General features: G+C 42.0%; 41 protein-coding genes and 1 tRNA gene (2 of these 42 only partly in view). 29 read left to right on the forward strand and 13 right to left on the reverse strand.

Annotated features, from left to right (window positions below):
- The 7 genes from HC965_RS00815 to pheS form a co-directional block, all read right to left on the reverse strand.
- Positions 1–964 carry the 5' portion of a DUF418 domain-containing protein gene (locus HC965_RS00815; protein WP_191029644.1) on the reverse strand. Its footprint begins 218 nt before the window's first position, so only the first 964 of its 1,182 coding nucleotides appear in the window; the start codon lies at positions 962–964; its stop codon lies beyond the left edge, outside the window.
- Between the two features lie 61 nt (positions 965–1,025).
- Positions 1,026–2,069 carry a porin gene (locus HC965_RS00820; protein WP_191029645.1) on the reverse strand — a complete coding sequence of 348 codons (1,044 nt, stop codon included), beginning with the start codon at positions 2,067–2,069 and terminating at the stop codon, positions 1,026–1,028.
- A 24-nt stretch (positions 2,070–2,093) separates the two neighbouring features.
- Positions 2,094–3,059 (reverse strand): ABC transporter substrate-binding protein, encoded by a 966-nt coding sequence (locus HC965_RS00825; RefSeq protein WP_191029646.1) that lies wholly within the window; start codon positions 3,057–3,059, stop codon positions 2,094–2,096.
- A gap of 75 nt (positions 3,060–3,134) precedes the next feature.
- Positions 3,135–4,394 (reverse strand): phosphoglycerate kinase, encoded by a 1,260-nt coding sequence (pgk, locus tag HC965_RS00830; RefSeq protein ID WP_191029647.1) that lies wholly within the window; start codon positions 4,392–4,394, stop codon positions 3,135–3,137.
- 92 nt (positions 4,395–4,486) lie between these two features.
- The gene (nth, locus tag HC965_RS00835) at positions 4,487–5,164 is read right to left on the reverse strand and encodes an endonuclease III (RefSeq protein WP_191029648.1); all 678 of its coding nucleotides are present in this window, start codon (positions 5,162–5,164) and stop codon (positions 4,487–4,489) included.
- Positions 5,161–6,360 carry an MFS transporter gene (locus tag HC965_RS00840; RefSeq protein WP_191029649.1) on the reverse strand — a complete coding sequence of 400 codons (1,200 nt, stop codon included), beginning with the start codon at positions 6,358–6,360 and terminating at the stop codon, positions 5,161–5,163. Before HC965_RS00840 ends, nth begins: the two co-directional genes overlap by 4 nt.
- Positions 6,361–6,456: 96 nt before the next feature.
- Positions 6,457–7,476, reverse strand: coding sequence for a phenylalanine--tRNA ligase subunit alpha (gene pheS / locus HC965_RS00845; RefSeq protein WP_191029650.1), 1,020 nt, complete (start codon positions 7,474–7,476; stop codon positions 6,457–6,459).
- A 120-nt stretch (positions 7,477–7,596) separates the two neighbouring features.
- Here pheS and HC965_RS00850 point away from each other — a divergent pair, with 120 nt between their 5' ends.
- From HC965_RS00850 to HC965_RS00860, 3 genes are all read left to right on the forward strand, one after another.
- A complete protein-coding gene (locus tag HC965_RS00850; RefSeq protein WP_191029651.1) occupies positions 7,597–8,613 on the forward strand; it encodes an energy transducer TonB in 1,017 nt (338 codons plus the stop codon).
- A 717-nt stretch (positions 8,614–9,330) separates the two neighbouring features.
- Entirely contained in the window at positions 9,331–10,215 is an 885-nt protein-coding gene (locus HC965_RS00855; RefSeq protein WP_191029652.1) for a hypothetical protein, read from the forward strand.
- Positions 10,216–10,529: 314 nt separating this feature from the next.
- A complete protein-coding gene (locus HC965_RS00860; protein WP_191029653.1) occupies positions 10,530–10,742 on the forward strand; it encodes a hypothetical protein in 213 nt (70 codons plus the stop codon).
- A 17-nt stretch (positions 10,743–10,759) separates the two neighbouring features.
- Here HC965_RS00860 and HC965_RS00865 read toward each other — a convergent pair whose 3' ends face one another.
- From HC965_RS00865 to HC965_RS00875, 3 genes are all read right to left on the reverse strand, one after another.
- On the reverse strand, positions 10,760–11,179 hold the full coding sequence (locus HC965_RS00865; RefSeq protein WP_191029654.1) for a hypothetical protein: 420 nt from the start codon (positions 11,177–11,179) through the stop codon (positions 10,760–10,762).
- A 1-nt stretch (position 11,180) separates the two neighbouring features.
- Positions 11,181–12,179, reverse strand: a complete 999-nt coding sequence (locus HC965_RS00870; protein ID WP_191029655.1) for an AAA family ATPase — start codon at positions 12,177–12,179, stop codon at positions 11,181–11,183.
- 102 nt (positions 12,180–12,281) lie between these two features.
- A tRNA-Ala gene (locus tag HC965_RS00875) sits at positions 12,282–12,355 on the reverse strand.
- Positions 12,356–12,472: 117 nt separating this feature from the next.
- On the opposite strand from HC965_RS00875, the gene HC965_RS00880 reads away from it, so the two are divergent.
- The 3 genes from HC965_RS00880 to pulA all read left to right on the forward strand — a co-directional run bounded on the left by HC965_RS00880 (position 12,473) and on the right by pulA (position 15,410).
- A complete protein-coding gene (locus tag HC965_RS00880) occupies positions 12,473–12,775 on the forward strand; it encodes a DUF4286 family protein (RefSeq protein WP_191029656.1) in 303 nt (100 codons plus the stop codon).
- Positions 12,772–13,338, forward strand: coding sequence for a crossover junction endodeoxyribonuclease RuvC (gene ruvC, locus HC965_RS00885; protein WP_022137522.1), 567 nt, complete (start codon positions 12,772–12,774; stop codon positions 13,336–13,338). Before HC965_RS00880 ends, ruvC begins: the two co-directional genes overlap by 4 nt.
- A gap of 71 nt (positions 13,339–13,409) precedes the next feature.
- Positions 13,410–15,410: a type I pullulanase gene (gene pulA, locus HC965_RS00890; RefSeq protein ID WP_223854625.1), complete on the forward strand. Its 2,001-nt coding sequence runs from the start codon at positions 13,410–13,412 to the stop codon at positions 15,408–15,410.
- Positions 15,411–15,413: 3 nt separating this feature from the next.
- On the opposite strand, the gene HC965_RS00895 is transcribed toward pulA, so the two are convergent.
- Positions 15,414–19,532 (reverse strand): two-component regulator propeller domain-containing protein, encoded by a 4,119-nt coding sequence (locus tag HC965_RS00895; protein WP_191029657.1) that lies wholly within the window; start codon positions 19,530–19,532, stop codon positions 15,414–15,416.
- Between the two features lie 370 nt (positions 19,533–19,902).
- On the opposite strand from HC965_RS00895, the gene HC965_RS00900 reads away from it, so the two are divergent.
- The 8 genes from HC965_RS00900 to HC965_RS00935 all read left to right on the forward strand — a co-directional run bounded on the left by HC965_RS00900 (position 19,903) and on the right by HC965_RS00935 (position 34,290).
- A complete protein-coding gene (locus tag HC965_RS00900; RefSeq protein ID WP_191029658.1) occupies positions 19,903–23,001 on the forward strand; it encodes a TonB-dependent receptor in 3,099 nt (1,032 codons plus the stop codon).
- A gap of 28 nt (positions 23,002–23,029) precedes the next feature.
- Complete coding sequence (locus HC965_RS00905; RefSeq protein ID WP_191029659.1) at positions 23,030–24,931, forward strand: RagB/SusD family nutrient uptake outer membrane protein; 1,902 nt, start codon at positions 23,030–23,032, stop codon at positions 24,929–24,931.
- 225 nt (positions 24,932–25,156) lie between these two features.
- Entirely contained in the window at positions 25,157–26,788 is a 1,632-nt protein-coding gene (locus HC965_RS00910) for a sialate O-acetylesterase (RefSeq protein WP_191029660.1), read from the forward strand.
- A 36-nt stretch (positions 26,789–26,824) separates the two neighbouring features.
- Positions 26,825–28,309, forward strand: coding sequence for an MFS transporter (locus tag HC965_RS00915; RefSeq protein ID WP_191029661.1), 1,485 nt, complete (start codon positions 26,825–26,827; stop codon positions 28,307–28,309).
- 25 nt (positions 28,310–28,334) lie between these two features.
- On the forward strand, positions 28,335–29,471 hold the full coding sequence (locus HC965_RS00920) for an endo-1,4-beta-xylanase (RefSeq protein ID WP_191029662.1): 1,137 nt from the start codon (positions 28,335–28,337) through the stop codon (positions 29,469–29,471).
- 27 nt (positions 29,472–29,498) lie between these two features.
- Entirely contained in the window at positions 29,499–30,476 is a 978-nt protein-coding gene (locus HC965_RS00925; protein ID WP_191029663.1) for a glycoside hydrolase family 43 protein, read from the forward strand.
- Positions 30,477–30,608: 132 nt separating this feature from the next.
- Complete coding sequence (locus tag HC965_RS00930; protein ID WP_191029664.1) at positions 30,609–32,765, forward strand: alpha-glucuronidase family glycosyl hydrolase; 2,157 nt, start codon at positions 30,609–30,611, stop codon at positions 32,763–32,765.
- A 70-nt stretch (positions 32,766–32,835) separates the two neighbouring features.
- Positions 32,836–34,290: an ATP-binding cassette domain-containing protein gene (locus HC965_RS00935; RefSeq protein WP_191029665.1), complete on the forward strand. Its 1,455-nt coding sequence runs from the start codon at positions 32,836–32,838 to the stop codon at positions 34,288–34,290.
- A 7-nt stretch (positions 34,291–34,297) separates the two neighbouring features.
- Here HC965_RS00935 and HC965_RS00940 read toward each other — a convergent pair whose 3' ends face one another.
- On the reverse strand, positions 34,298–35,119 hold the full coding sequence (locus HC965_RS00940) for a carboxylesterase (protein ID WP_223854627.1): 822 nt from the start codon (positions 35,117–35,119) through the stop codon (positions 34,298–34,300).
- Between the two features lie 134 nt (positions 35,120–35,253).
- On the opposite strand from HC965_RS00940, the gene HC965_RS00945 reads away from it, so the two are divergent.
- The 12 genes from HC965_RS00945 to HC965_RS01000 all read left to right on the forward strand — a co-directional run bounded on the left by HC965_RS00945 (position 35,254) and on the right by HC965_RS01000 (position 54,582).
- A complete protein-coding gene (locus HC965_RS00945; RefSeq protein ID WP_191029666.1) occupies positions 35,254–35,820 on the forward strand; it encodes an RNA polymerase sigma factor in 567 nt (188 codons plus the stop codon).
- Positions 35,821–35,934: 114 nt separating this feature from the next.
- Complete coding sequence (locus tag HC965_RS00950) at positions 35,935–36,999, forward strand: FecR family protein (protein WP_191029667.1); 1,065 nt, start codon at positions 35,935–35,937, stop codon at positions 36,997–36,999.
- Positions 37,000–37,019: 20 nt separating this feature from the next.
- On the forward strand, positions 37,020–40,610 hold the full coding sequence (locus HC965_RS00955) for a SusC/RagA family TonB-linked outer membrane protein (RefSeq protein WP_191029668.1): 3,591 nt from the start codon (positions 37,020–37,022) through the stop codon (positions 40,608–40,610).
- Between the two features lie 20 nt (positions 40,611–40,630).
- Positions 40,631–42,058 (forward strand): RagB/SusD family nutrient uptake outer membrane protein, encoded by a 1,428-nt coding sequence (locus HC965_RS00960; protein ID WP_191029669.1) that lies wholly within the window; start codon positions 40,631–40,633, stop codon positions 42,056–42,058.
- Between the two features lie 17 nt (positions 42,059–42,075).
- Complete coding sequence (locus tag HC965_RS00965) at positions 42,076–44,589, forward strand: zinc-dependent metalloprotease (protein ID WP_191029670.1); 2,514 nt, start codon at positions 42,076–42,078, stop codon at positions 44,587–44,589.
- Positions 44,590–44,812: 223 nt separating this feature from the next.
- A complete protein-coding gene (locus HC965_RS00970; protein ID WP_191029671.1) occupies positions 44,813–46,645 on the forward strand; it encodes a hypothetical protein in 1,833 nt (610 codons plus the stop codon).
- 103 nt (positions 46,646–46,748) lie between these two features.
- Positions 46,749–47,090, forward strand: coding sequence for a hypothetical protein (locus HC965_RS00975; protein WP_191029672.1), 342 nt, complete (start codon positions 46,749–46,751; stop codon positions 47,088–47,090).
- Positions 47,091–47,155: 65 nt separating this feature from the next.
- Entirely contained in the window at positions 47,156–48,535 is a 1,380-nt protein-coding gene (locus HC965_RS00980; RefSeq protein WP_223854629.1) for a retropepsin-like aspartic protease, read from the forward strand.
- A 156-nt stretch (positions 48,536–48,691) separates the two neighbouring features.
- On the forward strand, positions 48,692–50,077 hold the full coding sequence (locus HC965_RS00985) for a retropepsin-like aspartic protease (RefSeq protein WP_191029674.1): 1,386 nt from the start codon (positions 48,692–48,694) through the stop codon (positions 50,075–50,077).
- A gap of 11 nt (positions 50,078–50,088) precedes the next feature.
- Positions 50,089–51,024: a glycosyltransferase family 2 protein gene (locus HC965_RS00990; protein WP_191029675.1), complete on the forward strand. Its 936-nt coding sequence runs from the start codon at positions 50,089–50,091 to the stop codon at positions 51,022–51,024.
- 17 nt (positions 51,025–51,041) lie between these two features.
- A complete protein-coding gene (locus HC965_RS00995) occupies positions 51,042–53,267 on the forward strand; it encodes a peptidase domain-containing ABC transporter (protein ID WP_191029676.1) in 2,226 nt (741 codons plus the stop codon).
- Between the two features lies 1 nt (position 53,268).
- Positions 53,269–54,582, forward strand: a complete 1,314-nt coding sequence (locus tag HC965_RS01000; RefSeq protein ID WP_191029677.1) for an HlyD family secretion protein — start codon at positions 53,269–53,271, stop codon at positions 54,580–54,582.
- A 13-nt stretch (positions 54,583–54,595) separates the two neighbouring features.
- Here HC965_RS01000 and HC965_RS01005 read toward each other — a convergent pair whose 3' ends face one another.
- Positions 54,596–55,420, reverse strand: a complete 825-nt coding sequence (locus HC965_RS01005; protein WP_191029678.1) for a glycosyltransferase family A protein — start codon at positions 55,418–55,420, stop codon at positions 54,596–54,598.
- Between the two features lie 233 nt (positions 55,421–55,653).
- On the opposite strand from HC965_RS01005, the gene gpmA reads away from it, so the two are divergent.
- The 3 genes from gpmA to fsa all read left to right on the forward strand — a co-directional run.
- Positions 55,654–56,400 carry a 2,3-diphosphoglycerate-dependent phosphoglycerate mutase gene (gene gpmA / locus HC965_RS01010; protein WP_191029679.1) on the forward strand — a complete coding sequence of 249 codons (747 nt, stop codon included), beginning with the start codon at positions 55,654–55,656 and terminating at the stop codon, positions 56,398–56,400.
- 27 nt (positions 56,401–56,427) lie between these two features.
- Complete coding sequence (locus HC965_RS01015) at positions 56,428–57,480, forward strand: class I fructose-bisphosphate aldolase (protein ID WP_191029680.1); 1,053 nt, start codon at positions 56,428–56,430, stop codon at positions 57,478–57,480.
- 67 nt (positions 57,481–57,547) lie between these two features.
- Positions 57,548–57,671, forward strand: partial view of a fructose-6-phosphate aldolase gene (fsa, locus tag HC965_RS01020; protein WP_191029681.1) — the 5' portion only. The gene runs 533 nt beyond the window's last position; only the first 124 of its 657 coding nucleotides appear in the window; its start codon is at positions 57,548–57,550; the stop codon falls past the right edge of the window.

Below are 57,671 nucleotides of genomic sequence, written 5' to 3' on the forward strand. Positions count from 1 at the left end.
TCATTTTTCCATAAGTTGTGAAACGCATAAAGAAACTGCGATCCTTCATGTGGTAGAAAGTCAGCAATAATCCTGTCACCAGCAACACCATAAAGCTAAGGTTACTGAATGAACTTAGAATAAGCTGCAAAGGAACAAGTATCGCGCTCCGTTCTATAAATTCCGGCAACATATTGTTGAGCCCGTAGATAGGGAAGAAGCAGAGAAGGGAGAAAGCCAAAGCCTTCAGCCACAAGCGTTCGTTCTTTTCACTGTACAGGAAATATTGACGGCGGCCGACAAGCATACCGAACAGGAATAGTCCCGGTGTTTGCAGGATACGTCCGTGTTCCAAAGCCCAGGTCATGTTAGCCATCTGTCCTTCCCACATATTCATACGAACCGTTTCGAGGAATGTTCCGTTCTTTTGCACATCGAATGCGATGCCGAAATAATAGCGTGCAAGACTTTCCCCTGCCACATAGTCAGGATTACATAAAGCATAGATTAGCTTTACCCAGTCGATAGGTTGAAGAATAAGTAAAGTAGCAAATATAAGAACAGTACGGTCACTCATCCGGCAGAATATCGGCAGGATAATTCCAAGGATGGCATACATCGTCAATATCTCTCCCGTAAAGAAAGCCGCGTTAAACTGCCCGATAATAAATAAAATAAATAATCTCCATAAGAACCGCAGGCGGAAATCCTTTCCTCTCCGTTGTTGGTTGTTGTCTTGAATATAGAAACTAAAACCGAAGAGCAGAGCGAATACGGCATATGCTTTATTACTGAACGCAAAGAATAATCCTCTCCAAATGGCTTGGTCGGTGAACTTCATCCATTCAAAAGGTACTTCTTTCGGGAAAGAATAGAAATTGAAATGTTCGATGCTGTGCAAGAGGATAATTCCCATTACTGCTAATCCTCTTAATACGTCGGCCACGTCTACTCGGGCGTTGGGTTCGGCGATTTTGTGTTCCATGATTTTTTAGTTTCTGTTATTAATTAGTTTATATAATAAATTTCTGCACGGATTACACGGATTAGAACCTCACTTGTACTTGTGCCTGTATCAGATTGGAGTCCTTTTGTCCGTCTCCTTTTTTGTCGCAAAAGGTATATTGTGCTTGTAGGCGGCACCTGGGATAAAACCAGTATTGCACGCCGGCAATATAATTATTCTGTTTAAAATCAGCAGACTTATTCGGGTTGAAATAGTCATACGAAGCAACGAAATCGAAGTTCCGCGCAAAACGAACGCTGCCCGTTGCGTAGAATCCTTCGCTTTTCACATTTCTGTCTTTTCCGCCAAGATACTCCGAACGCAGATTGAATTTGGGAGTAGTGACAACCGCTCCCGCGCTCCAACGCTTCTTCGCATAATTCTCTCCGGTCTTAATTCCTGTGTATTCCGAATCCGCTATCGCATGTCCCGTTCCGCGAATGAACGAACCGCCTACGGACAACCACTCCAATGGGTAAACCATCAGATTACCGACAACATCCTTCTGGCTATTCTTATCTTTTGTATTCAATCCCTGTCCGTTCATGACAGCCACCTTATATTGCAGGAAGTCATGGAGCAATTTGCCGTGAAGCATCATACCGATGTCCCGTCCCGAAGTCATGCCGTAACACTTGTCGCTGCCGCTTACTCCCGCCAGGTAACAGACAGACTGCGAGTAGCAGTTAATCAACTCCACCGTAGTCGGTGATAATTCATTTTCGATGGTATAAGGAACTTTAAACTCACCGATACGTGCCGTAAGTCCGGGTAGGAACTCATAATCAGTATATACCTCCAGCAACATACCGCCATTATAAAAGTCATACATGAAATCGCACGTCCACCGTTTGGTAATCTTCCCGTGTGCCATGAAAATGATACGTTTGATATCGAAAGTATTGTCCGGCTTCGCCGCATCATCATATGTATAGCCAAGTTGCGCATATCCGGCAAGGCTGATACGTTCTTTCAATGTGTTGACAACCTGATTCAGTGAGGTTTTCTCTTGCGCGATGAGCGTGCTGTGTATGCCCGTTGCGCAGAACATGAAGATGGATAGTTGGAGAAGTGTTTTTCGCATGAAATCGTTGTTATTTGATTGTTGTTATTTGATTATGGTCGCTGTGGGGGTATAAGTAGTGTCTATCAGATTCTTTTCCGAATAAGTTTCAGGTATCCGCCGGTTTTCTTTCAACCAACGCATGGCTTTTTCTACGCCTTCGGCCGAAGGGCGTGTTGCTTTTTGGTAGTTGGGGAGTGCGATAAGCCCTGTCAGGCTCTCCGGTACACCCATTTCAATCAATACATGCTCCCATTCTTTCTGCGGGTGCATCTTTATATAATCCACTCCCAGGTTATAGCCCGTCACAAGCAGTCCGATTTCCCTTCTTTTCTCGTCGATAGCTTTTCGTGAAAAGGCGGTAGCGGTAAAATCAATTCCCAGTTCCTGCGTACTTATTAATGAACGGTGCTTGCTGTTCATGGCAATAGATGCGGCAGGGTCGGGCAGGAATGAAGCATCAATCTGATTGCATTGCAGCATTTGCAGGCGGAGAGGAGTCAGGCCGATTTCGGGCTTGTTCACTTCCGTATAACTCATGCCGGCTTTACCTAATAACAAGTCGGTCGCATATTCGATAACAGTGTTACGGGATACGGCGATATTCTTGTTTTTAAGTTCTTCCAACTGATTGATACGGCTCTTTTTGGAAACGATAAAGCAGAAATAACCGTCATTCTTCAGAATAAGCCCCAAGTCAGTGTGATGAATGGCCTGAAGTACTATCGCACTGGGGTAATCGGTTATCATTCCGTCCATTTGCCCGGTTTGAAAGGCAGCATCCCTGTCGTCGGCGGAGTTGAACGGAAGAATGGTTAAATCCAGTCCCAATGAATCATAAATACCTTCGGATTTGGCTATGTGGAAAGGCAATCCTTCCAGGGTAGGCATCATGCCCAGTGTGAGTGGTTGTAGTTCGGATAAAGGCAAAAAAGAGTTCTCTCCTTTTTTACTCTGACAAGAGTAAAGGAAGAAAAGGATGAACCAAAAGAGCAGAACCAGTCTTTTCATACCTCATTTTTATAAATGAGGGCAACTCTTTTCACAAAGAACCGCCCTCCATAAATATTAATATGATTAATGATGTTATTCTTGAATAGCAGCGATACCCGGAAGAACTTTTCCTTCGATTGCTTCGAGCAATGCGCCACCACCGGTTGAAACATAAGATACACCGCTAGCCAAACCGAACTTGTTAACACAAGCTACAGAGTCGCCACCACCAACAAGTGAGAATGCGCCGTTCTTAGTTGCTTCAACGATAGCTTCACCTACTGTACGTGAGCCGTGAGTGAAGTTTTCAAATTCGAATACGCCCGTAGGACCGTTCCAAAGAATAGTCTTTGATTCTTTGATAACGTTAGCGAAGATTTCTTCAGTCTTAGGGCCGATGTCAAGACCTTCCCATCCGTCAGGAATTTCGTCAACCGGACAGAATTTAGTATTTGCATCGTTAGAGAAAGCGTCAGCAATCTTGGCATCAACGGCCAAAACAAGGTTTACACCTTTTTCTTTTGCTTTCTTGATTAAGTCCAAAGCCAGGTCAAGTTTGTCGTCCTCACAGATAGAGATACCGATTTTACCGCCCATAGCTTTAGTAAATGTATAAGTCATACCACCTGCGATAATCAGGTTGTCTACCTTGCTCAACAGGTTTTCGATGATTTCGATTTTAGAAGAAACCTTAGAACCACCCATGATAGCAGTGAACGGACGTTTGATGTCATTCATTACCTTATCAACAGCTTTCACTTCTTTCTCCATCAGGTAACCGAACATCTTGCTGTCTACATCGAAATATTTAGCAATCAATGCTGTAGAAGCATGAGCACGGTGAGCAGTACCGAATGCGTCGTTAACGTAGCAGTCAGCGTAAGAAGCCAATTTCTTGGTAAATTCTTTCTGGCTTTCTTTTACAGCCTTCTTGGCAGCAGCCTTTTCTTCGTCTGTTGCGTCTTCTGCCAAACCTCTTGGTTTGCCTTCTTCTTCAGCATAGAAACGAAGATTTTCGAGCAACAGAACTTCGCCCGGTTGCAGAGCAGCAGCTTTTACAGCAGCTTCTTCACCCATGCAGTCATTAGCAAACTGAACTTCAACGCCCAGTAATTCAGACAGGTGCTTGATGATATGTTTCAAAGAAAATTTATCGGCAACGCCTTTCGGACGGCCCAAGTGAGAGCCAATGATAATGCTACCACCGTCTGCCAGAATCTTCTTCAAAGTAGGAAGAGCTGCACGCATACGAGTGTCATCTGTAATGTTGAAGTTTTCGTCCAGGGGCACATTGAAGTCCACGCGAACAAATGCCTTTTTACCGGCAAAATTGAATTTGTCAATTGTCTGCATAATACTCTATTTTTATTTAAAAGTGTTTTAAAATTCTTCTTTTAGAACGACCGCAAAGTTACTATTTATTTCGGTTCTCCGCTATTAAATCGTTATTTATTCTTGCCTTTTGGTGTCTCTTTTGTAACTTTATAAGTGTTGCAGAAATATTTGCACATCATTTGCAAACCACAGGTGTCACATTTGGGAGTGCGTGCCTGGCAAACATAACGACCGTGAAGGATGAGCCAGTGATGGGCGATAGGTATGATATTTTCCGGAATATTCTTCATCAATTCCTTTTCTACACTGAACGGAGTCGTGCAACTGTCCGGCACCAACCCGATGCGGTGACTGACGCGGAACACATGCGTATCCACTGCCATGGCAGCCTTGTTGAATACCACGGACTGAATGACATTCGCCGTCTTTCTCCCCACACCGGGCAACTTTATCAAATCCTCCATATTGTCCGGCACCTGGCTATTGAAGTCATTTACCAGCATTTTCGCCATTCCCACCAAGTGTTTAGCCTTATTATTCGGATAAGACACACTTCGGATATATTCGAAAACCACCTCCGGCGTAGTAGCTGCCAAGGCTTCCGGCGTCGGGAAATCTCTATACAAAGGCGGAGTGATTATATTCACCCGCTTGTCTGTACATTGTGCGGAAAGGATTACGGCAATCAGCAACTCAAACGGGTCATTGTAATGTAATTCAGTTTCGGCCACAGGCACGTTTTCCTGAAACCAGGCGATTACTTTCTCATAACGTTCTTTCTTTCTCATCGTAGTTTGTTTTTATGGTAATGAGGCGTTACTTTGATTTTAAAATAGATAGCGGAAACCACCGTCAGGCAGGCTCCGAAAAGATAGGCTTTGTCAAATGTACTGATTTCCGCAATATATCCCCCGACCAGCATGCCGATACCGATTCCCACATCCCAGGACGTGAGGTAGGTCGAAGTGGCCGTTCCCCGCTGGCTGTTGGGCGCAAGATTCACAAACAGCGTATTGAATGCCGGAAACATAATCCCGAACCCGACACCCATCAGCAGTGCGATACCGAAAAACAGAACCGTGCAGGCCGTGCCATTCCACTGAATCAGATACACACAGCCCGAAAGCAGGAAAAAGCTGCAAACCACCAAATATAATCCGGCTGCTATTACCTGCGTGATTTTTCCCCGGTCTACCAGCTTCCCCGAAAATATCCGGGAGATAGCCATGCCGACTGCCATAAAGGTAAAGAAGAATCCCGTTTGTGTGCGAAGCCCTATCTCATGGGCATACATCGCCACATAATTGGTAGTCATGCCGTAAGGAATGGAAAGCAGCAGCAGGCTAAGTCCCGCCGGCATTCCCTTCAACAAGATAAAGCGGTCGAGCGAAATAGGCTCCCGTTTCACAGGGGGCTTGTAAGGTGTCTTCACCAGGCTTGCGGATAAAAAGCCCAAAATGCAGGAACCGAGCGCATAACAGAAGATTGTGGAAAAAGACACTCCCGCATCATGCAGGAACAATCCGAACATCGGCCCGATGGACATCGCCATATTGTTTGTAAGCCCGTAATAACCTAACCCTTCCCCTCTGCGGGATGAAGGCATAATATCAATTACCACCGTATTGCCGCCTACCGTAACCATCCCGAACGAAACGCCATGTATGATTCGGAATATAATAAATAAGGTAAGCGAACCGGCAATGAGATAACCGCCAAACATCATCATAAAGATGAAGTAAGCGAAAAGATAGAGAGGTTTGCGGGCAAAAGTATCGAGCAGATAACCGGAAAACGGACGGATGCAGAGTGCTGCCACCGTATAACAAGAAAGCACGATACCAATAGTCGAGTTTCCGGCTTGGAAGAATTCGGATAAATAGAACGGCAAAACGGGAATCAACAACCAAAAACCGAAGTAGAGCAGGAAGTTGGCTGCCAAGATGAAACAATAACTGGAAGTAATGAGTCTATCCTTTGCCATGTCGTTAGTGATTAACAGAATAGTGATTAGTGATTAATGTCTGCGGTTGTATTGCGCAGCCGCTAATCACTAATCACTAACCACTACTCACTATTTTTAGTATGCCGCTTCGAATTCTTTTAAGAAGCGTGTGTCGTTTTCGGAGAACATACGAAGGTCTTTCACCTGATATTTCAGGTTCGTGATACGTTCGATACCCATACCGAGGGCATAACCGCTGTACACTTTGCTGTCGATACCGTTGGATTCAAGTACGTTCGGGTCTACCATACCGCAACCGAGGATTTCCACCCAACCGGTGTGCTTGCAGAACGGGCAACCTTTTCCACCGCAGATATTACAGCTGATATCCATTTCCGCGCTAGGCTCGGTGAATGGGAAATAAGACGGACGCAGGCGAATCTTCGTATCCGCGCCGAACATTTCTTTGGCGAAAAGCAGCAATGCCTGTTTCAGGTCGGTGAACGATACATCTTTGTCTATATACAGAGCTTCTACCTGGTGGAAGAAACAGTGTGCACGGTAGCTGATAGCTTCGTTACGATATACACGTCCCGGACAGATGATGCGGATAGGAGGTTTTGAAGTTTCCATCACACGGGTCTGCACAGAAGAAGTATGCGTACGCAATACTACATCCGGGTGAGCTTCGATAAAGAAAGTATCCTGCATATCGCGTGCCGGATGGTCTTCAGCAAAGTTCAGTGCCGAGAACACATGCCAGTCGTCTTCGATTTCAGGGCCTTCAGCGATGCTGAATCCCAAACGGGCAAAAATATCAATGACTTCGTTCTTTACAATGGTAATAGGGTGGCGTGTACCCAGTTTCACGGGATAAGCCGAACGCGTCAAATCCAGTCCGTCGCAACCATTGTCCTGACTTTCAAACTGCTCTTTCAGCGCATTGATTTTATCCTGCGCCTTTGTTTTCAGTTCGTTCAGTCTCATGCCGACTTCTTTTTTCTGCTCGGCGGCTACGTTACGGAAATCTGCCATTAAATCATTAATGGCTCCCTTCTTGCTAAGGAATTTGATGCGGAGAGCTTCGAGTTCTTCGGCATTGGAGGCATGCAATGCTTCCACCTCTTTCAGAAGTTGTTCAATCTTAGCTATCATATTCTTGATATATTGTTATTCAGTTTCTTAGTAAAAACCGTGCAAAGATATAATTTTCTCATGAACCATCGAAATATTTTGTATCTTTGTTGCCGATATGTACCGAAAATCCGGCAACTTATGAAAAAGATTGTTTTCACTCTTCTGCTTTTGACCCTCTCTTTCCGCCTGGTGGCTCAAATTGATTATTTGGAGCCGGTGCGACCTTTTTCTACTTATAAAGGTGAGTTGGGCGAATATTATCGTAATGTGTTTTCTTTACTAAATACAGGCTTTCAGAAACAACCCTATGGACGTTTTGTAGCTATTCCTTCCTTTTCGCCCGAATATGCAATGTCGGTCGAAAAGAAGAACGGACGTTATTCCCTGATTTCAAATACGCTGTCGCGCACCTACTGGCAAGCGGAGAAAGGAAGCGTAGGAGTGGAGACTAAATCGGTAGTAATCAGCGCATCCCTTTACCAGTCTTTAGGAGCTATTTTCCGTTTAGTCACCGAGCAGATACAGGATTTGGATGGCTCTAGCGCCGGTTTGGACGGAATTGTCTATTATTTCTTTTCTACTGACGCGAAGGGAAAAGAGCAGATGGGGCGAAAATGGTCACCTGCCAAAGGAACTTTGATGGAACGTCTTGTGTTGGTTTGCCAGTCGGCATATATGTTGTCCAAAGGTGAGAATATTTCGGAGCCGACTTTGGCGGAAGAAGCTGCCGCCTTATTGAAAACGTTGCAACAACGCACCAAAGAAGAACCGGATGCTTACAAACAGCCGATGTATGTAGGTATTTATCAGGTGGGACCCCGCTCGAAAACACTTTCCGGAAAAGACGTGGAAGAGTTGGCTCACTTCTCAGACATGAGCGTGGAAGAATATATTGCCGGTCAAATGATTTATCCGGAAAGTCTTTTGGAAAAGAATGTTTCGGGATATGTCCTGTGTGAGTTTACTATTGACAAAGAGGGAGTTATTCTTCGTCCTCATATTCTGCGTTCCACTCATCCGGAATTTGCGGAAGAAGCTCTACGTATTGTAAAAGGAATGCCGAAATGGTCGCCTGCACTTGTAGGCGGAAAGCCGTCTGACAGTAATTATACTCTGTATATTCCTTTCCGTCCGCAGAACTATCACGCCAAATAAATCAACACTCTCCATAATAAAAACGCAAAATCCTCTATCACCTATCACCGGTAACTTGGAAACCCTTTATTCATCGGACTTTCAGGATTGGTGACAGGTTGTAGTAACCTATCACCGCATCTATCACCTATCACCTCAGCTATCACCCATGCTTTTTTTTAATAAAGAATGAGTTTGTTTATCTATATATTTAATAATCAAATCATTATAGTTTCCTTCCGTTTCCATTATAGGAAACTCCAGTTTCTTGCTTAGGAAACGCGCGTTTCCCTACGGGGACACTGGCGTTTCCCGGTATCGAAACTAGCGTTTCCTATAATGGAAACGGAACTATCATCAGAGCTTAAGGTTGGATTGACTAATAATGTCCTGATTAGCTATACACAAAACCTTTATTCATACTAAAAAGCTTGTCATTTATTATCCTTCTTTTCAGAAAAAGGAGTATATTTGCAACGAAGACCGGACCATTGACATCCGGACTTGTAATTAATAGGACATTTAATTTATCTAGCAGAAAAGTCGCATTTTCGAATAGGTGATAAATCGAATGTCCGTGCCAAGCTTATATCCTTATCGATATATAGTTTTGGTGCGGGCATACTGTATTTTCACCTATGGGTATGCGACTACCTCTGCTAGAAAATATATGTATCGTTCGCACCATTTTTTATATCCGGTTGCGACGCATACATATATTAAAAACACACAAGAAGTATGACAACAAAACAATGGATTGGCATTGAAGAAGCAGCAACCAAGTACCAAGTATCCCCCAAGCGTATTATCACTTGGTGTGAAAGACAAGAGATTATTTATTCGGAAATCGGTGATTATCCGATGATTGACGAAAGCAGTCTGATAGATTGTCTTGAACGAAGAATCCGATTCTGTATTTCGGAAGAAGAGCACAAACGTCGGATAGACAACAAATTGAAAGAAAACGAAGAAGAATTATTCTTACTCCAATCACTGAAAGAACTGACTCCACTCATCCGCCTGATAATAAAAGAGCTTGCCGGAATGATTAGGAACGACGAAAGAAGGCAGCTATTTCTTTATACCGTATTGCAAGGAAGCATCAAAGACTTTAGCGTTCAACAACGTATAGGTTATCGCCAAGCACAAAAGGAATTTGACGGGCTGATAAAAGAAATCAAAACTCAGGCAGGATTCCTTAGAACTTATAAAAAAGAGAATATCCGTCTCAAAGCACTGGTGCGAGCCTATGAAATGAAATTCTGCAAAGATATGTCCGGTACGGATATATCCAGTACAGATATGCTCGGCGGAATACTGGAAAAGGATGTAAATCCCGAAACTTTTATCCCGGAAGATATGAAAGCGGTAATCGCACTACTCGATACTCCTATCACTAAATTGAATTTTGATATTCGGTCGCAGCGGGTAATCTTTGATGCCGATATAAAAACACTCCGTGAACTGCTACAAATCACCTCTAAATACGGATTTAAAAGATTGCGTGACAGGCTGCCTAACTTCGGATTGGTTTCACAAAGGAAAGTGGAAGAACGATTGAAAGAACTGAATGTACTGGACGTAGAAGGAAACTGCACTTTATATAGATACCTTGATGAATAATGAATGGTATATGGTATAATGTACTTATCGATACACACTATGAGAGTAACTTTTACTCTCATAGCTACTCTCATTCTTACTCTCATATCTGAAATGCCGATGAATAAAGGATTATAGACGATTAATGAGAGCATGAGAGTAAATTGTGCAAAAAAACTTTTGTGTGACTGGATTAAGAATGCCGCGCTGGATTTAAGGTTAAGTGTGCTGCAACAGTATAATAGTACCCTTGATTTCTTCAAAAATCATTAAAACGAAAAACTTTTCTTGCTCTTGATTGTCTTATCACCATAAACCTATAAAAAAGAAAACTTATGGATGATATGATTAACAGACACGATTCGATTGCCGAAGAGAATATCGAACCGAATGGTCGTCCGGCTACGAACGATTTTGAAGAATGGAGCAGCGAAGTTACTGACCGTGCAGACAATGTTTTCAAGAATGACGCAAAAGATGGTCCTATCAAGGATCGTGAGAAACGTATAAAGGAAATGGATGAAGTAATAAAAAAAGACCTTGAATAAAGGTCTTTTTTGCATTGTTATTTAATGGTAATTTCTGCTTGTATATTCTTTGATATAAGCTCTATCCCGTATTTTTTCTTAAATAAGGCTTTTGCTCTTTGTGCGGAAGTATCATTGGAAGGGTAACGGCTCGATACAATGATAGCTTGTTTCTTGACAGTGCTGTTTTTGGCAGATAACTGCTGAATGCTGGCTTCCAGTTGTTCGACAGCATGGGGCAAGTCTTTTCCTTTGAGCTCTACGAAGTACTCATTGTGGCAATGGTCGAGTATCAGATAGTCGCATTTGATTCCCTCAGTAATTTGGCATCCGTCCACTGTTATTTTTGTCAGCGAGTATTGGTTGGGATTTAAGAAAATGCATTTGCACTTCTTTTCTTTTACTACCACTATTTTATCTGTAACTTCCCGTGTACAGGCCTGTTTGAATATTGCCATTTTATTCTAAATCTAGTAACGCAGAGAAAATTCTGCTTTGTTCATCTGAAGTGGCATCTATCTGGTCGGCAACGATGATATTAAATTCTTCATCTAAAATGGATATGATAGTACCATTCTCTATTTTGTAGGCCGTGATTTTGTCACAGTCAACCCAACATTCTTTGGGGAGTACGGCTGCAATCTTATCTTCTTTTTCCGGATGCGCTTTAAGTATATTACCCGCTTCTATCATGTTATTTAAAGCGGATAACAGATATGGACTGTGGGTAGTTACTGTCAGTTGATGACATTTGTTTATCATATGATGCAATAAGCTAACTTGAGTCTCGGGAAAAAGATTAAGCTCCGGTTCTTCTATTACAAAATGAGTGTTCGGCTGTTCCTTGGCTACGTAATCTATAACCATTAACAAAGGTATGACGGACTGGATACCCGACGATGCATCCTTGAAAGGAATAACTTTATCGTGGTCGATTAGTACTAAATTCTCACTCGTTTCCCGAACCTGGAATATCATATTGAATATAGGAATCTGATAATTGGCGAATTGGTTTTTTGCCTTTTCGTAAAGTGAAGCAAATTCCAGCAATGTCAATGGTATGGGAGCTTTAGCCAGGACTAAAGTCGCTATGGAACGGGAAAATGTACTGATAAAGAAGCGTTCTGCCGGAATGTATAAGTTATGAGTAGCCGGATTCGTTCGGAGAGTAAATTCGAAAGAACCGTCTTTATAAATAATACTTCTCTTGTCAGAAGTATAACTGATATAACTGTCTGGATTGAAATACGAAACAATATTAAGCTCGGCAAACTTCGCCATTAAACTGTTCGATTCTGTTTCCGAGGACTGATTTTCATAATTCTCAAAGAGGGTGATAAGTTTGGCTACTGTACTCTTGCCGGCTCCTTGCTCACCTATGAAAATATTAATTTCCTTCAGAACAATATCTGCTGAAGTAATCGCTCCAAAGTTACGAATGGTAAGTTTACGCTCCATATTACTATACGACTTAGATTTTCAATTCGTGTCGCAATATAATCAATAAAAGGAAGAAAATCAAAAAAGAGCAACTCTTTTAGAATTGCTCTTTTCTTTAAGTGGAGAGTATCGGACTCGAACCGATCACCTCGACACTGCCAGTGTCGCGCTCTAGCCAGATGAGCTAACCCCCCTTTTCAACCTTATATGATAACGTTTGCAAACGAATCCTTTTTTGTTGGCACAAATATAATGCAATATTCTGAAATAATTGCTATGTTTGCGGTAAATAATCGTTTGAAAAAAAAGATATGCTGATTTATAATACAACTTTTCAGGTGGACGATGCCATCCACGACAATTTTTTGATTTGGATAAAAGAATTCTATATTCCCGAAGTGCAAAAACACGGCACATTGAAAGCGCCGCGCATTTGCCGGATTCTGAGTCACCGGGAAGATGGAAGCTCCTATTCTCTGCAATGGGAAGTGGAGAGCAGCGGATTGCTGCATCGTTGGCATTTGGAACAGGGAGTGCGTTTGAATGACGAACTTACAAAAATATTTAAAGATAAAGTGATTGGATTTCCGACATTAATGGAGATAGTAGAGTGATTCAACCGGTAAAGGAAAAGATAATCCTGGGGATTGACCCCGGCACGACAATCATGGGATACGGAGTCTTGAGAATCAAGGGAACCAAGCCCGAAATGATTGCCATGGGAATTATCGACTTGCGCAAATTTGCCAATCACTACCTGAAACTGCGCCATATCCACGAACGGGTATTGGGCATTATTGAAAGTTATCTGCCTGACGAACTGGCAATTGAAGCTCCATTCTTCGGTAAGAACGTGCAGTCTATGCTGAAACTGGGACGTGCGCAGGGAGTAGCGATGGCGGCGGCATTGAGCCGTGATATTCCTATCACCGAATACGCCCCTTTGAAAATAAAGATGGCAATTACCGGAAACGGACAGGCTTCGAAAGAACAGGTGGCGGATATGTTACAGCGGATGCTCCGTCTTTCGAAAGAGGATATGCCTGTCTTTATGGATGCTACGGACGGACTGGCTGCTGCCTACTGTCATTTTCTGCAAATGGGACGCCCTGTCATGGAGAAAGGATATAGTAGCTGGAAGGATTTTATAGCGAAGAATCCGGATAAGGTAAAGTAAACTGATAGGTTACTGATAGATTATAGAAGATAATCATAGAACGAAAAACGTTATCACAGGAGAGTATTAGGATGGGAATTAATTATTCAGCAATAGTAGGGGTTACTACAGTGGCAACAGTGATGAGTTGTTCTTCTGCGAAAAAGGAATATGCTTCCTTTGAGTTATACCCGGTTCGCACGGGAAGTCTTACGGAAATGGAATATGCGCCGGAAGCAACCAAGTTTATTCTATGGTCGCCGACAGCGGAAGAAGTACGCCTGATGCTTTATGATGAAGGCGAAGGCGGACACGCTTACGAAACAGTGAAGATGGAACGCGGAGAGGACGGAACCTGGACCACCGTAGTAAACAAGGACTTACTCGATAAATTCTATGCTTTCAATGTGAAGATTGACGATAAGTGGCAGGGAGACACACCGGGCATCAACGCCCATGCGGTCGGCGTGAATGGAAAACGTGCCGCTATTATCGACTGGAAGTCAACGAACCCGGAAGGGTGGGAGAGTGACCAGCGTCCACCGTTGAAATCTCCTGCCGATATGATTATCTACGAAATGCATCATCGTGACTTCTCTGTCGATTCTACTTCAGGAATAAAGAACAAAGGAAAATACCTCGCACTGACCGAACACGGAACGATGAACTCGGATAAACTGCCGACCGGCATCGACCATCTGATAGAACTGGGCGTGACGCACGTCCATCTCCTTCCTTCTTATGATTATGCTTCCGTAGATGAAACGAAACTGGACGAAAACCAGTACAACTGGGGATACGACCCGTTGAACTACAACGTCCCCGACGGCTCCTACTCAACAGACCCTTATCAGCCTGCCACCCGTGTGAAAGAATTCAAGCAAATGGTGCAGGCGCTTCACAAAGCCGGTATCCGTGTGATAATGGATGTAGTCTACAACCATACCTTCAATACGACTGAAAGTAACTTTGAACGTACCGTTCCCGGTTACTTTTACCGTCAGAAAGAAGACGGTACCTTGGCGAATGGTTCGGGATGCGGCAATGAGACGGCAAGCGAGCGCCCTATGATGCGTAAATTTATGATAGAATCCGTCCTCTACTGGATGAAGGAATATCATATCGACGGTTTCCGCTTTGACCTGATGGGAGTGCATGACATCGAGACAATGAATGAAATCCGCAAAGCGGTGAACGGAGTAGACCCGACAATTTGCATCTATGGCGAAGGCTGGGCGGCCGAAACTCCCCAATATCCTGCTGATTCCCTGGCAATGAAAGGAAACGTTGCCCATATGCCCGGAATCGCCGTTTTCTCCGACGAACTGCGTGACGGACTCTGCGGTCCTGTTTGGGAAAAAGACAAAGGCGCTTTCCTTGCCGGAGTTCCGGGTGGGGAGAATAGCGTTAAGTTTGGTATCGTAGGCGCTATTGAGCATCCGCAAGTACGGTATGATTCGGTGAATTACAGTCAGAAACCGTGGGCGGAACAACCGACTCAAATGATTGGCTACGTCTCCTGCCACGATGGCTTATGCCTGACAGACCGATTGAAAGCGAGTATGCCGGGGATTACTCCCGAACAACTTGTACGCCTTGATAAGCTGGCGCAAACGGTTGTCTTCACTTCGCAAGGCATTCCGTTTATCTATGCCGGAGAGGAAGTGATGCGTGACAAACAGGGAGTGGATAACAGCTATAAAAGTTCGGATGCGGTCAATGCCATTGACTGGAGACGCAAAACGACGAATAGCGATGTCTTCATGTACTACAAACGGCTGATAGACCTTCGCAAATCTCATCCCGCTTTCCGTATGGGAGATGCGGATAAGGTGCGGAAACATTTGGAGTTTCTCCCCGTAGAAGGTAAGAATCTGATTGCCTTCCGCCTGAAAGACCATGCCAACGGGGACCGTTGGGAAGATATTGTAGTCGCTTACAACTCCCGTACTACGCCTGCCCGCCTTGAAGTGCCGATTGGCAAATACACGGTTGTGTGCAAAGATGGCGTGATAGATGTCCGCGGATTAGGAACGCAAACCGGGCCGGAAGTTATTGTTCCCAGCCAGTCTGCGCTAATCATGTATAAGTAAGCCTTATTCTTGCGGAACGTCCGGCTGTTCTTTGTATTCGGTAGGCGAAATGCCATAGAACTCCCGGAAAGAGTTGGAGAAATGGGAGAGATTGGAGAAACCGGTGGCGTAGGCAACTTCCGAGATACTCAGGTTTTTCTCCCGCAGCAGGGTAGCCGCCTGCTTCAACCGGATATTACGGATAAAATCACGTGCCGACTGGTTCGTCAGTTCTTTTAATTTCCGGTGCATATGTACACGGCTCATGCCGACATTGGCTGCCAGCATTTCTACGTTGAGTGCGGGGTCGGTGAGATGTTCGTTGATAGTCTTCATTACTTTACCCATCAATATCTCGTCGTTCGATTTCATTTCTATTTTTACAATCTTCTCTTCCACCTGTTGTTCGCCTATAAGCTGTCCGCGCAACCTTTCCCGGTTGGCTATCAGGTTACTTGCGGTGGTGCGCAGGATTTCGGTATTGAAGGGTTTTACAATGTAGGCATCCGCACCGGTTTCCAACCCTTCGATTCGGTCTTCCGCCTTTGATTTTGCAGTTAGTAATATAACAGGTATATGATTGATGTTAATATTCTGCTTCACCTTGCGGCAGAGGGTGATTCCGTCCATTTCAGGCATCATGATGTCACTGATTACCAAGTCCGGCTTATCTCTTAAAATAACTTCCAGCCCTTCCCGTCCGTTCGTACATTCGCTGATACGGAAGTCCGTATTCAACTCATTCCGCATATATTGGCGTATTTCATCATCGTCTTCTATAATCAGGACACGATAACGAGTTTTGGCTTTCGGCTTTTTGACTTCATCCGCCATTGCGTTCTCATTGTCCGTTTCGTACAGGGTATCTTTAGACAGTTGAGACATCAGAAGGTCGCTTCCCGCTTCATCCGGGTTTTCCAGTTCATCGGTTTTCAGATGGTCGCTTCCCAATGGCAACCGGATAATGAAACGCGTGCCCTGTTCATCTTCCCGGTTTTCCGCTTTGATGAGGCCGTGATGCAGTTTTACAAGTGAGCGAGCCAGGTGTAATCCGATTCCGGTACCGAAGTTGGATTGCGTCATATCATTGTTAATCTGATAGAAACGCTCGAAGATTTGTTTGATTTTGTCCTTGTCGATGCCGATTCCGTCGTCCGTCACGCAGATTTCAAAATAATCCTTCAATGCACCCCGGTAGGCGCTGTTGTGACCAGTCTTTAGCAGGATATGGATGTTTCCGCCATCACTTGTATATTTGAAAGCATTGGATAATACATTCATCAACACCTTGTCGAAGTTGTTCAGGTCAATCCATACTTTGAGTGAATCGGCATCCGGGAGTTCCTTGTCGAAGGTGAATGTGATATTCTTCTTCTGAGCCTGGTAATTGAAAGTCTGCATCAGGTCTTCGATAAATCCTACCATATCCGTTTCCCGGAATTTCAGGTGCATCTGCCCTTTATCCAGTTTTCGTATATCCATGAGCTGATTGATAAGACGGAGAATACGCTGGGCGTTCCGGTAAATCATAAGATATACCTGTTGCTTCTCGGAATGTTCGGCAATCAACTTTTCCAGCGGGCTGATGATTAATGTCATCGGAGTGCGTATCTCATGCGATATATTGATGAAGAACTGCAATTTCGCTTCATTGATTTGCTCCTGATGCCGTTGTTTCATTATTTCCTGGCGGCGGTGGATGCGGGATATGACATACATGGTGAGGGCGTAAAGAACCAATACGAGCAGGCAACTCCATAACACTTTTGCCCACCAGGTGTTATACCAGGGCGGAGTGACAACTATCTCCACGGTGCGTATATCGGACGTACTCTTGTTGTCTTTGGCTCTGACCATCAGCGTGTACGTACCGGGCGACAGATTGGCATAGCTCACCCGGTTCATTCCCGGACTGGTATTCAGCCAGTTCGTTTCCAGTTCCTTGATTTTATATTGATAGATTATTCTTTCCGGATTGGCAAAGTCCAGTGTGGAAAGTTCCATTCTGAAAGAGTTCTGTTCGTATGTCAGTGTGAAACGGGTGGCATCCATCACGTCGGAGTCGGTGATGGCGTGCTTTCCCAGCATATCACCTTTCCTGACGGAATGGTTGCCGAGTATGAAGTCGGTAATCTCTATGCGGAGTTTCTTGTCAGGTTCGGCTATATCCTTCGGGTAGAAGCTGGTCACCCCGCCCGTTCCGCCGAAATAAATCTTTCCGCGGTGGTCTTTGTAGAAAGCGCCGCGTGTAAATTCATTCCCCTGTATACCGTCGGATGCGGTGTAGTTGATAAATGTTTCGGTATCGGCTATCAGTTTGGACATTCCCTGATGGGTGCTTATCCAGTAGTTATTCATATCATCCTGCACCATTCCGCAGATAACGTCGCTGGGCAATCCCTGTTGTGTGGTGTAAATACTGAATTTCTGTGTGCGCTTGTCAAACTTGTACAACCCTTCGGAAGTCCCTACCCAAATAAACCCTTTGTCGTCTTGCAATAGGGTATGTACAAAGGTATTGGGGAGCAGATTGTTTTGTGACAGGTAGTTGATAAAGTTCTCCGTCTTGGGGTTGAAGCAACTCAGTCCGTTGCAGGTGCCTATCCATAATAATCCTTCGTTATCCTCGATGATACAGTTAATCCAGTCGTTGCAGAGCTTGTTTACCTGCCAGTTCTCGTTTTGCGATTTGGAAGATTGATATTGGTTGATTACTTTGCCGGAGATGTCCATTTTATACACTCCTGAGCCGTAAGTTCCCACCCAGATATGCTGGTTGCGGTCTTCGGCTATACAGAATATTTTCTTGTTGTCAGAGGCTTTTGGGGTGGACAGTTGTTCGTTGACAGGTGTGCATACACCGGTTTGTTTATTCATCAGCGTTAGTCCGCTCAGATAAGAACCTATCCATAGTTTATGTTCCGAGTCTTCCAGCAGGCAGATGATATTGCGGGGAGCGGAACGGTTGCTTCCTTCTTCTTTGAAGTGAAGGATTTGTTTACCTTCATCATTCACGGCGTAAAGTCCGTCGTTGTCCGTAGCTATCCAGGCAACGTTCTGACGGTCTACAAGGATGCTCATCACACAGCTTGAGCCGATTTCGCTTTTAGGAAATGATTTATAGCCGTAATAGTTGAACTTGTTCGGCATGGACGGAATCATCAGCAGTCCTTTTTGGAAGATGCCCAGCCAAAGGTTGCCGTCTTTATCTTCGAGGATAGAATGGACTTTGGACGAGCTAAGGTCGAATACGCCGTTATGTACGTCATAGTCGTCTATACTGTTCGTACTCCGGTTGTATATCTTCAATCCGAAACCTTCGGTTCCTATATAGAGATTATTGTTGTTATCAATAGTCAGGGTCTTGATACTAAGACGGTTGTTACCTTTGTAGGGAATAGGGGTGAATTGGCTGTTGGACGGGTTTAGTTTCATTAATCCGCCGTTCAGGGTACTGATAAATAATGTTCCTTCCTTATCCTCGCAGAAGCAGGATATATCTTCCGAAGTCAGTTGGCCGGGTGCGGTGAAGTTTTGTACCTGTCCGTTGGAAGGCGTATAGCAGAATAACCCTTTGTTTTCGGTGGCAATCCATATATTCTGTTTAGAGTCTTCGTAGATGGTTTGTATGAAATAGCTTTGTATCTTCCTGTTTAGTTCCTCCTGAGGGATGAATTCGTTTTCTTTCAGTGAGATGATACCGCCGCCATATGTTCCGAGCCATATCTCTCCGTTTTGCAGTTCGATGATGTTGGCGGAAGTTTGTGGAGCCATGTTATCCCGGTTGTGCCGGATGGGGATGGACTGGAAAGTATGGGTTGCCTGGTCGTAGATTTGTATTCCGTTGATGCAGGCTATCCAAAAGCGCCCTTTGCTGTCCTCGAACAGAGTCTTTACGTAATTGTTCAGCAACGCGTCGGGTTCATTTTTGCTTTTCTTATAGACGATGAACCGGTTGCCGTCGAATTTATTCAGTCCGTCTTCCGTTGCCACCCATATGAATCCCCGTTTGTCCTGATACACCTTATTAATAAGACTGTTTGAGAGATCTTTATCTGTAGAATAGAATCTTCCGGTCTGTGCATTGACAAACGTAAATGCGGCTAATAGTAAATGACAACAAAAGAAGAATAGTGTTTTCATATATAGGAAAAGGATTTATTAACTAGAGGCAAAGATAAACGATTCCCCGGAATTATAGTCTGTTTGACAGCTTTTTATTTAGTTGACTAAAAGCGTATTAGTGCCCTGTGATACCTTCACGGGCATTCATGTAACGTACATTCAAACCTCTGTTACAGTCGTGAGACGCGATGTAACGACCGGTCAACATCATGCTACGCTCCTTATGATGTAGTAGGAATTAAAATCGTATGTTTGCATCAGTGAATCGCACTGAATGTTCAACAACCTTAAAAATAGTACCGTATGAAAACATGAGTCAGCCGCCCTTCTTATTCTATATAAGACTATAAAGTATTAATCCTCAAATTTTAATTTAAACAATGAGTTTATGAAAAGCACGAATCGTTACCTCAGACTATTAAGTCTATTTGTTATGCTATGCTTCATTCCTCTATGGGCATTTGCACAGACTATCACCGTGAAAGGTGTAGTGAAAGATCATACCGGCGAACCGATTATCGGAGCCAGCGTTCTCGAAACAGGTACAACCAATGGTATGATTACCGACCTTGATGGTAATTTTACGATGAAAGTTCCTTCTAATGCCAAACTTACAGTGTCTTTTGTAGGGTATCAGTCACAGGTAGTAGACGTTGCCGGACGCTCTTCCATACAGATTATATTGAAAGATGATACGCAGGCATTGGACGAAGTGGTGGTAGTGGGTTATGGTACGGCAAGAAAGTCGGACGTAACGGGTTCTATTGCCAACGTCAACGCAAAGACATTGAAAGAGATTCCTTCACAGAACTTCACGCAGGCGCTGCAAGGACGTGTTGCCGGTGTGGAAATCAACCGTACTTCATCAAGACCGGGCTCGGAACAGCAGATACGTATCCGCGGTACCCGCTCACTGAATGCAAGTAACGACCCTCTTATCGTACTGGACGGTATTCCTTTTCCCGGAAATATCAGCGATATCAACCCTAACGATATCAAGACGATTGATATTTTGAAAGATGCTTCATCCACGGCCATCTACGGTTCGCGTGGTGCCAACGGTGTTATTTTGATTACGACCAATAAGGGAACGCAGGGCAAGGCAACCGTTACTTATAATGGCTATTATGGTATTGTAACCCTGTTCTCCGAATATCCGATGATGGATGGTCCTGAGTTTGTGAAATTCAGAGAGATTGCCGCAGCCAACGGTTCCAGTTGGGGAGCAATGGGAACAATGGACGACCCGTCTGTGAATACCAACTGGCAGGATTTGATTTTCAAGAACGGCCTGACTACGAATCACGACCTCTCTGTTTCAGCAGGAACTGAAAAAGGTTCTTACAACTTCGGTACTACTTATTACAAGGAAACTTCCGTTCTTCCCGACCAGGGTTTTGAACGTATCTCATTGAGAGCTTCTATCGACCAGGAAATCGGTAAATATTTCAAGGTAGGTATTACCACTCAAAACTCATACAGCAAGACGGAAGGTGAAGAAAGCGCGCCTATCTATAATATTCTGCAAACGAATCCTACCATCAGTCCGTACAATAGCGATGGCAGCATCCGGGAAGAAGTGATTGAACTGAACTCTTCGGATAAACTGTTGAATCCGTTGCTGTACAAATCTGTCGGAGAAAAGCATGCCGACGACCGCAAGACTTTCGCGACTTACAACAGTGCGTATGCCGAAGTGAAGTTTATGGATGGTCTTAAATACCGGCTCAATCTCGGTTTGAACTATCGTCAGAGCAATTATGGAAAGTTCAATGCTCCGGGCACTCCTTACCTGGGATATAATGCAGACCTGGCTGAAGCAACTATTTCTAACGCATTGACCACCAACTGGACGGTAGAAAATATGTTGATGTATGACAAGAAATTTGGCAAACACAGCATTAACGCAGTTGCCATGTACTCGGCAGAACGTACTACTTACAGCTATTCAACGGCATCCGCCACAGGTATCACAGCCGATGCGGTACAATATCACAACCTGGGTTTGAATACCGATAAAGTCACCATCGACCCGAACAAGCAGAAATACTGGCAACGTGGTTTGCTTTCTTACATGGCACGTGCGGCTTATTCGTATGATAATCGGTATATGCTGTCCGCAACCTTCCGTTCCGACGGTTCTTCCGTACTGGCAAAAGGCAAGAAATGGCATACTTATCCGGCAGTATCGGCAGGATGGAATATCAGAAACGAAGCGTTTATGGATAACATCGACTGGCTGAGTTCCCTGAAACTCCGTGTCGGATACGGACAAACATCCAATCAGGCTATCGACCCTTATGCTACATTGGGAGCGATGAAGGCGGTATATTACACGACCGGTTCCGCAGGAATCACCGGCTACTTCCCCACCAGCGTTCCGAATGAAAACCTGGGATGGGAGTATTCATCCACCTGGAACTACGGTATTGATTTCGGATTGTTCAACGGACGTTTGAGCGGTACTTTCGAATACTATTCCCAACGTACGAAAGACATCCTGATGCAGTTATCATTGCCGGCATCTTCCGGTATCGCGTCAGCTTACTGGCAGAATATCGGTGAAACCTCTAATAAAGGTTGGGAGTTGTCTCTGAAAGGAATCATCTTTGAAAACAAAAACGGATGGAGCTGGGATGTAGGTTTCAATATCTACGGAAATAAGAATAAGATTGTAGCGTTGGCAGGCAAATCGAAGAATGACACCGCTAACGGATGGTTTGAAGGCAAACCGATTGATGCCATTTATGACTATAAGAAAGTCGGCATTTTCCAAAAAGGGGAAGAAGCTCTTGCCGCAGCAAGCTATTCAGGCGGTAAACCGGGCGATATAAAAGTGGCTTATAACCTGGTAGACGGAGACCCTGTCACATTTGACGCCAATGGTGTTCCTTCCAGGCAGATTAATGCAAGTGACCGTCAGGTTATCGGAACAGCGGAGGGTAACTTCCAGGGTGGTTTCAATACTACGGTGGCATATAAGAATTTCGATTTGAGTATCGTCGGCGCTTTCAAGAATGGCGGTACGCTGATTAGTACGCTACATTCACCGCAAGGTTATCTGAATATGATGAGCGGACGTCGTGGAAATGTCAAGGTGGATTACTGGACAGAAGATAATCCGACCAACGCATATCCTACTCCGGGCGGAACAACAGGTAATAACGACGCTCCTGCATATGCTTCTACTCTGGCTTACTTTAGTGCTTCTTATCTGAAGATCCGGACAATCACGTTGGGATATAACTTCTCGGAAAAGTTGCTGAACAACGTCGGTATAAGCAGAGCCCGTCTTTACTTCACTGTTCAGAATCCTTTCGTTCTGTTCTCTCCGTACAATGACGAGACAGGACTCGACCCCGAACCGAACTCTTACGTGAGAGAAAACAGCGCGACTACCGGCGGATTGCCCGAGCGCTTCCTTTCCATCGGTACGAACACGCCTTCCACCCGTAACTTTATCTTCGGGCTTAACTTGACATTCTAATGCTATTACCTATAAAAACAGATTCATTATGAAAAGAATAATAAATAAATTCCTGGCAGGAACTTTGATAGCGGGTTTTGCGCTTTTGACCTCTTGTTCAGATATACTGGACGAACAACCTCGCTCGGCGATAACTCCGCAGTTGATGCAGACCAATCAGGGTGTGGAGCTTGCGCTCACTTCTGTATATTCCCACTTGCGTTTCCTTTACGGCCCGGTGAATCCCTGGTACAATTTTCAGTATGGAACCGACGAAACGACTTACGGCGGACTGGTAGGTTCGGGTGATGACGAACGCAGAATGGACGATTACAATATTGTAGCGACAACCGGACGTCCGGGCTGTTTTTGGAATAGCAATACATTCGCCTATATCAATACTTGTAACGGAATTATCTCTATCGGAGAGGCGAACGGGGTGGACTCCCGTCTGCTTGCCGAAGCACGGGTGATGCGTGCGCACGACCAATTCCTGTTGGTACAGTTCTATGGCGGCATTCCGCTCGATTTAGGTTCGGGTAAGAATGCATATAATACGTTACCCAATCGTCGGTCTGTCAGAAACACAGTGGAAGAGACTTATGCTTCCATCATAGAAGATTTGGAAAAAGCGGCAACCGACCTGAACGGGACGAAGCGTGACGACCGTTTCAAAGGTGTGGTTACAGAGGCTTATGCTAGCTATCTTTTGTCGAAGGTATATCTCACTTACGGATGGTGGCTGAAGAATAACAATAAATCGGGTTCCGACGGTTACTTCCAAAAAGCCTATGATACGGCTATGGGCGTGATAGGAAAATCAGGCGTGAACGGCGCGGCCGGAACGAACGGGTTCGGATTATTGCAGGATTATTATCAAGTGAACCTGGCACAGAACGACCGTAACATTGAAGTATTGCTTTATGCCGACCGTAGTGACGATGCGGGATTCTCCTTCTCGGAAGGTGAAAGCTGGGGTACGGAAGCTGAAAAGAGTAATATTGCGTTTTATGCTATGCGCTGTTGGTTTGATACCTCTTTCAATGGTGGTGGCGCTCCTTGCGGACGTTCCGCGCTTCAGGACTATGGCCGTCCGTGGAGAAGATGCGCGCCGACGTATGAAGTGATTGTAAATACATTCGCGGATAAAACCAATGACTCCCGTTATGACGGAACTTTCCAAAAGGAATGGCTGGCAAATCAGAATGCTGCTACTTCCAATGGTGCATTGAATACTCCGTTTGCCCTGGGTGATGTGGTGTACTATATGCCCGGTTATGAAATTCCGGGTGCGGGTACTCCGGCTAAACTTGCGAGCGGTAACTTCCCGGTGCAGACGATTGCAGGAAAGAACTATGCGGTTTTCACTCCTGAATATATGACACGCGAGCATTTCCCGTCTTTATGGAAACTAGGACCTTACAGTCCTAACAATGCTTCCGGCTACGCGAACTCTTCTTCTTTGCGTCCGTTCAATGTAGCTAAATTGTCAGAGGTTTATTTGATTGCTGCCGAAGCGGCTGTAATGGGTGCTACCGGTACGAAAACTGCCAGAGAGTTGATTAATGTTCTTCGTGAGCGTGCCGCATACCGTACTGCCAATACGGATGCACAGAATGAGACTGCAAAAACGAATATACTTGCTGCGACTCCGGCAAGCATCGATATAGACTATATCCTCGACGAACGTTCGAGAGAATTGTACGGAGAACAGTTGCGTTGGGCAGACCTGGTTCGCACAAAGAAGTTGAGCCGTGCAAAGACGTATTCTATCCGCGATTATAATGGCGACGCGATACAGGCTAGAAATACAATAACCCGTCCGGGACTGGCCAATATAGAAAGCGAGCCGAACAGCAAGTTTTATCTTCGTCCGATACCCCAGACTTTTATCGATACACTGGATATGACCGAGGAAGAAAAGCAGGCTTATCAGAATCCGGGATATTAACCAAACAGATTCGTTTTCCCCTTCCTGAAGCCACTTTCAGATTGGATGTAACATGATAAAACGTATTTGTAACATTTACAAACGATGATGTAACAGACAAGAAACAATCTGAATCGTAATTCTTCGGTGAAGGGGAATAAACTTCTTAAGTTTGCAACGTGGCATTTGGACGGATTCTTCTCTTTCCGGATGACCACAAAGTAAAGACATAAAAGAAAAGAAAAAATGAATAAGTATTGGTTTTATAAGGTTGGGTTAGTAGTTGTGTTCCTTTGCTTCGCCTGTGTAGGTGGGGCAAAGGTTAAACTACCTGCTCTTGTTTCCGATGGTATGGTACTTCAACGCGGGGAACAAGTGAGTCTTTGGGGAACGGCAGATGCTGATGAAACGGTGAATGTGACTTTCCTGAAGAAGAAATATAAGACGGTTGCCGATGCACAGGGGAACTGGAAACTTATGCTGCCTGCATTGAAAGCGGGAGGACCTTATACTATGACCATCAACGATATTGAGATAAAGGATATTCTTATAGGTGATGTGTGGGTATGTTCCGGTCAGTCGAATATGGAATTACCTGTTTCGCGGGTTACAGACCGGTTTCGGGATGAAATTTCCGCGGACAGTAATTATCCGATGGTACGCTATATCAAAACACCTTTACTTTATAACTTCCATGCTCCGCAGACGGATATTCCGGGAATCTCCTGGAAAGCGATGACTCCTGACAATGTGATGTCTTTCTCCGCTTTGGTTTATTTCTTCGCTAAGGATTTCTATCAGAAAACGAAAGTTCCGGTAGGGGTGATAAACTCTAGTGTCGGCGGTTCGCCGGTAGAAGCATGGGTGAGTGAAGAAGCTCTGAAACCTTTTCCATCTTATTTGAACGAAAAGCGCATCTATGAATCGGACGACTTGATAGAATCAATGAAGAAAGAGGAAAGAAAGAAAAGCCATGCCTGGAATGTGGCGCTGTATCAGGGAGACAACGGTATGCACGAAGCTACCCCCTGGTATGCGGCTGACTATGATGACAGCGATTGGCAGTCAACCGAACTGTTTGCTCGCGACTGGTCTACGAACGGATTGAATTCGGTCAATGGAACCCATTGGTTCCGTAAGGACTTTCAGGTTTCCGAACAGCAGGCAGGGGAACAGGCAACTCTTCGTTTAGGATGTATCGTTGACGCAGATTCTGTCTATGTGAACGGGACGTTTGTGGGCACTGTTGCTTATCAATATCCGCCCCGTATCTACACCATTCCTGCCGGATTGTTGAAAGCAGGGAAGAATACGGTGACAATACGTCTTTTCAGTTATGGCGGTCGTCCTCATTTCGTAAAGGAGAAACCTTATAAGATTCTTTTCGGGAAAGGTCAGCCGGAAAAAGGAGAGGCGGAGATAAGCCTGGAAGGTAATTGGAAATACCGTTTGGGTGCTCCCATGCCCGCTGCTCCGGGGCAGACTGCTTTCCATTATAAACCTACGGGACTTTATAATGCCATGATAGCTCCTTTGCTGAATTATACGGTATCCGGAGTCATATGGTATCAGGGCGAATCGAATGTATCACGCAGAAATGAATACAAGTCTCTGCTATCTGCCATGATTGCCGATTGGCGGGGACGTTGGAATCGTCCGGAGATGCCTTTCTATATTATAGAACTGGCGGATTTCCTGTCTCCCGAAGATAAAGGCGGACGTGCCGCTTGGGCGGAATTCAGGAAAGCGCAAGCAGAGGTAGCCGATACAAATGCCAATGTCACTCTAATTAAGAACAGTGATTTGGGCGAGTGGAATGATATTCATCCATTGGACAAAAAGACTTTGGGACAACGGCTTTCCCAAACGGTCTTTTAACAAAGAGTCAAATAATTAATAATAGATAATAGTACTATGAAAGCACAGACTCAAAAAGTGTCGATGGCCGAGAAAATCGGTTATAGCCTGGGAGATGGTTCTGCGAACCTGATTTTCCAAATGATGATGATGTTCCAACTTTTCTTTTATACAGATGTGTTTGGAATCAAAGCAACAACGGCGGGTATGATATTACTGTTCGCACGTGTATTCGATGCGTTCGTTGATCCTATAGTAGGTATCCTGTCCGATAGAACCAATACCCGTTGGGGAAAATACCGCCCCTGGCTATTGTGGACGGCTATCCCTTTTGCTGTATTCTTCATCTTGGCATTTACGACACCCGACCTTAGCGAGCGTGGTAAAATAATCTATGCAGGTATCACGTATACCTTATTAATGTCTATTTACTCCTTCAATAACACACCGTATGCTTCCCTGGGTGGCGTAATGACCAGTGATATAAAAGAACGCACTAGTATTTCGTCCATCCGTTTCGTGACGGCTACGATAGCCACTTTCGTTGTGCAAGGACTTACCTTACCGTTAGTCTCTAAATTCGGGCAAGGGGACGATCAGCGCGGATGGTTTCTGACAATCACTCTGTTTGCTATTATCGGAGTCATTCTATTGGTTATCACTTTCTTTTCTACGAAGGAACGTATTACTCCACCTGTGGGACAGAAAAATTCGATACGGCAGGATTTTGTAGATATTGTAAGCAGCCGTCCCTGGAAGTCCATGTTTGTCCTGACTCTTTTCCTGTTTACTACATTGGCTATGTGGGGCAGTAGTATGTCCTACTATTTTAATTACTTTGTAGATAAGACAGCCCTTTTCGACTTCCTGCAAAACTTCGGACTGGTGAGGGTAGAAGGGGAGACATATGGGATGTGGCATACTTTTCTTGATGCTTTCGGCTTGATAGCGCAGCCTGACCATAGCAATGTATTTGCCGTAGGTTTCAGCTTGTTCAACATGATCGGTCAGGTTATCACTTTAGCGGGTGTAATTTTGCTTTCCGGCTATCTTTCTAATATCTTTGGCAAGCGGAATGTGTTCTTGGTTTGTCTGACACTGACCGCATTGTTTACAGCTTTGTTTTTTATGGTAGATTCAACGAGCATCGGCACGATATTCATCATAAACTGTTTGAAGAGTTTGGCTTACGCGCCTACTATCCCGTTGCTTTGGGCAATGATGGGGGATGTAGCCGACCATTCCGAATGGGTGAACCATCGCCGCGCTACGGGTTTTGTCTTTGCGGGTGTAGTCTTTGCATTGAAAGCCGGATTAGGTCTCGGCGGAGCTATTTGTGGTGCGATTGTCGATTCATTCGGTTTCATTTCTAATGTAACACAGACAGATAGTGCGATTTTGGGTATCCGCCTGACATCTAGTGTGATTCCCGCTATCACATTCTTTATCGGAGTGATTGCGTTGTTCTTCTATCCGATTTCAAAGAAGTTGAATGAGCACATTCAGGCAGACCTGACAAAACGAAGACTGGAAAACAATTGATTAATAATTAATAGAATTAGATAATATGAAGATTTCGACAAAAACAACGGTATCATTCTTATGGGTTGTAGCAGCATTGATAACAGGCTCTTCGATAGCTTTTGCGCAGGAAAAGAACACTTTGAAAGAAGCCTTGAAGGATAAATTCCTGATAGGAGCAGCGGTGAATACACAGCAGGCATCCGGCAAAGATAAAGTAGGAGCAGAGGTGATCCGGGAACAATTTAATGCCATTGTAGCAGAAAATTGCATGAAGAGTGCGGAAATACATCCTGAAGAAAACCGTTATAACTTTACGAAGGCAGATGAATTTGTAAAATTCGGCGAGAAAAATAATTTGGCGCTTACAGGACATACTTTGATATGGCATACACAACTTTCCCGTTGGTTCTGCGTAGATAAGGATGGTAAAAATGTTTCTCCCGAAGTCTTGAAGAAACGGATGAAAGAGCATATCACTACCGTTGTGAAACGCTACAAAGGCCGTATCAAAGGCTGGGACGTAGTGAATGAAGCATTTGAAGATAATGGTTCATATCGTAAGACGAAGTTTTATGAGATTTTGGGAGAAGAATATATCCCGTTGGCTTTCCAGTATGCACACGAAGCCGACCCGAAAGCCGAACTGTACTACAACGACTATTCGATGGCTCATCCGGGAAGAAGAGCGGCAGTCGTAAAACTGGTACAAGACTTGAAAAAACGGGGTATCCGTATTGATGCCATAGGTATGCAGGGACATATCGGCATGGATTATCCGAAAATCAGTGAATTTGAAAAGAGTATGCTTGCTTTTGCCGAAACGGGAGTAAAGGTGATGATAACGGAATTGGATTTGACAGTAATACCGTCACCCGATCCCAATGTGGGCGCGGAAGTCTCAGCTTCTTTTGAATACAAGAAAGAGATGAATCCTTATCCGAATGAACTGCCTGAAGATGTAGCAAAGGCATGGACAGCGCGCATGAACGATTTCTTCCGTCTTTTCCTGAAACATCAGGATATTATAACCAGGGTTACTCTTTGGGGCGTGGCCGACCATAACTCCTGGCGCAACGACTGGCCGATGAAAGGGCGCACGGATTATCCGTTGCTTTTCGACCGCAATTATCAGCCGAAACCGGTAGTCGATCTGATTATCCGTGAAGCTGAAAGCAAATAAACCTATTAACTGAAAAATAGAAAGATCATGAAAACAGAAAAAAGATATTTAGTTCCCGGTGATTATATGGCTGATCCTGCCGTACATGTATTTGATGGCAAACTCTACATCTATCCCTCACACGATTGGGAAAGTGGAATTGCCGAAAATGATAACGGGGATCATTTCAATATGAAAGATTATCACGTCTATTCTATGGATGATGTGATGAATGGTGAGATTACCGACCACGGTGTAGTGCTTTCCACAGAGGATATTCCCTGGGCAGGACGCCAGCTTTGGGATTGTGACGTGGCTTTTAAGAACGGCAAGTATTATATGTATTTTCCTTTGAAAGACCAAAATGATATATTCCGTATCGGAGTGGCTGTCAGTGATAAGCCATACGGCCCTTTCGTGCCCGAAGCCAATCCGATGAAAGGCAGTTATAGTATGGACCCTGCCGTATTGGATGATGGCGACGGCAATTACTATATGTATTTTGGCGGTCTGTGGGGCGGACAACTCCAACGTTACCGGAATAATAAAGCACTGGAATCTGCTATTCTGCCGGAAGGGGAGGAAGAAGCTTTGACAGCCCGTGTAGCCCGTTTGAGTGATGATATGATGGAATTTGCGGAAGAACCGCGTCCGGTGATAATCCTGGACGAGAATGGGATGCCGCTGACAGCAGGAGATACCGAACGCCGATTCTTTGAGGCTTCCTGGATGCACAAATATAATGGTAAATACTACTTCTCTTATTCTACGGGAGATACCCATCTGCTCTGTTATGCGATTGGTGATAATCCTTACGGGCCGTTTACCTATCAGGGAGTGATTCTTACTCCGGTAGTAGGATGGACTACCCATCACGGCATTGCAGAATTTAAGGGTAAATGGTATTTGTTCCACCACGACTGTGTGCCGTCCGAAGGGAAAACATGGCTTCGCAGCCTGAAAGTCTGCGAACTGCAATACGATGCGGACGGGCGAATTATTACTATCGAAGGAATAGATAAATAATAATTTTAATTTAGGCACGGATTACACGGATTACGCTGTTGCTTTGTACAATCATATATCAGAAAACCGTGAAATCCGTGTAATCCGTGCCTGAAAATTCCCATTTATAGAACGAACTTTGAACTATTACTTATGAGAATAATATCTATATTGACATTCATCCTGTTCTTCTGTCTTTCGTCCCGCGCGGAAGATGGAAGTGCCCTGTGGCTTCGCTATGCGACAGGCACGAAGGCGGAAATTAGTTGCAGGAAGCAATCACCGACATTGAACATTGCCGTTTCCGAATTACAAAGATATTGGAAAGGCAGCCTTCCTGTGGCTTTGGAAGTGAACGCAAATAAGGAACTGCGTGCACTTGGAAATGAAGGATATACAATCCGTACTTCTGCCGACGGCAAGCAAATTACTATTGCTTCTTCCGGCGAGCAAGGCGTTCTTTATGGAACTTACCACTTACTCCGCCTGCAAGCTACGGAACAGCTTTTGAATCTAAACTCGAACCCGGATTCAAACTCGAACGCTCTGAATATCTCTGAAAAGCCGGATTACCGGATTCGTATCTTAAACCATTGGGATAACCTGGACGGAACGATCGAACGTGGTTATGCCGGACATTCACTTTGGAAGTGGGAAGAACTTCCTGTCGTTGTCTCTCCCCGTTACGAAGCTTATGCACGTGCCAATGCTTCTATCGGTATCAATGCAACTGTGGTGAATAATGTGAATGCAAGTCCCAAGATTCTTTCCGACGACTATCTGCAAAAAGTAAAAGTACTGGCTGATATCTTCCGCCCTTATGGATTGAAAGTATATCTCTCTATCAATTTTTCATCTCCGGCAGCCCTGGGTGGCTTACCTACTTCCGACCCTTTGAATAAAGAAGTAATCGCCTGGTGGAAGAAGAAAGCAAAAGAGATTTACTCCCTGATTCCCGATTTCGGCGGATTCCTGGTGAAAGCAAATTCCGAAGGTCAGCCCGGCCCGTGTGATTACGGACGTACCCATGCCGAAGGAGCGAATATGCTTGCCGATGTCTTGAAACCCTATCGGGGTATTGTGATGTGGCGTGCCTTCGTTTACTCGCCCACGGACAGCGACCGTGCCAAGCAGGCTTATCTTGAATTTGAACCTTTGGATGGAAAGTTCCGCGACAATGTAATCGTTCAGATAAAGAACGGCCCGGTTGACTTCCAACCCCGTGAACCGTTCAGTGCACTATTCGGAGCCATGAAGAAAACGCCCGTAATGCCGGAATTCCAAATTACACAAGAATATTTAGGCTTCTCCAATCATCTTGCCTTTCTCGCTCCCATGTGGAAGGAATGTTTGGACAGCGATACTTACGTACAAGGCGAAGGCTCTACTATCGCCCGTGTGACGGACGGCTCCCTGTTTTCTCATCCACTGACTGCCATTGCCGGAGTAACCAATATCGGCGATGATGTAAACTGGTGCGGACATCCTTTTGCGCAAGCCAACTGGTATGCTTTCGGACGTCTCGCCTGGAAACATTCCCTTTCATCCGAAGAGATAGGGGAAGAATGGCTGAAACAAACCTTTCTCCCGATTTCCGAACAGTCACGCAGTGCTTCGGCAAATGAACAGTCTCAAAAAGAGAAAGAACAACTTAGTTCTCAACTCTCCCTTCTCAACTCCCAACTTCTCCAAAAGTCGAGGGAAGCAGTAGTCGATTATATGATGCCGCTTGGACTGCATCACATCTTTGCATGGGGGCATCACTACGGGCCGGAACCCTGGTGTGATATTCCCGGTGCCCGTCCCGACTGGATGCCATCTTACTACCACAAGGCAGCTAAGGACGGCATCGGATTCGACCGCAGCAGCAAAGGAAGCAACGCGACCGCACAATATCATTCTCCTTTGTGTGAACAACTGGATGATGTAAACACCTGTCCCGAAAACTTACTTCTTTGGTTCCATCATGTTCCCTGGACTCATCAGATGAAAAGCGGCCGTACACTTTGGGCGGAGTTATGCTATGCCTATGACCGTGGTGTGCAAGAAACAAGAAACTTCCAAAAGTTATGGGACTGTATGGAGAAGTATGTCGATTCGGAGCGTTTTGGTGATGTGCAGCATCGCCTGAAGATTCAGGCAAGGGATGCGGTATGGTGGAAAGATGCTTGCTTACTGTATTTCCAGCAATTCAGCGGGCAGCCGATACCTTATGAACTGGAACGTCCGGTGCATGAATTAAAAGACATGATGGAATACAGGCTCAATATTACTAATTTTGAATGTCCGCCTTACGGATTTACTAAATAGACAAGAAAAGTGCTTGTTCTGTGATAAAATTGTTACCTTTGCGGTCAATAATAAAACAGAATATAAGAATATGAGCCAAAATACATTTAGCATGGCGGGGGGCGTTGCACGCAACCCGCTTGTGCGTTTGGACAAACCTGTCACGGCAACTATCGGTGTAGATGAGCATATAGCCATTGTAGGCCCTAATGGGGGTGGTAAAAGTCTTTTTGTAGATACTTTGATCGGAAAATATCCGTTGCGTGAAGGAACGATTCAGTATGACTTTTCCCCTTCCGCCACTCAAACCGTCTATGATAATGTAAAATACATTGCTTTCCGTGATACTTACGGTGCGGCCGATGCCAATTACTACTACCAGCAGCGCTGGAACGCCCATGACCAGGATGAAGCACCGGACGTCCGGGAAATGTTGGGGGAAATCAAAGACGAACAACTGAAGAATGAATTGTTTGAACTCTTTCGCATCGAACCTCTTCTTGATAAAAAGATAATCCTTCTTTCCAGTGGAGAGTTGCGTAAGTTTCAACTTACAAAAACATTGTTGACAGCTCCCCGTGTCTTGATAATGGATAATCCGTTTATCGGACTGGATGCACCTACCCGTGAACTCTTATTCTCTTTGCTCGAACGTCTGACGAAAATGTCGTCTGTTCAGATTATCCTGGTGCTTTCCATGCTTGACGATATACCTTCGTTTATCACCCACGTTATCCCGGTGGATAAAATGGAAGTATTTCCCAAGATGGAACGTGAAGCCTACCTCGATGCCTTTCGCAACAAGGATATAGCTATTTCTTTCGATGAATTGCAGAAACGAATCATTGATTTGCCTTATGACAGCAATAACTATGATGCGGACGAAGTGGTGAAACTGAACAAGGTAAGTATCCGTTATGATGACCGTACCATTTTGAAAGAACTGGACTGGACGGTACATCGTGGAGAGAAATGGGCTTTAAGCGGAGAAAACGGAGCAGGAAAGTCTACCTTATTGAGCTTGGTCTGTGCGGATAATCCACAATCATATGCCTGCGACATCAGCCTTTTCGGTCGGAAAAGGGGGACAGGAGAGAGTATTTGGGAAATCAAGAAACATATCGGTTACGTAAGTCCCGAAATGCACCGTGCCTATCTCAAGAACTTACCGGCTATCGAGATTGTAGCGAGTGGCCTGCATGACAGTATCGGTCTGTATAAACGTCCCCAGCCGGAACAGATGGCTATCTGTGAATGGTGGATGGATATATTCGGTATTGCCGGTCTGAAAGATAAACCTTTCCTGCAACTTTCCAGCGGGGAACAACGCTTGGCTTTGCTGGCACGTGCGTTCGTCAAAGACCCGGAACTATTGATTCTCGACGAACCGCTGCATGGATTGGATACTTATAACCGTCGCCGGGTAAAGAAAATTATCGAAGCCTTCTGTCAACGTAAAGACAAGACCATGATTATGGTGACACATTATGAATCGGAGCTTCCGAACACAATAACTGATAGGCTTTACTTAAAGAGAAACCGGTAGTGCTTTCTTATAGATTAAGATTCTGTATAAACTGCCGGAAGTGTGTATGTAAAGTGTCCAAATCCTCTTTTGCATATCTAAAATGTGTAGAATGAGGCAATCGGATAATAACTTGATATGATTTCGGTAGCTTATGCTCAAATACTTGTACACTGGATGTACTGACTAACTCATCCCGATCTGCGTGAATAACTAAGGTCGGGATATTTATTTTCTGAAGTATTTTCCGGGTACGTGCCATGAGATGGAATAAATCAATAATCCGTGGTGCCCAAGTCAGATACCTGAAAACGGAGCAGGGGGCTACACTGCTGGCTTGCAGAAGTGCGAAAGCCGGATCATCTTCGGGAATATGACTGCAAAAACCTATTTTTAGATTATTTCGAATTGCCCGCCATTTGACACGTACATATAGTGGAGTGTCGATGACGATAATTCCCCGTATCTGTTTAGTATCTTCCGTATATGCCAATAAGGAAAGAAGACTGCCCATTGAATGACCGACGAGTATAATATTCGTATATCTCTTTCTGTAGTAGTCGATTTGTTGTCTGACATGTTCTTGCCATGTCTCCTTATTATGGCGTGCAAAATCTTTTCCGCTTCCACCGTGTCCGGGTAATAATAAAGCGGCGGCAGCATATCCCATCGCGACACTTATATCAATTAGTTGAGTGAATTGGTCGGGACCTTCTACAATGCCGTGAATGAATATAACTATATGATTAGTGTTTTCTATGTCAATATAACGTGGCTCTGTGGGATACATATCAAGGTATTGTTGTTTATCAAAGGTTATTACTCTGTTTAACCGGATAAAAGTAATCATTTTTGTTGAATACTGCTTGATAAACGCTTCTTTTCTTTTTGCGAGGATTTTAATATTTTCCAATAAAATGATAGTTTTTTGCTCTGATTGTTTATCTTTGCCCCCAACTGAATACAAAAAGTGATAAGAAAGACATGGATAATAGTCAAAATGTTATAGCTGTATTGTACAGGAAACATTGGCATAAACTCTATATTCATGCATATAATCTGTTGAATGATGGAGAGAGTGCAAAAGATGTCGTGAACGATGTCTTTTGTTCTGTGCTCGAAAATAGCAAACAGTTGACGACGGAAGCTGATTTGCTTCCTTTATTCTATGTCATGGTGAAAAATCGCTGCATCGACCATATTCGTCATCAGAACGTGGTGTCTAAAAATGCGGAAAGGTATTTGGAAGAATTATACAGCGGTTGGACTGCAAAGGAATATCGCGACTATGAGGATAAAATCAATCGGATGCAAGAGAGTATCCGGCAGATGGCGCCGCAAATGCGAACAGTAGTGGAAGAGTTTTTTCTGAATGAAAAGAAATGTGCGGAAATCAGTGAAATATTAAATATCAGTGATAATACAGTCAGAACTCACATTGCCAGGGCTTTGAAAATACTTCGTAAACGGTTAAGTGTCTTTTTTCTTTTTACATTCGTTTATATAGATTGCCGGGCATATATAGCTCACCTGTTGGATATATATATCTAGTGTATTGGAGGGAAGCTGTTATTTATGAATTTTATTATATATTTTAAAAAAAATCTCTTTTAGGTGTCATCAATTTCGGTTAGCTCTACGTATTAAGATAAACAGTTGACTATAATGATGGAGAATTCAGACCAAAATTTAGACTATGCACTGCGTGCGATACAAGAACCGCAACTAAGGGAGACAGAAGAGTTTCACCAATGGATAGGTGTGCCTGAAAATAAGGAGCTCTTTCTCGACCTGATGGCTTGCAAAGAAGCCGTGATGCGTGAGAGTCTGGATAAGAAACGCAAGGCAAAGTCGAGGCGGCTTATATGGGCAGCGACTTCGGCTGCGGCTGCCATCCTGGTTTTGGCTTTTCTGATTCCTTCATTGCTTCCTTCTGATTATGTAAGAAAAGCGCAGCCGGTACGATTCTTTGAAGCAACTGCCAATGTGGAACATGTGATGCTGCAAATGGACGGTCAGGAAGAGCAACTGTTGGAAGATAGCGTGATGGACATCAAGGAATGGAAAACATTGACACCGGATACCACTTGCTGCCAGACATTGACCACACCGCGTGGGAAAAGTTTCCTGCTCGTACTGTCCGACGGGACTAAAGTATGGATAAATGCAGAAAGTAGTCTACGCTATCCTGTTGCGTTCAATGGAAAGGAACGACGGGTAGAACTGAAGGGTGAAGCCTGTTTTGAAGTGGCAAAGGATGAGAATTGTCCCTTTATTGTAAGTGCTGACGGCATGGATACCCACGTACTGGGTACTAAATTCAATGTACGGTCATATACGACAGAAGACCGCCACGTGACATTGGTACATGGGAAAGTGCAGGTTACCAATAAGAATAGCCTTAAATCCATAATACTTCAACCCGGACAGGATCTGACTTATACGGAAACCGGAGAAGAGAAAATATCGAATGTCAATATAGCTACTTATACGGCCTGGACAGAAGGAATGTTTTATTTTGAAGATGCATCGCTGGAAGAAATCATGGGTTCTTTGGGTAGATGGTACAACGTGAACATCGACTTTGAACAAACTGAACTATACAATATCCGTCTGAACTTTTGGACTAAGCGCAATGCTCATTTGGACGAAGCAGTGGAACTGCTGAATAAATTGGAAAAAGTACGTGTAGACTATCAGGAGGGAACTATTACGATTAGACATATATAACTTTAACAAATACAACTCTTATGGAAAAACAACTAATTGCATTGTCTTACAAAAAGGCAATGAGGAAGGTCGTATGGATGAAAACTGCCTGCTTATTGCTGATGTTTGTCACTGGCTTGCATGGATGGGCGCAGGAAACGAACAGTAAATTAATCTCTTTGGAACTGAAAGAAGTCCCACTGGGAGAGGCTTTGAAGCAGTTCAGCAATGTGTCCGGGTATAAGGTGAATTTCCCAACTGAGGATGTCAAATCGTATCGGGTAAGTGTAAGCATACAGCAGTTAGCACCTTTGGCGGCACTTCAGAAAATCCTGGAAGGAAAACCTTTCGAATATGAGGTGGACCAGAATTTTATCACTGTCCGTAAAGTGAAGCCAGCTTCGAATACTACCACGCGTAAAGTCAGAAACATCGAGGGGCGGGTAATGGATGAAAAAGGTGATCCGTTGCCGGGTGCGAATATCCGCGGAATAGACAGCCCGTTTGGAGCTATTTCCAATATCGAAGGAAAATTCACCTGTAAAGTGCTGGCGGAAACTCACACTCTGGAAGTCTCTTTTGTTGGCATGCAGACCGAAAAGGTGTCTATCAAAGGGCGTACCAGTGTCAATGTGATTATGTATGAAGACAAGAAACAACTGGGTGACGTAGTTGTGACAGGTTATCAGCGTATCAGTCGTGAACGTTCTACTGCTTCTTTCGGTTTCATAGATTCCGAACAACTGACAAGACAAATGCACAGTGACCTGGCGTCATCTCTGGAAGGGCAAATAGCCGGTTTGCGTATGAATATCAATCCGAATAACGGGGATATGAGTCCTATCCTTCGCGGTGTAGGTACATTCTCAAATGATGTAGGTACAAATCCGCTAATCGTAGTGGATGATATGCCGACTGACCTGACTTTGAGTGAGATAAATCCTTATAATGTAGAAAGTATTACTGTTTTGAAAGATGCGGCTGCCGCCAGTATTTATGGTGCTTTGGCTGCGAATGGAGTTATCGTAGTAACTACGAAACAAGCCAAAAGAGAAGGTGCGAACGTGTCTATTAATGCCGACTGGTTTATCACTACCAAACCAAATTTTAAAAGCTTGAATCTAGCTTCTACCAGCGATATTATTGATTATCAGACGGCTGTGTTTGATGCCAATGTAGCCGAAATAGGGAGTGCGTCGGGATACTTGTCCGGTTTTAATTCCGGATACTACAATCCTCTATTCCAACTTTATCTGGATCGGGAAAATGGAGATATCAGCAGTAATGAGGTAAATGCTACTTTGAACCAATGGCGCAATAATGACTATTATAAAGAATATCGCGATAACGCTTGGCGTACAGCCGTGACTCAGCGTTATAACGTGAGTGTATCTCAAAAGTCCGGAAATAACAATCACTTTCTTTCTTTCAATTATGAGACTGACAATCAGCGTATCATAAGCAGCAAGAGTAATCGGATTTCCTTGTATTACAAGTCGAACTATGCGATTACGAGTTGGATGAATGTGAATGCCGGCATAGACGTACGAATGGGGCGCAGCTACACACCGAATACAAGCTACACCAACTATGCCATGCAGCAAAGGTATGAACGGATATTGGATGCCGACGGCAACCGTTATACTTCTCCTTACGTCAATGTAGGCAACATTACTTACAATGGAAGTGTGGTGGGGAACGCCGAGGGGGTTACACCTTACAAATCGTTTGGCTTCAATGTGCTTGATGCACTGGATGAAAGTAAGACTAAGTCACATGATGTCAGTATTCGTCCCTTCGTTAGTTTACAGGCTCGTTTCCTGAAAATGTTTAAGTACAACTTTATGTATCAGTATGAATGGAACAAGAGTAAGAACGAACTGTTTGATTCGGACGATTCTTACGCAATACGTATGTTGCACAACAGTATGGTTGATACGGATGGAAAAGCGCATTTGCCACAAGGAGGTCGATATTCCCAGTTGGAAGTTGGAAGTAACCGCTATACTGTACGAAACCAGATAGACTTTGGCAAAAGCTGGAAACATCATACTGTGACTGCCATTGCCGGATTGGAATTCCGTGAAAACAAGGTTCCGAAATCTACCAGTCAATTATTTTATGGCTACGATCCGCAAACGCTGACTTCTGATCAAATAAATTGGCAGGAATTCCGTGACGGTGTGGGAAACAGTGCCCTTTCCGGCAGTAGAATTACTTTGTCGGGGCTGGCCGGCTCTTTAAAGGAGACGCGCCATCGTTATGCATCTTTTTATGCGAATGCAGCATATTCTTTCCTGTCCCGCTATAATCTGTCGGGAAGTATCCGTTGGGATCAAGCCGACTTGTTCGGCCTTGACATACGCAACCAGCGTCATCCCTTGTGGTCTGTCGGTGCTTCCTGGATTCTGTCGGAAGAATCATTCATGAAAGAGATTTCCTGGTTGGATTATCTCAAAGTGCGTATGACTTACGGGATTAACGGTAACGTGGACCAAAGCTCGACCACTTATTTTATTGTCAAACAAAAGACACAGAGCAATCCTATCAAAACGACCTATCTGACGTATAACGACGATGACCTGCCCAATCCGAAACTGCGTTGGGAGAAGACAGCCACTTATAATGTAGGATTGGATTTCCGCCTGTTCAATAATGTGATTAGCGGTAGTTTGGAATACTACAACCGGCAGTCGTCCGATTTGCTTGTACACCGATACATGGACCCGACTATAGGGGCAAAATCACGTGTAGTAAATAATGGGGAGATGCGTAACCGGGGTGTAGAGCTTTCCCTTACAGCTAACATCATCCGCAAGAAAGACTGGAATTTTGCTGTTGATTTCAACTTTGACCATAATAAGAACAAAATGTTGAAAGTGGATCATAGTGACGCGGATAATGCTTCGTCCTTTATTCAGAGCCCGCAGAATTATTTCATGGAAGGTACCAGCTATAATACGCTATGGGCCTATCGTATAGACCGTATCGAAAACGGCTATCCGGTAGCAGTGGATAAAGATGGAAATGATCTTGTGAAATTTAATGAAGACGGCACGGTAGCTAATATCACTACTAGTTCATCGCTCAAAGGTACTGATGACTTAGTGAATCTCGGTTCAGTAACTCCGAAATTCAGTGGCTCACTGGCTTTCAGGCTCAACTACAAGAATTTCGATCTGAATGCTTTCTTCGTGTATGCCGGTGGTAATAAACTACGTAATAGTGTGGTGAAAATGAACGATCAAATAGGTGATCAAACTTTGAAGGGTATTTCCAACCGCTGGAGCGCAGATGTTTCGGACACACAAGTACGTATGTATCACGATATGCCGCAACAAGTGAAATCTTATTCGGGTACTTTTCAGTATTGGTGGCAGTATGGTGACATAAACGTGAAAGACGCTGGCTATGTGAAATTGCGTAGTTTGAGTTTGGGATATAATTTGCCACTAACGATTTGCCAACATCTCCATCTCAATTCACTGAAGATAAAGGTACAAGTGAACAATCTGTTTACCTGGTGTAAGGCAGGGAACGATATTGATCCCGAGAGCTACAATATGAATGGTGGAACACGTGGTATGGCTGCGCCCAAAACTTATTCCATCGGATTATCAACAAGTTTCTAACTATTTAAAAAACATAGGATATGCGTAAATTACTTTATATTTTACCGATTATTCTCATAATAGGGTTTGCAGCCTGTGAGAATTATGTGGATATAACTCCCACGGGGCAGAAAACTGTGGATTCTACCCAAACTTATTACGAATTGGTGGCATTGCCTAACCGTACTTATAATTCGATATCTTTTGCTTTGTTGAGTGATAATGTATGGGCGAAGGAATCGAATATCATAGGCAATGAATTTATCTCATGGGATGGTATCAATATGACTTTCAATGAGGAAGCCAACAGGAAAGAACTGAGTGATAACAATCTGTATGCTAACTGTTACACGTACATCTTGCGATCGAATATTGTTATTTCATTGGTAGATAACAGCCAGGGCGACAAAGATGTGAAGGAACTGGCTAAGGCGGAAGCGAAGATCATGCGAGCCTGGGATCATTTTATTGCGGTGAATATGTATGCGAAGGCTTATAATCCGGAAACGGCAGCAAGTGACGGCGGAGTTGCTATCGTCAGTAAATATGACTTGGAAGCGACTCCGAACAAATCGACTGTTGCCGAAGTTTATGATTTTATCATTAAGGATATAGAAGATGCACTTCCTTATTTGCAGGAAGAGCCGGTGAATGTATATCATCCGTCCAAAGCATTTGGTTATGCATTGGCTGCCCGCGTTTATCTGTTCCATCGGGACTGGAAGAAAGCGAAAGAAGCTGCGGAAGAATCGTTGAAACTGAATAGTAGCTTGATTGATTATATAGCGTTGGCAGACGAGGGTGGACCGACCAAGGTTTCGACTTATGCCAAAGGCGGTAATCCGGAGATTTTGAACTATGCTTATATGGGAGGAACTTCTGACAACCTGACTTATATGTATGGAATGCTTAGTCCGGAAATGGTACAACTTTACGGTGATAATGACGAACGCATGAACCAGTTTTTCAAAATGACTGGCAACAGTATCTATTATTTTGACGAAGGTTCAGGTGCTGCTTTGTGGAATTCTTCGATTACCTATTCTAAATTCCAGTCGATGTCCGTAGGTATGCGTACTGCTGAAGTTTATCTGATTTTGGCTGAAGCTAAAGCACGGTTAAAAGACATACCGGGGGCTGTCGAAACATTGAACCTGTTGCGCGAGAAACGAATCAGAGGCACTGAAGCCGTATTGCCGGAACCGGCTACCGAACGTGAGATGGTACAGGCGGTCATTGATGAACGCCGTAAGGAATTGATTTCCGGTTTTAGCCGTTTTTGGGACTTGAAGCGATACAATATGGAAGCTGATTATGCGAAAACAATCACTCGCAAGTTCCCGATAGTTACTACCGGTGTTGAGCAAAAGACGTACACATTGCGCCCGGATTCACGATTGTATATCATTCCATTCCCAGTAGATGCCCGTGAAAAGAACCCGAACATAACGTTGAACACTAACGAATAAAAAATAAAAAGAAAAACATGCGAAAGATTTTGATGATGGCCGTGTTAGTGCTCCTGTCCTTGCAAGGTGTTGGAGCACATACCGTCGGTGAATATCTGCTTGATGGCGGAAAGAAGAAATTAGTAGCCCAAGAGGATACTACCAAGAAAACTACACCCTATGAGAAACTGCTGAAAGAAGGCGGAAGCGAGTGTGAGGGTATGTTTACAGTGCGTCATATCAAAGATGACTGGTATTTTGAAGTGCCGGATTCTCTGTTGGGACGATTACTGTTGGCTGTTACCCGGTTTAAGGCTGTGCCACAGGGATTTAAGCTGATTAGTGGTGAAGAAGTGAACCGAAGTGTGGTCTATTGGGAACAACATAACGATAAGACTCTCTTTCTGCGCGAGTATGTGCAATCACAGTTTGCCCGTCCAGGTGATAAAATAGCTGAGGCATTGAAACAGTCTACCGTTGACCCGGTGATCTATAAATTCGATGTTATCGGCAGAAACCCGGATACACAGGCACAGCTCATCAATGTATCCAAGTTTCTTTTGAGTGATAACAAGACAACTGGCTTTACATCAAGCGACCGTTCTATTCTCGGTATTGGTTCTTTGGTTCAGGATCGTACGTTTATGGATACCATAAAGACATATCCTATCAATGTAGAGGTGTTGACTTTGCGTACTTACGGCATCACTTCCGGCAAACTTCCGGCTGCACAGACTGGTTCTGTGACCGTGAAACTGAACACTAGCATCGTCATGTTGCCTAAAGTTCCTATGCAGCCGAGATTGGCGGATGAACGGGTGGGATTTTTTCAGAATCCATTGACTGAGTTCTCAGATGACCAACAGGTTACCGTACGTGGCGCTATCATTCAGCGTTACCGGTTGGAACCGAAAGACCCGGAACGTTATCGCCGTGGACTACTCACCGAACCGAAACGCCCTATTGTGTACTATATAGATCCGGCAACACCGAAGAAATGGATACCTTATCTTAAAGCAGGTGTGAAAGACTGGAATGCAGCTTTTGAAGCCGCCGGATTTAAGAATGCCATAACGGCTAAGGAATGGCCGGATGATCCTACCATGAGTCTGGACGATGCACGCTACAGCGTATTGCGCTATCTGCCCTCGGAAAACGAGAACGCATATGGACCGCGTATTGTAGACCCGCGTAGCGGGGAAATTATGGAAAGTCATATCTGTTGGTATCACAACGTGATGAACTTACTTAAAAAGTGGTACATGGTGCAATGCGGCCCTTTGGATAAACGTGCGCAGAAGATGACTTTTGATGATGAATTGATGGGGACGTTGATTCAGTTTGTTTCCTCACATGAAGTAGGACATACCCTCGGTCTGCGTCATAATATGGCTGCCAGTTCAGCTACTCCGGTGGAGAAATTGCGGGATAAAGCTTGGGTGGAAGCCAACGGGCACACGGTGTCAATAATGGACTATGCACGTTTCAACTATGTAGCCCAACCGGAAGACCGGATTTCGGAAAAAGGACTTTTCCCCCGCATTGGTGATTATGATAAATGGGCTATTGAATGGGGCTACCGCTATCGGCCGGAATTTAAAGACCCTTTCAAAGAGAAAGCGGCACTGCGTGCTGAAGTCACAAAGAAGCTGAAAGCAGACCGTCGTTTGTTGTTTATCGGTGACGAGGGCAAAGGACCTGATCCGCGTAGCCAAAGTGAAGATTTGGGCGACAACAACATGAAGGCCAATGAATATGGCATGAAGAACTTGAAAAGAGTAATGGAAAATATACTGACTTGGACAGCACAACCTGACGGTCAGTATGATGATCTGAATACGATTTATAAGTCAGTCCGTGCACAGCATTTGAAATATACTCTGCAAGTGCAGAGAAATCTGGGTGGTCGCTATACTAATAATCTGCCGGGAGACAAACCTCATGATTATCTGCCGCGTAGTGTACAGAAAGAGGCCGTAGAATGGCTGGGACGTAACTTATTCGAAGCTCCGCTTTGGCTCTATCCGGATGAGGTAGTGAGTTGCACGGGAGTCAAACCTATGGATGAGATTCGTGACCGGCAGAGTTCTGTTGTCGCTTTATTGCTTGCCCCGGGAATGTTGTACAATATTCATTCGACTTCCTTATGTGGTTCGGAACCATATAAGCTTGACGAGTATCTGAATGATGTGTTTACTGCAATATGGAAGCCTTTGAACACTTCCAATGAGAAGGAGAACAATCTCCGCCGCCAGTTACACCGGGCTTATCTGACATTTGCCGGACGTATGATGAACCCTGAAAGCAAGGATGTTGCCAATGCGAATGCAACATTCAACCGCTCCGATATTCTGCTTTTTATGGAAACGCATTTAGATAAGGTGGAAGGATATGTGAAAAAGCAACTGTCTGTCTGTAAAGAAGGTGATTTTAATTATCGCCACTATACAGCTCTGTTGCGGGATATCAGGAAAACAAAAGAAGATTATTATGGAAAAAACGCCGAAACAGATACTTCTGCGAAGAAGCTTTTAGAAAAACAGGAAAACTAGCACAGATTTTTATGCATTAAATTCTCTCTTTTTTTTAATAGGCTTGCTTTTCCCTTCGGGGGAAAGTGAGCCTGTTTTTTTATATACTTACTTTTTGAAATTTGCTGAAGAACGATTGAAAAGTTAAGAGACGTTATTCTTTGATTCGTTTCTGTGGGGATAGACAGATTCTGTGTGTATTTAGTAATATAAAAGAGCATGAACTAAAACAACATCTATATGCATGAATAAACATATTGTAGTGGTTAATCAAATACCACCAACACACACAAACATACTATCTCCTATTTCTTTCGTCATGAAGAATTATCTAGATGGTCATGGGCTGACAACTAATGTTATTTGTTGGGATACTCAATTAGTGGAGATGCAGAATTCATTTCTGTGGGGTGACTATTCAGATATACGATCTGATGACGATAATTTCTTACTTCTATTTTATAATTATCTTGCATTAAAAGAAGAGGATGAAAAAGCGTGTATCAATGTAAAGGCTAGACTTATGAGTCTCAAACCCAATCATATGACATCTGAAGTCGCTTTCTATCATCGGCATATGAAATTATTTGCACAGAAATTAGATGAAGCAATAACTCAATATATAAAGGAAATATATTCAGATGAAATAATCTGTTTTTTCTTTAGCATAGATAGCAAATATCAGTGGATATGTGCTTCCATTATTGCTGAAAAGATAAAGGATTTGTATCCAGGAAGTACTGTAGTTATTGGGGGAATAGAACACAAGAAGATGGCGGCGGAATATCTTCAGATGTTTACACAATTTGATTTTGCCGTATGGGGAGAGACTGAAAAAACACTACTTGGTTTATGTAAATATTTAGTAGAAGAGAATCAGGCATACGAAAATATTCCTCACCTTGCATTCCGTCAAAATAATGTAGTGCTTACTTCTTCTAATAAGAAAGAATGGTATGTTTCCCTTGCAGACAGGTTCTTGAAACCAGATTACTCCGATTTATTCAGACGGGGACAGGGTGACGAACTAACTTTCGCAAATCCGGTGATAGGTATTGAGATTGCTAGAGGAAATAGATACAGGCCTGTGGCAAGAGTAGTTGATGAAATATTATATTTTATCAGTGAATATCATGTAAATGCTTTCCATTTTTCTAGATATGATCTAACTAAGAATAATCGTGCGAAATTAGACCAACTACTTGATGCGCTTATCCGGATAAAAGAACAATTCCCGGATTTTAGCATCAGCCTTTTTTCAGTAATGGCGAAGATGATTTCTCCTGCAACTTTGCGCAAAATGATGATGGCAGGTTTCTATTCTATTCAGATAATATATATATCATCTAGTGAAAACCTATTGAACAAGTATGGTACGCAGAGCACTTTTGCCGACAACCTCCTTCTTGTGAAATTTACTTCTTTATATAATATCATTCTGACCGAAGCAGATGTGATAATGGGAATACCCGAAGAGACGGATGAAGACATATTACAATCCATATCCAATTTATATTATTTGCGTTTCTTCTTTAAAAGTGGACAGCTTCGACACCGGTTAAGGAAAATGGAAGTGTTTCGTCATGATAGATGTTACCAACAAGTAAAAGCGGATAGGAAAAATTGGGATATTGAACCCTCTTTGAAAAGATTCCTGCCTTCGGGCTATTTAAAAAAAGAAGGTAAAAGTATAAATATTCTTGGTCTTGTTCCTGTTTTGACTAATCCTCTATGGAATGATTTTAAGCAAGCTGAATCATATTTTATAAAAAATAGTTTTGAATATAAATTGTATAGAAAGGTTGATAATACGATTCTTTATAAAGAGTTGTTTAATAACAATGTGATTAACGAATTCGAGTTGGATGAGATGGATTGGTTTATACTTGAAAAAGCGAATAGTCAGGTTATTAGCATAGAGTTTCTTATGAAAGAGATAAGGGATAAAATAAAGAAAGAGTTTATGGATATTGAAATTATCAATGTTCTTGAAAATTTGAGATTCGAAAGGCTCATTTATTTATCAGACGATTACAAAGAGATAGTAAGTGTCATTAATACAGAATTGGTTGTATAATAATTCATATTGAAAGAAAGGAGGTTAAACTAATATGAAGCAATTATTCTTTTTAATAAGAACACTGAATATACAGGATTTAAACATTTAAAATTAAAGAATTATGAAAACACTTAGAAAAACTTCATTTGAAAACTTTGAAAGATTAACTGTCATTGAAGCATCTCAATTGTATGGTGGAACCGGAGATACCCCACCGACAACACCGATGCCGAATGATTCGACACAGGTTAATAAGAATGATTCGGTACCACCATCTACGCCATCGGTTCCGAAAAAAAAGAATGAACTGAGTGTCACTGTAGAAAAGGGTAAAGATGGAGTTGGTAAACTTAGTGGTGAATATGAACATAAGTTTAATGATAATTTCAGCATTAAGACTAATCTTTGGGGAGATTCTAAGGGTAATTGGGGAGCTACTGGTGGTTTAAAATGGAAATTCTAAATTAATTACTGTTTTGAGAGAATAGAATTTGTCAAATTCTGTTCTCTCAATAAAATATTATATCTATGAATATGGAGAAATTAATAAGATTAATTGCTACAATTCTTGTTTCTTTAATTGATTGTGGAGCTTATAGTCAGAACTGTAGAATCGAAACATTGACTAATTTGTTGAACGAAGGTCGATATTTTGAAGCAAAGGATTTGTATAATGAAATCTCTGATTCGGTGCCTCTTAATATTGCCTCTTATTACAAATTTCGAATGGCTGAGGGCATGAATAGAAAAGATATTGCCGTTAATGAATTGGAAAAGTCGCTAAGCAGCTACCCTGACTTATTTGGAAATGAGACTATTGATATCTATTCATTATTATTTAATACATATCGTAATCTTGGAAAATATGAGAAAGTGATTAGTTTTTATAAATTGGCAAGAGAACATTTAAAAAAGAACCCTTATAATCTAAATAAGGAAGAACTCGCATTGCGAAAAAAAAACTTAGAAGAAGCATTCAGCTATTTTAAAGAAGTTTCAAGTCAACCTTCAATCAAGATACATAGGAAAACAACAAATGAAAGTATAAATATGGAAGATAGTTTAATGCTTGGATTTAAGGCCAAGTTTAATGGTGTTCCCCAGATGACAATTTTGGATACAGGTGTTGATTCATATATCTTAATGAAAAAAAAGACAGCCAAAACAATAGGTATAAGACTAAAAAATGAAACAAAAGGAACGTTGAATGGAGTGGAAATGATGGGAGAAGAGAATATAGTTGATTCTATAGAAATAGGAAATATTACGCTTTATAATATTCCTGTTATAATTTATGATTTCGATTTGACTTCATGTTTGTCGGACTCCATTAGAAAAGATTCATCTACAATGGAACGGTTTAAAATAGCAGACAAATATCTCGAGAATCCGATAATAGGATTACCATCTATGTTATTGATCGGTAAAATTGAAATAGATTGGGAGAATAAAAATATATTTTTCCCATATAAGAATAGCAATATACTTCGAAAAGATAATAATCTGTTTGTATTTAATAATATGTTATATGCACGTTTGAAAATAAATAGAATCCCTTTTACAGGATTACTAGATTCAGGTTCTGATGATTATATAAATATGGATACAATATTTTATCAAAAATATCAAAAGGAAATTCCAATAGATACTACTACTGTTAAAGAAAAACTTAATATAGCATCTGTTCATGGAGTTCAGTTGGATGTAAAATATATGGTTGTGGATAATCCTATTATTGAATTTAGTGAAAGAACTGTAAGGCATACAGATAAGCATAATATACAAATATACCCAATGTCTCTTCCTTACCTGGTTTCAGATGGAGTATTAGGTATCAATTTTATGAAAAGTATTGGTCGAAAAATGTTACTTGATTTTGATAATATGCGTCTTGAAACTATTGAATAAATAGTAAAGATATGGAAACAAAACTAACTGTGATTATTCCTTTCTTAATGGTATCTTTTTGTTTTTGGATACCAAATACGTATTTGAAATAATTTCGGAATAATACAGGTATTCAAATAGTTATATCCATTTGAATGCCGAAAGCACTCTACAAATATGAAAGATAATAAACTTTACTTGGTAGCGAACTTTGTTCTCATTTTTTTTCCATACATTTTGTATGGACAGGAGGATAAATCACAAGAACTTAATACCTTGTTGAATGAAGGAAAATACTTTGAATCGAGAAAACTATATAAAGAGATATGCGATGTGATAAGTCCGGATATGGATTTATTCTATAAGTTTCAAATGGCACAGTTTATGAATAAAGATGATAGTGCGGCTATTTATATGGAAAAAATGTTGATTGATTATCCAGATATGTTTGGAGATAATACGATGTTTGCTTATGCTAGATTATTTGATATATATGCTGTTAGTTTAAGAACTTATGAAAAAAGTGTATATACTTATAAACGTATGGTACAACATTTAATAGATAACCCTTATAACTTGGATGAGAAAGAACTTACTTTATGGAGGAATGGAAACATAACTCGCGTGGATTATTTGAAACAATTAATAAATCAACTTCCAATAAAAATAAAGCGGAGGGGTGTGAATGATTTTGTGAATTTAGATACTAATGAAGCACGATTAATTGTAGATACGAGAATAAATGGAATAGCGCAAAAGACACTTATTGACACAGGATGTACTTTTCATTATATAATGAACAGAAAAAAAGCTGATGACCTTGGATTGGAATGCGCTGTTTTCGAGATGAGTAAAGGGGTGATTAATGATACTGAAGTACTTATGAAACAAACAGTTGTTGATTCTATTGAAATAGGAAATATAATCGTTTATAATGTACCTACCACTATTTTTGAACATGATATTACTGTATTTCTTCCTGATTCTATAAAAAATAGAAAAGAAGATGTTGCCCAAATAGATTCCATATATACGAATACGGTTAGCTCAGCTATCGGATTACCAATAATGAAATTAATTGGAAAATTCCTAATAGATTATGAGAATCAAAAGCTTTCTTTTCCTATTACTGACTATCATTTGAGTTCTTTGATAGAATCTAATTTGTTCATTTATACATCTTATTTGTATACGCATTTAAAACTAAATGAAAAAGACTTCATTGGTATGCTTGACACAGGTTTTGACAACTATATCACAATTGATACTTTGTTCTATAAAAAATATCGTGACAATATACCAACTACTATTGTGAAGACGGAACCATATTATATAATGATGGCTCATCGGTTATGGAATGATGACTCATACAAAGTCGTCTGTAATCCTATACTAGAATTTAATAACAAACCAATGCTTTCTCCTACGGAGAATTCCGTAAAAATATATACCTTACAACCATGGAAATATCTTGATGGAATAATAGGTTACGATTTTTTCAAACGAATCGGAAAAAGAGTATTATTGGATTTAGATAATATGCGTATTGAAGCTATTGAATAAATAATGAAAATATGGAAGCAAAACTAACTGTAATTATTCCTTTCTTAAATGAAAAGGAGGAAGTTCGTAATACTGTGAAAAGTCTTCGTGAGAATTCAGATCAATGTTTTAAGATAATTCTTATTAATGATTGTTCTACCGATGGATACGATTATAAAAAAGTTGCAGAAGATTTTGGAACTCAATATATTGAACATTCAAAAAGAATGGGAGTTGCTGCATCAAGAGATGAAGGCGTAAGTAAATGCAATACGGACTATTTCTTGTTTTTGGATGCCCACATGCGGGTTTATCAAAGAAATTGGATGGAAATATTGGCTAGAGAACTTGATAATGATCGGAAATGTCTGTTTTGTGCATCTACTTTAAGTCTTGATAAAGAGGGAGTGCCAAATGCTGATAATTTAGGATATGCTTCCCGCTTTGATTTTCTTGATTTGAATGCTCCATGGCTGACAGATAAAGATGATAAATCTGACGACAGAATTATTGATGTTCCTTGTGTGATGGGGGCTTCTTATGCTTGTAATAAAGAGTATTGGTTACATCTTGAAGGACTGAATGGATTGAAGTCTTATGGGCTGGATGAGCAACTTATCAGTATAAAAGTTTGGTTGGATGGCGGAAGATGCCGTTTATTGAAGGACATCACATTCGGGCATATTTTCAGGGAGGCAATGCCTGTGCCTTATGAAAACCGTCCAAAGGATTTTTTTAAGAATATATTATTCGTAGCAGAACTGTTTTTCGGATTTGAAATGAAGTTAGCTATTTTACGAAAATATAGAGCGGAACGCGGCTCAATCTTTGTAACAGAAGTCATGAATGAGTTGGTGGAGAGTGAAGAAGACTATATACTAGGTCGTAAATGCCATTACAAGTCAATCTTTCCAAATTCTATTGAATATCTTGTAGCAATCAATGACCGTTTCATGAATAAAGTTTGATATAAAACAGCGTATCTATGAAAAATATATTTCCTCATTATACCCAACTGGATTTAATGGATTGCGGTCCTACTTGCCTGCGTATGATTGCTAAATTTTACGGCCGCAACTTCAGTTTGCAGTTTCTAAGAGAACAATGTTTCATTACACGTTTGGGAGTATCCATGCTTGGTATTAGTGATGCGGCAGAACATATTGGATTTCGGACAATGTATGTGCGGAGTGATTTTGGACGTCTTGTAAAAGAAGCTCCTTTGCCTTGTGTTCTGCATTGGAATCAGAACCATTTTGTAGTATGTTATGGTATCAAGAGAAAAAAGTCTCTTTTCTCGGGTCGTTATCAATATAAGATTAAGATTGCAGACCCTATGGGAGAGAAATATGAGATGGACGAAACAGAGTTCAAAAGATGTTGGATTAGTACCAAGGTAAATGGTAAAGAAACTGGCACTGCATTGTTGTTGACTCCCAGCCCTGAGTTTTATGAATATGAATTTGATGATGATAAGAGAGTTAAGGGATTTCGATATTTTTTTAGCTATTTAGTACCTCATAAAGCACAATTCCTTCAATTAATGGCAGGAATGCTGATCGGTACTATTCTATCTTTAATAGCTCCTTTTTTAACACAATCAATTGTAGACCAGGGGATTGGTAATAACGATTTGGACTTTATCACATTGATACTGATTGCACAAGTTATCATTTGTGTTACTTCTATGTTGGTGGGATTTATCCAATCGTGGATCTCGCTATATGTTAATGCGCAAATCAATATCTCGCTCATTTCTGATTTCCTAAGTAAGCTGATGAAATTACCCTTGCGTTTTTTTGACACCAAAAACATAGGAGATATATTACAACGTATAGGCGACCACGATAGGATTGAAGACTTTCTTACTGGTTCATCTCTGACAACTTTCTTCTCGCTTGCTAATTTTTTTATTTTTGGAGGAATTATGGCTTACTACAATATGGAGATTCTAACGGTCTTTTTGATTGGCAATATCTTTTATGTAGTATGGATATTATTGTTTATGAGATATAGGCGTAAATTAGATTATCGCAGATTTGCCCAAGCTTCTGCTGAACAGGGGAACTTATTTGGACTCATTACTTGTATGCAGGACATAAAACTCAATAACTGTGAACATCAACAACGTTGGAAATGGGAGAGAATTCAAATAAAACTATTTAAGATTGGAGTGCAAGGAGTGACATTAGGACAGATACAAACGGTGGGCTCTTTGTTTTTTTCGCAGATAACATATGTCTCTATTTCCTATATTTCCGCAAAGCTGGTCGTCAATGGTGAAATAACATTGGGAATGATGATGGCTATTAGTTACATCATTGGGCAATTGTCAGGTCCTATCGGGCAATTTTTAGGACTGACTCATTCGCTTCAAGATGCAAAAATAAGCCTGGAAAGATTGAATGAAATTCACAACAAGGAGGATGAAGAGGAAAACATATCAGATAAACTGGCGGAACTTCCGGTATGCAGGGATATTTGCTTCAAAAACGTATCATTCAGTTATAGTGGCTCTGAAAGAGATTATGTACTTGATAATTTGTCATTGAAAATTCCACATAATAAGGTGACTGCCATTGTTGGAGTGAGTGGAAGTGGTAAAACTACCATCGTGAAGCTGTTACTTGGATTTTATACGATTCAGAAAGGGGAAATAACAATAGGAGATATTTTGCTGGACTCGATAAATCCGCATTTGTGGAGACGTAAAGTTGGTGCCGTATTGCAGGAAAGTACTCTGTTCTCAGATACAATAGCTTATAATATAGCCCCTGGAGAGGAAAATATTGATAAAAAGAGATTGGTACATGCGGCGCAACTTGCCAATATAAAAGACTTTATAGATTCATTGCCTTTAAAATACAATACTAAAATAGGAATGGAAGGTTCGGGAGTCAGTCAGGGACAAAGACAGCGATTGCTTATAGCAAGGGCTATTTATAAGAATCCGGATTTTATGTTTCTTGATGAAGCTACCAATTCTTTGGATTCTATCAATGAAAAAACAATTATAAACAATCTCAATCAAGTCTTTGAAAACAAGACTGTTGTCATAATAGCCCATCGACTGAGTACTGTTAAGTTTGCTGATAATATCATCGTACTTGATAAGGGAGGAATCATAGAGGAAGGCAATCATAGAGAATTGATTGAGAAGAAAGGAGAGTATTATAATTTGATTAAAAACCAGTTAGAATTAGATGCCTGATATGAAGGAGAATGATATTCAAGAGGATGTAGAATTGCGGGATGAAGATATCAATCATATCTTTATAAAAACGCCTGGTTGGATACTCCGTTGGGGAATATACCTTATTCTGTTCATAGTGATGTTATTCATTGTCGGTTCGATTGTATTTAAATATCCGGATACTATTTCTGCTCCGTTTATAATCACCGGAGTAAACCCACCGGCAAGAGTGAAGGCGAAGCAGTCGGGGTTATTAACGAAGTTATATGTCGTTGATAATCAGAATGTGTCCGAAAACGACTATTTGGCTATTATCGAGAACTCTGCAAAAGAAAAAGATGTATATTACGTTAAATCCTTTATTGCGGATTTATTGAAAAAAGATACTATGTCTTTTGAACTTCCTATTAAGAAACTTGAACTTGGAGATTTGCAGACTACCTATCTGTCATTTTATCAGGCTCTGTATAACTATCAACAATTTGAAAATAATAATTATCACAAGAAAAAGATTCAAATCTTAAAAGACCGTATCTTATATAATACAAATTATTATAGTGATTTGCAGAAGCAGTTATCAGCCAAAAGCGAACAGTTTCTTTTAAAAAGAAAACAATTCAAAAGAGATTCGACACTCTATTACGCAAAGGGAGTTATTTCTGAATTTAATTTGGAAGATACTAAAGTCGATTATCTCAACGCACGCTTAAATCTGCTTACGACTAATACCGATATTGATAACATTAGGATATCTATGACAGAGATACAGGGGTTGCTCATCGATATGGAAAATGATTTTATAGAGAAAGAAAATACTTATTTGGAACAAATAAAGAATCAAGCTCTTGAACTTTCAGCAGAGATTCAAACATGGGAAATGAATTATGTGCTGAAATCTCCTGTTTGTGGGAAAGTTTCATTTAACAACTATTGGTCTGAACATCAAAATGTTATTGTAGGAGAAGATGTCTTTAATATCATACCAGTTAATAATATCCCCATAGTAAAAGCGTTCTTGCCAATGACAAGATCAGGTAAAGTTAAGGTTAATCAGAAGGTCAATTTGCATTGTGAAAATTTTCCGGATAATGAATTTGGAGTTATAAAAGGGGTTGTAGAAAATATTTCTTTATTGCCGTCTGTTTCAGATAATACAACTGCCTATGTCGTTGAGATTTCTTTACCTGACGGTTTAATGACAAGTTATAAAAAGGAACTTCCTTATTATCCGGAAATGAAGGGAAAGGCGGAAATTGTAGCGGAAGATCTGTCTCTTTTTCAGCGTATCATGCTTCCTCTTAGAAAAATAATAGTCGAAAACATAAGTAATTAGAGTTTATGAATGGTCAATGATTTAAACTTTTTCTACAAAAAATCTCGTAAAACACGTTTAAAATAAGATTGGCGGAAAGTTCATCCCTCTCATTAAATGAAAGTAACTGTTCATATAGATAAACTATGGATTCATCATTATGGGAATAATACTCTATTAAATAGTTTAGTATTTCATTCTGAACTAGAAAAGTTGTTTCTGACTGCTGCTCCTGCTTCTGGTAAGAAATCTGATCGGATGAACATCTGTATTTGAGTAATATTTCGGGTATAACCCATATTTTCCCTCCACAGATTGCTATGTCAATCCATAATTTGTAATCTTCTGCATACTTATAGTTCTTGTATGATAGATTGTGCTCCTCTAAAAAGGATTTTCTTAACATTACTGTAGGATGGGCTATAATATTATATTTTAGCATCTCGATTAGAGGATGATCTACAAGACCGGAATAGTTTTCCATAACCTCATCGGACAAACCGAAACGTTGAAGCCAGGAAGAGCATACAACAATCTCTATCTGATTATTCATGACTTTTACTTGTTTTTCCAACCTCTTCGGTAGCATCAAATCGTCGCCGTCTATCCGAGCGATATATTTTCCTTTAGCTTCTTTTAGTCCCATATTCAATGAAGTGATATAATCGTTATGAGGATTGTCTATTAAGCGGATGCGTTGATCTTTGAACAGCTTTATTTTAGTAGAGGTATTGTCTGTGGATCCATCGTTAACGATTAATAATTCAAATTCTTTATATGACTGACATAAAATACTTTGGATACATTCTACAACGTACATTTCGCAATTATGAACAACTAATAAAACTGTTACTTCCATGATGTTTTTTCAATATTTGTTTTTATTCATGTATAGTGCTTTGCTGCTATAAATTTTAGATATCCTTGATAGTTCCTTAATAACTATTGAAACAAGGCACTTATTCTTACAAAGGTATAATTTTTATCGAAAGAATCATTATTTGTGGGTATTGATAACTATTTATTTTCTAGTGAACTTTGTGAAGAAACAAAATGTTGTATATATAAAAAGAAGAAAGGAGATTTATAAGAATGAAAAAGATAGTATTGCTTCGTCATGGAGAAAGTGCTTGGAACAAGGAAAACCGTTTTACGGGCTGGACGGATGTCGATCTGACAGAAAAAGGAGTTGCCGAAGCCGAGAAAGCCGGTGTGACGCTGAAAGAATATGGATTCAATTTCGATAAAGCATATACCTCTTATCTGAAAAGAGCTGTAAAGACACTGAACTGTGTGCTTGACAAGATGGACTTGGACTGGATACCAGTCGAGAAAAACTGGCGCCTGAATGAAAAGCATTATGGTGACTTGCAGGGATTGAATAAAGCGGAAACCGCCGAAAAATATGGTGAAGAACAAGTGCTCATCTGGCGTCGCAGCTACGATATAGCCCCCAATCCGCTTTCGGAGACAGACTTGCGAAATCCGCGCTTTGATTATCGCTACCACGAAGTACCCGATGCCGAACTACCCCGCACCGAATCATTAAAAGATACCATCGAACGTATTATGCCTTATTGGGAATCGGATATATTTCCGAATTTGAAAACAGCAAATACTTTATTAGTAGTGGCTCATGGCAATAGTTTGAGAGGTATTATCAAACATCTGAAGAATATTTCGGATGAAGATATCATAAAACTGAACCTGCCTACTGCTGTACCCTACGTATTCGAGTTTGATGAAAACCTGAATGTAGCTAATGATTATTTCCTCGGAAACCCGGAAGAAATCAAGAAGCTGATGGATGCAGTAGCAAATCAGGGAAAGAAAAAATAGAATAATTACACATTAAAAATTAAAGTTATGAGTAAAATAGTTGAATTACTAAGAGATAAAGCCGGTTATTACCTGGACCATACTTGCGAAACCATCGATAAGTCACTGATTCATATCCCGTCACCCGATACGATAGATAAGATATGGATTGATTCAGACCGAAATATAAGAGTCTTGAATAATCTGCAATCTCTGCTGGGACATGGACGCCTGGCAAATACCGGTTATGTATCCATACTTCCTGTCGATCAGGATATTGAACATACCGCCGGAGCATCGTTCGCTCCGAACCCGATTTATTTCGACCCGGAGAATATTGTGAAACTTGCTATTGAAGGAGGTTGCAACGGTGTAGCTTCTACATTCGGTATTCTGGGCTCCGTAGCACGTAAATATGCCCATAAAATACCTTTCATTGTAAAATTGAACCATAATGAATTGCTTTCTTACCCGAATAGTTTCGATCAGGTGATGTTTGGTACTGTCAAGGAAGCCTGGAATATGGGAGCTGTTGCCGTAGGCGCAACTATCTATTTCGGTTCGGAACAGAGCCGTCGCCAGTTGGTAGAGATTGCCGAGGCTTTTGAATATGCGCACGAACTTGGTATGGCAACCATACTTTGGTGCTATCTGCGTAATAATGACTTCAAGAAAGGTGCTGTGGATTATCACTCTGCTGCCGACCTCACCGGACAGGCCGACCGTTTGGGTGTCACTATCAAAGCGGATATTGTGAAACAGAAACTTCCTACTAACAATGGTGGCTTTAAAGCTATCGGCTTCGGTAAGGTTGACGAACGTATGTACACCGAATTAAGTTCAGACCATCCGATTGATCTTTGCCGCTATCAGGTAGCCAACGGATATATGGGACGTGTAGGATTGATTAACTCCGGCGGAGAATCTCATGGAGAATCAGATTTGCGTGATGCTGTTATTACTGCTGTTGTCAATAAGCGTGCCGGTGGTATGGGATTGATTAGCGGACGTAAAGCGTTCCAAAAACCGATGAATGAAGGTGTAGAATTGCTGAATACCATTCAGGATGTATATCTTGACCCGGAAATAACAATTGCTTAATCCCGGAAGAATGGAAATTAATTCTTATCTTTGACTATTAGATAGTTAACCATTAAAAATTAGAAATATGAAGTTTTTTATTGACACAGCCAATTTGGAGCAGATTCAAGAGGCGTATGACCTCGGAGTACTTGACGGAGTGACAACCAATCCTTCGCTGATGGCGAAAGAAGGTATCAAGGGTACGCAAA

Source organism: Bacteroides sp. GM023 (assembly GCF_014750685.1).
Taxonomy (GTDB): domain Bacteria; phylum Bacteroidota; class Bacteroidia; order Bacteroidales; family Bacteroidaceae; genus Bacteroides.

Excerpts from the sequence above, each read along its gene's own strand:
- HC965_RS00860 (WP_191029653.1), top strand. The coding sequence starts at position 10,530 with ATGGATGATATGATTAACAGACACGATTCGATTGCCGAAGAGAATATC.
- HC965_RS00900 (WP_191029658.1), top strand. The coding sequence starts at position 19,903 with ATGAAAAGCACGAATCGTTACCTCAGACTATTAAGTCTATTTGTTATG.
- HC965_RS01015 (WP_191029680.1), top strand. The coding sequence starts at position 56,428 with ATGAGTAAAATAGTTGAATTACTAAGAGATAAAGCCGGTTATTACCTG.
- HC965_RS00850 (WP_191029651.1), top strand. The coding sequence starts at position 7,597 with ATGAAAAAGATTGTTTTCACTCTTCTGCTTTTGACCCTCTCTTTCCGC.
- HC965_RS00980 (WP_223854629.1), top strand. The coding sequence starts at position 47,156 with ATGAATATGGAGAAATTAATAAGATTAATTGCTACAATTCTTGTTTCT.
- HC965_RS00940 (WP_223854627.1), bottom strand. The coding sequence starts at position 35,119 with ATGATTACTTTTATCCGGTTAAACAGAGTAATAACCTTTGATAAACAA.
- HC965_RS00985 (WP_191029674.1), top strand. The coding sequence starts at position 48,692 with ATGAAAGATAATAAACTTTACTTGGTAGCGAACTTTGTTCTCATTTTT.
- pulA (WP_223854625.1), top strand. The coding sequence starts at position 13,410 with ATGGGAATTAATTATTCAGCAATAGTAGGGGTTACTACAGTGGCAACA.
- HC965_RS00955 (WP_191029668.1), top strand. The coding sequence starts at position 37,020 with ATGGAAAAACAACTAATTGCATTGTCTTACAAAAAGGCAATGAGGAAG.
- HC965_RS00960 (WP_191029669.1), top strand. The coding sequence starts at position 40,631 with ATGCGTAAATTACTTTATATTTTACCGATTATTCTCATAATAGGGTTT.
- HC965_RS00820 (WP_191029645.1), bottom strand. The coding sequence starts at position 2,069 with ATGCGAAAAACACTTCTCCAACTATCCATCTTCATGTTCTGCGCAACG.
- HC965_RS00965 (WP_191029670.1), top strand. The coding sequence starts at position 42,076 with ATGCGAAAGATTTTGATGATGGCCGTGTTAGTGCTCCTGTCCTTGCAA.
- HC965_RS01000 (WP_191029677.1), top strand. The coding sequence starts at position 53,269 with ATGAAGGAGAATGATATTCAAGAGGATGTAGAATTGCGGGATGAAGAT.
- HC965_RS00865 (WP_191029654.1), bottom strand. The coding sequence starts at position 11,179 with ATGGCAATATTCAAACAGGCCTGTACACGGGAAGTTACAGATAAAATA.
- pgk (WP_191029647.1), bottom strand. The coding sequence starts at position 4,394 with ATGCAGACAATTGACAAATTCAATTTTGCCGGTAAAAAGGCATTTGTT.
- HC965_RS00995 (WP_191029676.1), top strand. The coding sequence starts at position 51,042 with ATGAAAAATATATTTCCTCATTATACCCAACTGGATTTAATGGATTGC.
- gpmA (WP_191029679.1), top strand. The coding sequence starts at position 55,654 with ATGAAAAAGATAGTATTGCTTCGTCATGGAGAAAGTGCTTGGAACAAG.
- HC965_RS00930 (WP_191029664.1), top strand. The coding sequence starts at position 30,609 with ATGAGAATAATATCTATATTGACATTCATCCTGTTCTTCTGTCTTTCG.
- HC965_RS00825 (WP_191029646.1), bottom strand. The coding sequence starts at position 3,059 with ATGAAAAGACTGGTTCTGCTCTTTTGGTTCATCCTTTTCTTCCTTTAC.
- HC965_RS00970 (WP_191029671.1), top strand. The coding sequence starts at position 44,813 with ATGAATAAACATATTGTAGTGGTTAATCAAATACCACCAACACACACA.
- HC965_RS00935 (WP_191029665.1), top strand. The coding sequence starts at position 32,836 with ATGAGCCAAAATACATTTAGCATGGCGGGGGGCGTTGCACGCAACCCG.
- HC965_RS00880 (WP_191029656.1), top strand. The coding sequence starts at position 12,473 with ATGCTGATTTATAATACAACTTTTCAGGTGGACGATGCCATCCACGAC.
- HC965_RS00975 (WP_191029672.1), top strand. The coding sequence starts at position 46,749 with ATGAAAACACTTAGAAAAACTTCATTTGAAAACTTTGAAAGATTAACT.
- HC965_RS01005 (WP_191029678.1), bottom strand. The coding sequence starts at position 55,420 with ATGGAAGTAACAGTTTTATTAGTTGTTCATAATTGCGAAATGTACGTT.
- HC965_RS00990 (WP_191029675.1), top strand. The coding sequence starts at position 50,089 with ATGGAAGCAAAACTAACTGTAATTATTCCTTTCTTAAATGAAAAGGAG.
- HC965_RS00950 (WP_191029667.1), top strand. The coding sequence starts at position 35,935 with ATGATGGAGAATTCAGACCAAAATTTAGACTATGCACTGCGTGCGATA.
- HC965_RS00925 (WP_191029663.1), top strand. The coding sequence starts at position 29,499 with ATGAAAACAGAAAAAAGATATTTAGTTCCCGGTGATTATATGGCTGAT.
- HC965_RS00910 (WP_191029660.1), top strand. The coding sequence starts at position 25,157 with ATGAATAAGTATTGGTTTTATAAGGTTGGGTTAGTAGTTGTGTTCCTT.
- nth (WP_191029648.1), bottom strand. The coding sequence starts at position 5,164 with ATGAGAAAGAAAGAACGTTATGAGAAAGTAATCGCCTGGTTTCAGGAA.
- HC965_RS00870 (WP_191029655.1), bottom strand. The coding sequence starts at position 12,179 with ATGGAGCGTAAACTTACCATTCGTAACTTTGGAGCGATTACTTCAGCA.
- HC965_RS00840 (WP_191029649.1), bottom strand. The coding sequence starts at position 6,360 with ATGGCAAAGGATAGACTCATTACTTCCAGTTATTGTTTCATCTTGGCA.
- HC965_RS00915 (WP_191029661.1), top strand. The coding sequence starts at position 26,825 with ATGAAAGCACAGACTCAAAAAGTGTCGATGGCCGAGAAAATCGGTTAT.
- HC965_RS00920 (WP_191029662.1), top strand. The coding sequence starts at position 28,335 with ATGAAGATTTCGACAAAAACAACGGTATCATTCTTATGGGTTGTAGCA.
- pheS (WP_191029650.1), bottom strand. The coding sequence starts at position 7,476 with ATGATAGCTAAGATTGAACAACTTCTGAAAGAGGTGGAAGCATTGCAT.
- HC965_RS00855 (WP_191029652.1), top strand. The coding sequence starts at position 9,331 with ATGACAACAAAACAATGGATTGGCATTGAAGAAGCAGCAACCAAGTAC.
- HC965_RS00945 (WP_191029666.1), top strand. The coding sequence starts at position 35,254 with ATGGATAATAGTCAAAATGTTATAGCTGTATTGTACAGGAAACATTGG.
- HC965_RS00895 (WP_191029657.1), bottom strand. The coding sequence starts at position 19,532 with ATGAAAACACTATTCTTCTTTTGTTGTCATTTACTATTAGCCGCATTT.
- HC965_RS00905 (WP_191029659.1), top strand. The coding sequence starts at position 23,030 with ATGAAAAGAATAATAAATAAATTCCTGGCAGGAACTTTGATAGCGGGT.